This window comes from Clostridium sp. TW13, assembly GCF_024345225.1.
Taxonomy (GTDB): domain Bacteria; phylum Bacillota; class Clostridia; order Clostridiales; family Clostridiaceae; genus Inconstantimicrobium; species Inconstantimicrobium mannanitabidum.
Genome location: NZ_BROD01000001.1, coordinates 1,095,757 through 1,153,427, shown reverse-complemented (window position 1 = coordinate 1,153,427; position 57,671 = coordinate 1,095,757). Strand labels below are relative to the sequence as shown.

Genomic DNA, 57,671 nt, shown 5'->3' with positions numbered 1-57,671 from the left:
ATAAAGAGTAAATCAAAGTTCTCTTTTTTTAGTAACTCAATAGCTTTAAATGGGCTATTAATTGCTGTTACTTTAAATTTAAATGATTTTAGCATACGTTCAAGTACCATTAATGAAGTTTTATTATGATCAATAATTAATACTTTTTTATTCTGCAAATCAGGATACTTTTCATAATTTGGAGTTATTACGCTAGAAACCTTATCACACTGTATAGTAAAGTTAAAAGTAGATCCTTGTCCATATTCACTTTCTACCCAAATATCTCCATTCATAAGTTCTACTAATTGCTTTGAAATTGTCAATCCAAGACCTGTTCCACCATATTTCCTTGTTGTAGAATTATCTGCTTGAGTAAATGCTGTAAATAATTTTGTTATTTGCTCCTTAGTCAACCCAATTCCTGTATCAGCAACACTAAAGTGTAACTTAATCTTATTTTCCTGTTCCTCAGAAACTTTAGCTGAAACATTCACTGTCCCTTTACTTGTGAACTTAATTGCATTTGTAGTCAAATTAGCTATTATCTGTTCTAAACGAAGAGGATCTCCTTTTAATACATCCGGCACTCCTTCTTCTATATCAAAATTAATTTCAATACCTTTATTAATTGCTGAATCTGTATATAAATTTGATACATTCTCAAATACCTTATACAAACTAAAGTTAATATTCTCCACTGCTAACTTTCCAGCTTCAATTTTGGAAAAATCTAAAATATCATTAATAATTCTAAGTAATAACTTTGATGAAGATTCTATCTTGGATAAATAATTCTTTTGAGACTCATTTATTTCAGATTGTCCCATTAAATGAGTAAGGCCCATAATAGCATTCATAGGTGTTCTAATTTCATGGCTCATGTTCGCTAAAAATTGACTTTTAGCTAAGCTTGCTTCTTCTGCTACTTCCTTGGCATTCTTAAGCTCTACTTCATTTCTTTTAATTCCAGATATGTTTTGTAATATACCTACAAACCTTATTAACTTTCCAAATTCGTCTTCTATAGTTTGTCCAGTAAATGAAAGCCAGGTATTTGGATCTGATTTTAACCTAAATTCTTTGTGATACTCCTGTCCCACTGAGGGTAAATTATCTGCACATAATTTTATGTTGTTTAATATATCTTCTTCAAATATATACTCCTCAAAATCTCCATCACACCTGATCCAATCTACGCCTTCTTCAATGCATTGCCTATATTGTGGAGCATTAATTAATTCAAGAAATACACTATTTACTATAAATACATTACTAACACAATCCATATCATATACACCAATATGCGAAGATTCCATAGCAATTTTAAATCTATCTTCAGAGATAGTTAAGTTGGTAGTCGCTTCAATTAATTCCTTAGTTCTCTCTTGTACATGGCATTCCAATTCATCATTTAAAACAATTAGATTTTCTTCAGCCTTTTTACGTTCATTAATCTCATTATTAAGTGCCTTTAAGTTATTTCTAATATTATTAGCCATTTTATCAATAGTACTAGCAAGTATTCCTATTTCATCTTTACTTCTCTTAAGGTCATCAGGAATCTCAATATAATTAACAGTATCTGATTTTTCAATAATCTCTACCATTCGAGTTAATGGTTTTGTAACAAAATTGGTCATCTTATTTGCAATAATAAAAATCAAAGCAGAGATACAAATAGTAATTGTAAGAAAAATAATTAATATAAATTTCATTGCATTCGCAAAACTTCCATGCTCCTCCATATTGGTGACCAAATATAGATTTTCAGTGTTAGGAATTTTTGCATATACAAAACTATTTTGGCTATCTTTAGAGTTTATAGATGCTATTTCTCCAAAATTATTACTATTAATGTCTTTTTTAAAATTTTCAATATCAATTGTAGGATTCTTCTGTACATTTGTCTTTGCAACTACATTTCCAACTGAATCCAAAATCCACATTTTATCTAACTTTTCAATTTTCGTTTTACTTAGAGATTCTATAACTCCTTTAACACTAACGCAAACACTAAGAGTTCCTTTCGCTTTTCCATCATCATCTAAAACTTTTATACCTGCAAAAACTACATACTGTCCTAACTTTTCATTATAAATTGTTTTAGAATTAACTGAAATACCTTCGCTATTAGATAATTGCTTTTCATAATCACTAGATGCCTTTATGTTATATTTATTATAATCATACTCCTCACCTGTTGATGACTTATACCTAATTTCTAATATAAAATCTTTATGCTTGCTCATTTGATTATCAATTTCTTTTTTAATAGTTGAAATATCACCATTTTTAAATGGTTGAGTGCTACTGAGTAACTCTAGTAATTTACGCTGTTCATCAAACTCATAACCTAAACAACTAACTTTACTATCAATAACATGGTTTCCCATTCCTCCTATAATTGGCTTCATTTTTATGTTTAGCTGGAAATACATGAAAATACTCAATACCATTAAGATTCCAAACATAAGCAATGCATAAGTTGCTCTTAACTTATTTTTGTACGATTTATTAATAAAATTGCTTTTTAGCATGAAATCACTCCTCATTAGTTATTTTTAACTAAACTATTTTTTGATTATTGTAAAATTTAAATTCATTTGTTTTACATTCAATATATTATTACATATTGTAACATATATAACAATAATAATCGTTAATTCAACTTAATCCAACTATCTTATCTGAATTTATTGCATAAAAGAAAAAACTGTATTACCTAGCTAAAAGCTAAGCAATACAGTTTTTATATATTTTTTATTTTTATTATTTATTTAGTTTTTATAGTCCTTGTTCGTAAGTTTCTATCATGTGTTTAACCATGTATCCACCTACAGTTCCATTTTGTCTAGAAGAAAGGTTTCCCTTATCTAGAGTTTCATAATCACTTAATCCAACTTCTGATGCAACCTCAGTTTTTAATGCGTTTAAACCTTGTTTTGCTCCTGGTACTAAAGTTCTGTTTGATCCACTATTGTTTGATGCCATAATACATCGTCCTCCTTTAGTTAATTATTTATTGGATGCTATTATCTTTAGCATTTTGAAAAAATATAATCTATTTAAATGATGGAAAACATAGTATTAAAGAGCTTTTTTTAGATAAGATTAGCTTTTTTTCTTTTTTCCATATACTTTGGTACATTAATACTTCTATGAAGTCTTAAATATTTTTCTTTAGGCATTTACATAACAATTAAACTTGTAAATCTTAAACTCTGCTTTTTTACTATTATCTCTTACTTATTCATAACATGACTTTGATGAAAAGTATTTCTTAATTCCTATATATAAACTACGAAGAAATTATTAAGAAAATCTGCCATAATTCTAATTAAACCCTAAATATTTCTCGTATTAATAAGTTTATATTTCAAATAATAATTATGTAACTAAATTAAATTCTTAGTTACGTTTTTCTCCAAAATATTAAATTCAATTTTTCAAAATCATCATATAAGGAGTGATTATTATGGATAAAGAAAAAATATCACCTATTCCAGCACGAGGAGATTACCCTGAAGGAATTTCACCTGATCCACATTCAAAGGGAGCTAGCAAGGATGAAACTGAAGCTTTAAAGGATCTTTATCTTCCAAACTCAAAAGCCGACCATAGTCCAAGCGAAGAAAATATTGATCGCGCAAATGGATTAAATCCCTCTACACCACATTATTAAAACTATGCTTATATATAAATAAAATAAGCCCATATCAATTATCTTTATTGATATGGGCTTATGATAAAAATTTACATAACAAAAATATCATTACAACAACTAGTATCCCCGATATACATCTTCTTTTTTCAAATAGCCACTGTCAATCAGAACTTTGTCTATATTGCTTTTATCTACAAGCATAGGCTGAATTAGAATTGTAGGTACATTCCTCTTGCCATTATTTGTAGTTGTATCTGTAACTAACGTTTCATTATCTGCTAATTTTACTGCAACATCTATTGCAGCTTTTGCTAATTCTCTTGTATCTTTAAATACTGTCATTGACTGAGTTCCTTCAATTATTCTTCTAACAGCTTCTATATCTGCATCTTGCCCTGTCACCGCTACCTTTCCCGCTAATCCTTGTTCTTGCAACGCTTGAATTGCAGCTCCTGCTGTAGCATCATTAGGTGCTAATATTGCATCTATTTTATTATTATTTTTGGCTAAAGCTGCTTTAACTACATCATAGGCAATGCTTGGCACCCATCCTTTAATTACTGCATCTTCAACTATCTTTATGTTGCCTACAAAAACTAAAGGCTGTATAAATTCCATTGCTCCTTCTTTGAAGTTAACATCTGGGTCTCCTGACATAATAACATAATTTCCTCTTGGAACCTTTGAAACAAGATACTGTCCTTGCAGTTCACCAACCCTTAACCCATTAAAAGCAACAAAAGCATCTATATCACTATTTTTTAATAACAAATCATAATCTACTACCTTAATCCCTGCTTTATGAGCTTTTTCAACAAGCTCAATTCCTGTTACGGGATCTAAGGGTAGAATTATCAATACATTTACTCCCTGTGAAATCAAATTTTCTACTTGTTGAACTTGCTTATTCACATCAAAATCTGCACTTTCGAACTTTATAGTAATATTTTTTTCTTTTGCATATGCTTCCATAGCCTGTCTATCTCTAATCCATCTTTCTTCTCTTTGATTAGGTAGAGATACTCCAATAACTAATCCTCCTTGCCTATTCAAATTATTGAAATAATCTTTCTTTAAATGTCTACTATGAACAATTAATTCTAATATATCTATATCAACATAATGAACTGGCATAAAAAAACTATCTGGTATGGATAGATACATATTTATCACCTATTTATCAATTCATTTATCTATTAATTAGTATATTTACGTTCTTGCAATCTGATACTACATTAGCAATGATAAATATAAACTAATGAGGCTGGTACAAAATAATTAATACTTTGTACCAGCCTTGCTATGTTGCAAACTTATATTAAATTAATATTATTTCTTTTCAACAACAATTAAAATAGGTGACTCCTCACTCCTATTAAAAAAACTATGATACATGACTCCAAACTTAGATTTAGGCAATAAACCCAAATAGGGTAAAATAATATTTTCTTCTTCTTTTCCTTCTTCATGCCCTCTATAAAGACAGATTGTCATTATTCCACCATGACTTAACAACTCAAGCCCTTCTTTTATACTTGTAAAAGATGTTTCACACTTTGTTGTAATATTTTTATCTCCACCAGGCAAAAATCCCAAATTGTACATAATACAATCAACAGGCTCGTCCACATATTGTTTTAATAAATGATGGGAATCATTTATTATTGTAACATTATCAGATTTTCTTTTAATATATCCATCACAGGCAGATTTTTGAATTTCGAATGAATAAACTTTTTTAAAAGTATTTGAAAGAAAATCTGTATCATACCCATTACCTAAAGTTGCATCTATTGCTACTTCTTTATTTTCTAAAAACTCTTTTATGATATGATGGGAAATTATACTTATATCCCCAACATATTTGAACATACTTTCATCTCCTCAAATAAGTACAATGTTTCAAACAATAATTTCCCATATATTTTAACATAAAATAACTATTAATTTAATGCTGATTATATTTTTCTTCTAATGTTCTTTATCACAAAGCCACTATTAGGCAACGTAGGAATTCTAGACAAGCTATACTTTAAATCCTGTTCTGGAACTACAAATTCAATCTTATTAACAAGAAAATCCAAACTTGTTTTCATGATTTCTATTGTAATGCCTTCTCCTGGACATCTATGCCCTTTTGCAGGGTTTCCTCCCCCTTGTGGAATAAAATCAAATAGCTGATCCTTTCGTTCCATAAAACGCTCAGGTTTAAATTCTTCTGGATTATTCCATATCCTATGATCATGATCTGTACCATAAACATCAAGTAATACCAGAGTTCCTTCCTTAAACACACAGTCATTCCAAATGAAATCCTTTTTGGCCCTTGCACCTAAGAATGGAGTAAAGGGATAGAATCGTCTAACTTCTTGGACAAAAGCCTTAATATACTTTTCATCTCCAACTGATATTCTTCTTTCACATTCAGGATTTTCATATAAAGCTAAAGCTTCAAAAGTAATATATGTAGCTATAGCTACTATAGGTCTTAATATATTAATAAGTTCTACTGCAGCTATCTGGGAATTCATGAGTCCACCATAAAATTCTCTATGATATGCCATTACAAAAAGCGGTGTTCCTTCGGCTACTAACAATCTACCCGTTCTTACATCCTCTACTACACTTCTTATCCAATCTTCTGTTCTAGATCTCGCTCTTTTCCCTTTCCAATATCTAGGACCAACACCCCCAAATCCATCTACCATTGAGTAAAAATCATCTGCTCTATACTTTACATCAGATTCATTTAATGGAACTCCAGCCCAAAAGCACGCTACCTTGCATAGAATCTCTTTTACTTCATCAAATAATACTATTGATTCTGCGCCCTTCCATTTACTTATTGAATTTTCCCATTCCTTCATTACAAGGTCAGCAAGTTTTTTTTCATTGGCTTCTGTCATCTGTGACATGAAAAGTTGTTTCCTTTTAGCATGCTCTGTGCCATCCATTGATTGTACAGTATGCATACCAAACAATGTTTTTTGAACTCTCTTTGGTGCCACACCTTTTCTCATAAAAAGTTCCTCATTATAAAAAAGTTTTGAAGCCTCCTCTCCACTCATACAAATTACTTTTTCTCCAAGTAAATGAGTTTCAAATATGCCACAATGAAATTCATCCATTCTATTTTTAATGAAAAGATACCCATCTTTCATTAAGCTAAGAGTACTATCAAGACTTTTATCATGTACAACCTGTTCTTTCATTAACATAAATCTCTCTCCTTCTGTGATGATTGAAAAATATATTTGTGAAATTATAGAAATTTTCTTTGTGGCTTTAGTGTTTCTCAACATTAGAAAATTATTCATGTAATAAATCAATAAGTCTTATTATATTTTCAGCTGTACTCTCAATATTCTCTTGACCTTTGATTAAAGCTTCATCTATTGAAGTCGCTCCTTTTAGGATGCCAAATATAGAATCAATTCCTTTTTCATATAAGCATTCTATACCTTCACCAACTCTTCCAGCTAGTGCAATTACTGGCTTATTGTATTTTTTAGCTACTGTAGCCACTCCTAAAGGTGTCTTTCCATATTGAGTTTGGAAATCAATACTTCCTTCTCCCGTCCAAACCATATCAGCATCTTTAATCTTTTCTTCAAGGCCAGAATACTCTATTACCATTTCTATTCCTTTTTTTAAAGTTCCATTTAGGAAGGCCATAAGACCAGCACCTAATCCCCCTGCTGCCCCAGAGCCTGGTTCATCTAGAACATCCTTACCAAGTTGGGCTTTGATTATCTGTGCATAATGTTTTAAGTTTCTATCTAGTATTTCCACCATTTCTTTAGTTGCTCCTTTTTGTGGTCCGAACACATTTGAAGCTCCTCTCTCTCCACATAATGGATTATTAACGTCACAAGCTACCTCTATTGTTACTTCTTTTAATCGAGAATCTAAATTAGTTAAATCAATTTTATGTAATTTTCCTAACTCTTCACCACCAAAGCCTATTTCTTTCCCTTCTTCATCTAATAACTTACCACCTAAAGCTTGTATAACTCCAGCACCACCATCATTTGTGGCGCTTCCACCAATCCCTATCAATAACTTTTTCACGCCATGGTCTAGGCAATATTTTATAAGCTCACCAGTACCATAAGTTGTAGTTATTAGCGGATTTCTTTTTTCCGTAGGTACAAGTTGTATACCACTTGCACTAGCCATTTCTATTACTCCTATTTTCCCTGTTCCTAATATCCCATATTGAGCTTCTACTTCATTTCCAAGCGGACCAGTCACACTAACCGAATGCACTTCACCATTAGTTGCATCTACTAATGACTGCATAGTTCCTTCTCCTCCATCAGCCATAGGTATATGCACACAAGTAATTTTTCTATTTGCTTTCTTTATTCCTCTTTCCATTGCTGCACAAACTTCTTTTGCTGTCATACTTTCTTTGAAAGAATCTGGTGCTAATGCAATCACTAAATCTTTTTTCATCTCGATTCTCCTAACCTAAATTATTTATTATTTTAATATTAGCACTATGGATACTACTATTCTAGTAAACCATTCTCTCTCTTATTAACATTCTATTTGCTTAAAAAAAGTACAAAAGACTACTATTAATATTAAGTAGGTATAATTTTCCCCTCTAATAGCAGTAATTGGTTCAAATTTGAATTATTCTTTAAGATTCATAATTATTATAGACACTACAAATTAAATTGATTAAAATTATCCTTATATAGCATGAACTTTGGAAGGAGAATTTCAATGATATTTTATTTTTCTGGCACTGGAAATTCCTTATGGGCCGCTGAAAAACTCTCTATTTCTCTAAATGAAGAACTTATCTCTATATCAGATGCAATAAAAGATAATAATTATGAATATACACTTGCTGATGATGAAATGATTGGTTTTGTGTTTCCTATTTATGCATGGGATGCACCTAAATTTGTAATTGATTTTATAGATAAACTTAAATTAAAGAACTGCAATGCTAATTATACTTTTGCAGTTAGTACATGTGAGGCTAATGTTGGGCTTACCATAAAAAATTTAAGCAAAACTTTAGAATACAAGTGTTTAAAATTAAATAGTGGTTTTTCACTGCTTATGCCTAGTAACTACAACATACTTTATATAACAAAATCAGAAAACTCAATAGATTCTATATTAGATATGGCAGAGCAAAAACTTGAGGAAATAAGCACAATTATTAAAAAACGAGAAGATAAGATTGAAGTTGTTTTGGGACAATTTGCATTTTTGAAAACTAAATTAGTTAATCCCTTATTTATTAAGTATGGACTTAATACAAAAAAATTCTTTGCCAATGAAGCTTGTGTATCTTGTGGTCTTTGCGAAAGAATTTGTCCTACAAATAATATTAAATTAGAAGGAAAACCAATATGGGGAAGCAATTGCACTCAATGCTTAGGTTGTATTAACAGATGTCCTAAGCAAGCTATCCAATATGGAAAGAATTCAAAGGATAAGCCTAGATATTATAATCCTAGGTGCAAATAAGTATAAACCAAAAGAATCTCTAGTTACTAATATCACTAGAGATTCTTTTTATAACTTCTTATCAAGTTCAACTAAGATTCAGGTGGGGTTTGATCCCCATCTGAATCTTAGTTGAACTTATCCAGGAGCGTGCAGCCGTTATCTCCAACTTAAAGAAGTTGGAGTGTTACGGATGCTAGCTATCGGATAAAATTTATTTAATCACATGCTAATTCATTATATACAACATTTTAGCACATAATTAATTTCTAATCGTAAATTTTCTTATCATTGTATTCAAGGCTTCAACTTGTGCTGTTAATTCCTCACTTGCTGCAGCACTTTCTTCGGCTATTGCTGAATTTGATTGAACAACATCTGAAATTTGTATTATTCCATCATTTATTTGCTTAATAGCTTGTGCTTGTTCTTCAGATGCAACTGTAATATCATTAACTAATCCTGTAGTTTCATTCACATTATCTGCTACTTGAAACAAGTTTATTGCTGTATTATCTGCCAATAATCTTCCTTGGTTTACAGCCTGCATACTTATATTGATAAGTTTTGCAGTTTGCTTTGCTGCTTCTGCACTTTGATTAGCTAATTTTCTTACCTCTTCTGCTACCACTGCAAAACCTTTTCCTGCTTCACCAGCTCTAGCTGCCTCTATTGATGCATTTAGCGCAAGCAAATTGGTTTCTTCTGCTATATCATCAATAGTAACAATAATACTGCTGATATCTTTAGACGCTCTTTCAATATCATCAATTGCATTTACTACTTCCTTCATCTGATTTGTACTTTGCTCAATATTACTTACTAATTTATGTGTAATTTCATTAGTATTTGCTGCATTTTTAGCATTTCTATCTATTTTTTCACTTACCTCTTGCATTGAGGCTGAAAGTTCTTCTATAATACTCGCCTGCTCTGTTGCCCCCTCTGATAAAACTATTGAGGTGCCAGCAACCTGCTCTGATCCAGTATTAACTTGTTTTGAGGCTTCATTAAATTCATTAAACACTTCATTCAAAGAATCTAAAATAGTATTTATAGAATCTTCTAATTCTATGAAATCCCCTTTATATTCAACTTTAGTAGCTATATCTAGATTTCCCTTTGAAATACTTTCCAAAATATCTGATATTTCATAAATATAACTTCTAAGACTTGTTATCATTATAGAAAATGAATTTGCTAATTCTCCAATTTCATCCTCTGAGGATATATCTATTGAAACATCTAATTCTCCCTTTGAGATTTTTTCTGCTACCTTTGCTATTTCCTTTATAGGATTTCCTATAATTTTAGATAGATACATTGCTAAACGTACAGTAAATATACAAGCTATTGCTATTGCTAGTACAATAATTACACTTGCTATTATCTGCATCATTTTTAGCTTGTCTACAACCTTATTGCCTGTATTGATACTTGCTTTCATAAGATTTGAGATATCATCAGTTATTTGATTCATCATAGGTGTAGCTTTTTCTCTAAGTGATTTTAATGCTTCATCACTCTTTTTTGCCATGCTCAAATTTATAACTTCAATCTTAACCACTTGGTACTGTGCTATATCATATGAAATTTTATTAAATAACTGCTTGTTGTCTTTTGCTATTTCAGATTTCTCAAGTTCTGAAATTGATTTTTGAATTCTGCTAATACAATTATCAAGTTCATCTGTAGCCTTAGTTGCTTCATTTGTGTCTTTTAACATTATAACATCTCTTATAATTGATTTAGAATCCTCAACTTCCATTCCAAGTTTTCCAATTGTACCTTGAGAAAATCCATAATTATTTAGCGCATATTTATAATCACTATTAGTTTTTTGTAAGAAAACTAAGCCTAATCCTCCACATATAACTGTGAGAACTGCTATAAGCATAAATGCTAATAATAACTTCTTTTTAATTGGTAGTCTTTTGTAGTTTGAAATTTTCATTGTTGGTAATCTCAAAATCTTAGTAGCTTTTATCCCGAAAAATTTTTTATTGCCTATAACTTTCATAAATTCCACCTCTATACGTAATTAATCTTTTGCATTTACCATTTTTACAATTGATTGTACATCTCAACATCCACTTTTCCTAGAAAACCAGATATTTTCTAAGTTGGACTAACCTAAGTCAGGTACACCTACTAACTCTATATAGTTACCTGTTCTTCCTTCAGTTTCAAACACAATAAACTCATTCTTTCCCTTCTTCAATAAAGGTGCAGGAATATATAGAGTTTTTTGAGGTCCTATTTCCCAAAAACGTCCTATATTAAAATTATTTACGAAGACACATCCCTTGCCCCATCCATCAAGTCTTAAAAATGTATCTCCAAGCTCTTCAATATCAAGTTCAAATTTATAGAAAGCTGGAACTCCTGTCTCATAGCCTAATTCAAAGTTCACCTTATCCATATTATTAAGTGGTAACGTATAATGATCCCATCCTGCATGTGCATGCTTATCGATTACAACACCATAATCTATTCCTTTTCTTTGCCAATTAAGCTTTTCACTAAAATTAACTCGTCCCATATTTTCAACTAGTATATCAATTATATTATTCTCTTCTTTGTCCAAAGTTAAATCTACACTTTTTCCCAGCTCAAGGCCATATTGAGTTAATACTTCCTTCTGATTTACATATATCTTTGCCCTATCATTAGCACCTACGAGCCTAAAATTTTCTGCTTTTCTTCCTCTTCCAACATTAGATCTATAAAGAATATATCCATAATTTTGTCCTAGCTTTTCCATAGACAATGTAAAGTCTGAATACTTTGCAGAAGAAATAGTCTCTAAAGTATTAAAAAGTGTAACTTTTTCTTTTACTACTAGTTTTCCATAGGATTTCTTTTCAATTTTTGTTGAGAATTTTACTTCTGGTATATCAACATATTTTCCAATAACTTTTTTACATTCTTTATATTTAGGTGTTATATCACCACACTCCGATATTGGAGCATCATAATCATAAGAAGTTATATCTGCTTCTAACTTATCGTAATTATTGGCTCCATTCATGAATCCAAAGTTTGTTCCACCATGAAACATATAAAAATTAACATGTCCATCCTTTAATATCTTATCTAGTTCCTCTGCAGTTTCTTTTGCATCTCTTTTGCTTATATTCCCCCCCCAAGGAGTGAACCATCCATTCCAAAATTCCATACACATAAGTGGTCCATCAGCTATCACTCTTCTCAATTTTTCAAAATGTTCTTCAGTCTTTGAACCAAAATTGGCTGTTGGAAGCACCTCATTGGTATTAAACATTCCTGACTCTAAAGCTTCACCCCAAGTACCATCTGAAGTGACAAATGGAACTACAGCTCCATGCTTTCTCATTAAATCATTTAGAGTTTGCAGATATCTTTTGTCATTGCCGAAATAGCCATATTCATTTTCTACCTGCATCATTATTATTGGGCCACCATAATTAACTTGAAGGGGCGTTAGTATTTTGAATAATTCCTTATAATATTCATCAAGATGCCTTAAAAAAGGCTCATATGTTGTTCTCAGTCTCATGCCATCTTCTGCAAGAAGCCAAGCTGGAAGTCCTCCAAATTCCCATTCTGCACAAATATAATGTGATGGTCTAATGATTACGAAAAGTCCTAGCTCCTGAGCTATTTCTATAAACTTCTTTATATCTAAGATTCCTTCAAAATTAAAATGTCCTTTATATTCCTCATGCTTATTCCATGGCACATAAGTTTCTACTACATTACAGCCCATAGCCTTTAGCTTCTCAAGTCTGTCTCTCCAATATTCTGGAACTACTCTAAAATAATGTATTGAACCTGAAATAATTTTCATTGGACTTCCATTTAAATAAAAGTTATCTTTAATCTCAAATATATTTTCCATTACTTTTTCCTCCCTTCTTTATCAAGTGAAACTTGATTCAGGTGGGGTTTGATTCCCATCTGAATCTTAGTTGAACTTATCCAGGAGCGTGCAGCCGTTATCTCCAACTTAAAGAAATTGGAGTTTTACGGATGCTAGCTATCGGATAAAAGCTCTAATTCTTCAGCAACCTAAGGGCATTTCCTCCTTTGAAGCCTAGAAAGGATTGTCTTCATTAATAGTAGGCACCTGAAAGTACATAGGTTTATATGCTATCCTAGGATAACTTATTATCTATTTCCAGATGCCATATATTAATCTTAAACTAATTTATTGCTTTAAAATCTTAACCCCATACTTCTCTAGAGTTACTTTATTAACCACCTTATCACCAGAAAGCATGTCTATATATTCTTCTTTTCCTAATTCAACTTCTTTTGCTTCTTCATTAAAGTTCATTATAAAAGTAAACTTGTTATCTTTGTTGCTACGCATTTGAGCTGTAACGCCCTTAGGTAACTTTCCATCAACAACACTCTTAATGCCTAAATCATTAATTAACTTTGAATAGAAGTCATTATTAAATTCTTCTCCAGTTCTTGCTGCTATATAGTAAGCCTTTCCTTCACCGTATCTATTTACAGTTACTGCTGGCATATCTGCATAGAAATCACTCTTATACACTGCAAGCACTTCTGCTGTCTCAGCATGGATTAAATCACAATATTCCTTTACTTCATAAGTTCCTTTTAAGTTCTCCATGTTATTAGCTTTAAATTCTATATGATTTACTTCATTATCATATAAAGAATCTATTTCTTCTGACCAAATTCCTGTAACTTCTCTTAATGGTCCTGGGAATCCACCTAAGAAACAAAGATCATTTTCATCAACAATTCCACTCCAATATGTTGTTACAAATGTTCCACCATTCTTTACAAATTCATTGATTCTATCAGCAACATTTGGACGAACCATATAAAGCATTGGTGCTATAACAAGGTCATATTCTGATAAATCACAGTCCATGTTAATTACATCTACTGATACTCCATTTTCCCAGAAAACCTTATAAGCTGCTTGGCAACTTTCTACGTATCCTCTATGTTTCTTTAAACCTTGTAAATCGTCTATAGCCCATCTGTTTTCAACATCATATATTATTGCTACCTTTGACTCTGCAGTTGCACCTTGAATTTCTTTTATTTTATTTAAAACCTCTCCAACCTCAGTTACTTCTCTGAATACTCTAGTATTTTCATGACCACAATGATCCACTACAGCACCATGGAATTTTTCTGAAGCTCCTCTTCCTTTTCTCCATTGGAAGTATAAAACTGAATCTGCTCCATGAGCTACCCCTTGCATTGATGATAATAAATGCATTCCTGGACGTTTTAACTTATTTGTATCATGCCAGTTTACTAAGCTTGGAGTACTTTCCATAACTAAAAATGGTTGTCCACCTCTTAATGATCTGTATATATCATGTACGAAACCAACATTTGCAGCTAACTCTTCAGTAGTTTCAAAATCATTATGCCATGCAGGATAATTGTCCCAAGATAAAACATCTACTTCCTTAGCAAATTTCCAATAATCTAATCCTAAGAATAATTCCATATGTGGATATGCACCCATGAAATTAGCTGTAACAGGTACATTAGGTGTTATTTCTCTTATTGGTGCAATTTCATTCTTGTAAAAATCTATTGTTTGATCTGTAACAAATCTTTGCCAATCTAAATTGTGACCATGTACACAATTTTCACCTAGTGGAGATGGACTTTCTATTTGTGACCAGCTGGTAAATTTATGACTCCAAAATCCTGTCCACCATGATGCATTTAATTTATCCAAATTATTATCATATTTTTTCTTAAGCCAGTTTCTAAAAGCATCTTGGCAAAGAGGACAATGGCACTCTCCACCATATTCATTAGAAATATGCCACATTATTAAAGCTGGATGATCCTTATATCTTTCAGCTAAAAGTCTATTTATATTATAAGTTTTTTCTCTATATACTGGTGAAGTGAAGCAGTGATTATGTCTGCATCCATGAAGATTTTTAGTTCTGTCTCTGTTTACTCTTAAGACTTCAGGATATTTTTCTGACATCCAAGCAGGTCTTGCACCACTTGGTGTAGCCAAAATTACATGGACATTGTTTGCTGCCATATCATCCATGATTTTATCTAGCCATTCAAATGTATATCTTCCTTCTTCTGGTTCTATTGCACTCCATCCAAAAATATTTATAGAAACACAATTACAATTTGCTAATTTTAAAAGACGAACATCTTCCTTAAGTATTTCTGGATAATCTAACCATTGATCTGGATTATAATCTCCTCCATGTAAAAGTCCCTTTATTTTGCTATTAAGAACTGGAAATTCCTTTTTCATCGATTTTGCCTCCTATATCTTGACATTATCTTTTTCTTTTTAAAATTTATATTTACTCAATCTTCTCTTTATGTAAACCAATGGCAGATGACCATTTCTTTAGAATCAGAATCATCTGCCACTATATGCTATATTTTAATTATTTATTGTATTGAGCAACGTAATCTTTAGCTTGAGTCTTACATGCTTCTAATATCTTATCAAAACCTGCTTCTGTTAATTTTGCTCTATATTGTTTTATAGCAGCATCAACATCGTCTACCATTCCTAAATCTATAGGAACTCCATATTGAGTTATAACATTTCCTACAGCAGCCATTTCATTCTTAACTTTAGAATCATCAAATGAGAATGAAGCTAATGGATTAGTTACAGTATCATTCTTCTTCCAACCATCTGTTATTTGTTTAACTATTGCTGGTTCATCTGAAGCTGTACGAGCTATTTTAGTTGTATACCAACCCCAAGGACATACATTTGTAGCAGGGAAGTTTGCAGTTGCACTTAAAGTCTTGTACTTATTATCTCCATCTGCATCCCAGTGAGTTCCTTTTACACCATACCAAGTTAATTCATTTATATCTTTGTCATATTTTAATAGATCGATTGCCATTAAAGCTCTTTCAGGGTTTTTAGAAATAGCATTGATTGCCATACCATTGTTAACAAAAGGTTGAACTGTTCTCTTTATTCCTGCACTTAAATCAACAACTTGTGCATCCCATGATGGATTAGCTTTGTTCATTTGTTGAACTGCATTAGCTACACTACCTGTATTCCAAACCATACTTGCAGTCTTACCTGCTATAAAGTCAGCATCTCTTGTTGCTTTACTTGAAATTGAGTCACTTGCCCAATATCCCTTCTTGGCAAATTCTTTCATTTTAGCTGCATATTCTTTGTATTGTGGAGTGTCTACAAATGCAAATACATTTCCTGACTTGTCATTTACATCGAATCCAATTGATGGTGTTGGAGCACCATTTACTGTTGTAAATCCGTTCTTTTCTAACATATATGGCCATTGAAGATTTTGACCACCACCGTTTGCAATTACCTTAACTCCACTTGCTGAATCCTTAGCTACTGCTTCTGTATATTTTTCATAATCAGCATAAGTTTTAATTGAATCTATTCCGTATTTCTTCATTAGATCTCCTCTAACTCCGAATACGTTAGTACCATATTCTTCTCTATCACTTGGTACCATATAAACTTTTCCATTTATTTTTGCTTGTTTCCATGCATCCTTAGGTTCATTTTGATATGTATTTGGTGCATACTTCTTAATCATATCATCTGTTAATTCATAGAAACCATTCTTAGTTGCTACTTGGCTATAATATCCCCAGCCTGTAGCTGTAAATATTAAGTCAAAATTTTCACCTGATTGGAATAATAATTGATACTTTGTTGCCATGTCAGACCATGGTAAAAAGCTAACATCTAATGTTGCATTGATTTTTTTCTTCATTATATCATTTACTTTTCCATATACAGTATCGAAATCCTTTGGTTTATCACCGATAAGGTACATTTTTAATTTAACTGCTTCTAATTTAGATGGATCTGAAATATCTACATCTTTGCTTTTGCTGCCACAGCCCATCATAAGAGCTCCAGCAAGTACTACTGTTAATCCAATAGAAACCATTCTTTTAATATTTTTTCTAATCATTTTTCTCTTCCCCCTAAATAATAATTTTATATATATTAAAGAATAAAATTTATTCCTTAACTGCTCCTAAAGTTATACCTGATACAAAGTATTTTTGTATGAATGGGTATACTAAAATTATTGGTCCAGTTACTATAACTGTAAGCGCCATCTTTAATGACTCACTAGGCAAGTTAATAACTGCCCCAACATTTCCTCCATTTTTACCTACAATATTTTTATATGCTTCAACGCTATTAACTGTTTTATATAAATAATATTGAAGTGAATATAGTTTATCATTATTAATAAATAACATACTATTATACCAATCATTCCAATATCCTATTGCTATGAATAATCCAACTGTTGCAAGTGCTGGTTTTGCTAAAGGTAATATTACCTTTAAAAATATTTGAAAATCTCCTGCACCATCAATAGTTGCTGCTTCAACAAGTGCATTTGGTATACCAGCTAAATAGCTTCTCATAAGAATTATATTAAATACACTAAGCATTGGTGGTAATAGTAATGCTAAATAACTATCTTTTAAGTCAAGATATCTTACCATTAATATAAACCATGGTACAAGTCCACCACTAAATAATGTAGTGAAGTAGAAGAAGAATGAGAATTTATTTCTCCATTTAAAGTCTTTTCTTTGAAGAACATACGCTGTCATTGTTACAATAAATAAACCAATTGCTGTTCCTATGACAGTTAAACTTACTGTAACGCCATATGCTCTAAGTATTGCCACTGGATCCTTTAATGCAAGTTTGTATGCTGCTAAAGAAAATTTATGAGGAAAAAGTGAGAATCCATTAGCGATAATCTCTTTTTCATCTGTAAATGATCCAACTACAACAAGTGCAAAAGGAATCAAACACAACAATGCTATTATTGTTATTAATGCATAACTTATTACATTAAATATTTTTTGATCTGAAGTCTTTTTCATATTACGTTCCACCTCCTGTTAGAATAAAGAACTATCTTTATCATAACGTTTGACTAAAAAGTTACTTACCATTACAGTTATAAAACAAAATACTGATTGGTATAAACAAGATGCTGCTGACATTCCAACTTCACCAGATTGAATTAATGATCTAAATGTAAATGTATCTATAACATCTGTTGCATTAAATAGAGGTCCATTATTTCCTACCAGCTGATAGAACATTTGGAAGTCTCCTCTAAATATATTTCCTATTGCAAGCAATGTAAGTATTATCATTGTTGGCATTAAGCTTGGGATTGTGATCTTAAAAATTCTTTGGAAAATAGTTGCGCCATCAATTTTAGCTGCTTCGTAAATTCCTGAATCTATTCCCATGATTGCTGCAAGATATAATACTGTACCATATCCAACATTCTTCCAAGCTGATATAAATACTATAATAAATGGCCACAAATATGCTTTACCATAGAAGTTAACTTTTCCTGATCCAATTTTAGCTAGGAATGCATTTATTGTTCCACTTTCAACATTTAAAAGATTGTATGCGATTACACCAACTACAACCCAAGAAATGAAGTAAGGTAAAAACATTGCTGTTTGAGCAAGCTTCTTGAACCACTTTTTGGCTACTTCTGATATTAATATTGCCATTCCCATTTGCAATACTGTGTTAACTATAATAAATGCTGTATTATAAAGGATTGTATTTCTTGTTACTATAAATGCTTGTCCTGATAAAAAGAAATATTTGAAATTATCAAATCCTACCCAAGGGCTTCCAAAGATTCCATCTCTAAAGTTATAATTCTTAAAAGCTAAGATTGTTCCAACCATAGGAACATAACTAAATACGATGAAATAAATCAAAGCTGGTATTAACATTATTAGTAAAACTTTATTTCTTTTAATCTCGTTTCCGAATGACCTTTTCTTAATTCCTTTCTCCATTTGTATCCCCCTTCTTGCTATAACGTTTTCATCCACAACACAATAATATCACCTTAGCAAATCTTTTTTTTAGTAAATTTATTTACTTTGGGTAAAATTTTATTGTCTATTTTCCTATTATCAAAAAATAAACAATAAAATTTTTTTATTTTTTATTTTTGCTTTTTGGTGTATACTACAAATATGACTATGTTTTTTAAGCTATTTTTTACATTCTTATACAAAAGATAAAAATGTACACTATAAAAAGCATATTTTTTGCTACAAAAATTTTTACTATTTTTTTATATTATTTTACTTGTTAGGAGGTAATCTAATGATTAATTTATTAATCGTAGATAATGAAATTTTTACTCGTGAAGGGATTATAGAAATGCTTCCTTTAGAAGCTCTTGGTATAACCCACACTAGACAAGCTTATGATGGAATTGACGCATTGAATGTTGCTAAAGAGTTTGTACCTGATATACTGTTAACTGATGTTAGAATGCCTCGAATGGATGGTATAGAGCTAGCATTTGAAATAAGAAAGTTATATCCTGACTGCTCAATAATCTTCATGAGCGGCTATTCAGATAAGGAGTATTTAAAAGCAGCTATAACGCTAAAAGCAATTACTTATGTTGAAAAACCAATTGAACTTGATGAACTTGAAACTGCAGTTAAAAATGCAATTTTAGAGAACTCAAAATCTAAAACACTAAACGATAGCATTGAAAATAAAATAGCTTCGGAAATTAGTAAAGATTATTACAATCATAATATAGAAGATATTATTAATTCTTTTATTTCCAAAGAAATGAGGGACGCGCTAAACAAGGCATTTTTCTTAACAGTTTCTTTAAAAATGCAAACTCCAATTAAAACTTCTAATGAAGGAATAATTCGAAGTATAAAAGGAATTTGTTCCTTATATTGTTTTTCATCTTTTGTATCTATAAAGGATGAAAATGAAATAATTCTTCATCTTTTCTTTACCAAAAATGATAAGGATTACATAAATCTTCAATCTACCCTATATAATGCATTGTTTATATCTATAGGTGAATATTTGTCAAAACACTCAAATTACTATATTTGTGTTGGCAAAATTGTTCCTAAAATAAATGAAGTTTCAACTTCATACGAAATAGCTTCTAAAATGTGTACTTATACTTTCTTTTATGATTATAATTCTATAATATTGCCATCAGATAACATCACTAGCAATTATATGATGAATGAAACCATTTATAATGAATTTGACAAATATCTTCATAAAGAAGATAAGCAGAACTTAATTCTAATAATAAAAAATTTAACTTCTGAAATCAGAAAGTTTCCTGGAACATCAGCTAGCTCTATTAAAGATATATATTACAGATTGTGTTTGAAAATATTTGAATTTTCTGTTGATAGAAATATATCAACTAATGAAAATATGAACTCCAATCATGTTTTTGACGAAATATTAAAATGTCCTAACATTTTTGTACTAGAAAACTTTTTAATAGATAAAATCAATGAATTTTTCATTATTTTGAATGAAAAAACCTCAAAGAACAATCCTGTTTTATCTGTTTTAGAATATATACACAATAATTATTCCGATCCTAATCTTTGTTTAGAACAAATTAGTAAGAACACTTATCTTACTCCAGCATATATTTGTGTTATTTTTAAAGATTATACTTCTACAACTGTAAACAAATATATTAACGAGTATAGAATTGAAAAATCAAAACTCTTTCTAAAGGATTCTAATATAAAAATGGGGGATGTTGCTGAAAAGGTAGGCTATAGCGATGGAAATTACTTTTCTAAAATTTTTAGAAAGGCAACTTCATATTCTCCATCCGAATATAGGAGGCACTTTTCTAAATGATATTTATGTTTATAAGAAAATTAGTAAAGAAATATAAATCTAAGCTGCTTAATCAATTTATGTTTATATATTCAATACTTATAATAATTCCTTTAACAATATTATTTACTTATACCTACACAAAAATGTCATCAATGATTGAAGATAACATTATAACTTCAACACAACAGGCTTTTGATCAATCTTATTCTTATATAACTTATAAGTTATATAGAATATTTAATACGTCAAACTCCATGGTTATAGAAAATAATTTAACTTCAATACTTAGAAAGGATCCAAAAAATTATCCTCTTAATGAGCAAATTGGGGATCTATATTCTTTAAGAAATATACTATCCTCTTACGAAAATAATGTGGATATTTTCAAAATACACTTATATGTAAATAAAGATTTCATATACTCAAATGAAGGTGAAACTATTTATTCTATGGCACAACTGGCTGGTTCTAAGTGGCTTAGTAAAGTTAACGGAGAAAATAGTAGATATTTTTGGTGTCCAGCTTCTTATTTAGGAAATGACTCTGATGAACTTCTTTGCCTTGGAAAAACTATTGTTAATCCAGATAACTTTTCTGAAAACATAGGATACCTTATAATTAACTTTAAGAAAAGTGACTTAGAAGGTATAATAAGTAAGATTAACTCTATAGATGGAAGTTTGAGTTGTATAGTTAATGATAAGGGAGACTTAATAGCTTCATCAAATGCTACTACTTATAAAAAATATAAAGATGTTGTAAATAAGATAAAACCAAATGGTGATACCACTCTAAGTAAGATTAATATTCATAATAACTCTTTGTTTGTTCAAAGTGCAAATATTAATAAAACAGACTGGCGCATTATCAACATTGTTCCATATAGTGAAGTAAGTTCTAAGATAAATACTCAGAGAATAGTTCTTATAATTATAGTAATTATTTTTGGAGGAGCTTCTCTTGCAGTAGGTTTTTACTTCTTTAATTCTATAAACAAGCGTTTGTCTAAGGTAATAAAAGGCATGAGGGAACTTCATACTGATACTCTAGATAATTTTATTGAAAATGATAGCGATGATGAACTTGGTGAACTGATTAACAACTACAACTATATGCTAGCTAAAATGTCGATACTAGTAGAAGAACAATATAAGTCTGGTAAAGCCATTAAAAATGCTGAATTAAAAGCTCTTCAGTCTCAGATAAATCCACACTTTTTATATAATACATTAGATATGATAAATTGGATGTCTTATAAAAATATGAATTCTGAGATAAGCTTAGCAGTAAAAAGTTTAGCAAAATTTTATAAACTTTCATTAAATAAGGGTAAAGATATATCCTCGATTGAAGATGAAATAGCTCATGTTTCAGCCTATGTTCAAATTCAAAATATGAGGTACAGCAATAGAATATCACTTGAAATTGATGTAAACTTTGATACTAAAAACTATAACATTCCAAAAATCACTCTTCAGCCAATAGTTGAGAATTCTATTAATCATGGAATTTTTGCTAAAGGTGAAGTAAATGGAAAAATACTTATTACAGGCTCTATAATTAACAATGATATATACTTAAAAGTTATTGATGATGGTATTGGAATTAAAGAAAGCGAGCTTCCTTACATTTTATCTCCATCAGAAGAATCAAATTCTAAAGAATTTAAATCTAAAGGTAGCGGATATGGAATTAAAAATATTAATGAGAGATTAAAACTTTATTATGGTGAAAATTATGGTCTTTCTTATAGTAGTATCTATGGACAAGGAACTACTGTTACTATTAAACTACCTATAATTCAGGAGGAACTATGAAAAAAGAATTTTACGATAAACCAATTTATACAATAACAAATTATTTTACTAACTTTGTAGCAAGCAGCATCTATTTGGCTGTTTGCAATATACTTCTTATATTATTTTTTGTTCTTACAGCAATGTCTCCAGATAAATTCAACATATTTTTCTTGTTTATTGCTCTTATCCCACTTGGCCCATCATTGGGTGCATTATACTCTACAATTAGTAAACTGCTACGTGAAAAGGATATATATTTTTCTTCATACTTTTGGAATACTTATAAGAAAAACTTTGTATCCTTCTTAAAGTTATGGATGGTGGAACTAATAATATTAACTATATTATTTATTGACTTTCAATATTTCTATTTACATATGTCACAAACAGGTATCTATGTTGTTTTTGTTGTATTAATGGTAATAACACTTTTAATTGGCTTATATGCCTTTCCTATAGCTTCTAGATTTGAGGTTAAATTAAAGGATGTATTTATTTTATCAATCTATTACGCAATAAAAAAATTTCCTATAACTATACTTAAGGCTATTGTTATTTTCTTAATCTATTACTTATCAAAAAATCTTTCAATATTATTTTTGATCTTCATGCCAAGTATAATTTGCTCTATATTCTATTTCTATGATAGAAACCTTTTAAAAGAGCTTGAAGATAGATTTGTAGCATCTGACAATAACATTTAAGTGTAAAATTCAAATATAAATGAAGATTTTATGTGACTAAATTACATAAAATCTTCATTTTTTTATTATATAATATTAATAATTATAATGTTATTAAATTGGAGGTACACATCCTTGAAAGATATATCAATACTACTAGCTTTCTCTGCAGGTTTTTTATCATTCTTATCTCCCTGCGTTCTTCCTTTGATTCCTGCATATATAAGCTACTTAACAGGTTCATCAATAGAGGAATTAAAGACTGGTAAACCTAAGCTTTTTACTATATATAAATCACTAGGCTTCGTTATAGGATTTTCTATAATATTTATACTAATGGGAGTTTCCATAACTTCTATCGGAAAACTATTAATAACCCATAAAGATATCTTTAGAAAAATTGGTGGAATACTCATCATTGGTTTTGGTTTACACACAATGGGTGTATTTAAAGTAAAATTGCTTTATCATGAAAAAAGATATCTCAACATTAATAAAATTAAAGGACCCTTCAGTTCAATAATAATGGGAATGGCTTTTGCAGCTGGTTGGACGCCTTGTATTGGTCCTATACTATCATCAATACTGATTTATGCCACAAGTATGAACTCTATTGGAAAAGGCATTATGTTGTTAGTAATGTACTCGATAGGGTTGGCTGTTCCATTTATAGTTACATCTATACTTATAGAAAATTTTATAAAATATATCAGAAAATTTTCAAAATACTTACCTGTAGTCTCTATAGTAAGTGGAATTCTAATGATAATAATGGGTATATTAGTTTTTATAAATAAATTGGCTATCTTAAGCCAATATTCAAGCTTTATTAACTTTTAAATTAAGGAGAAAATGATATGAAAAAATCAATAATTGCAGTTCTTTTAGCCCTGCTACTTATGCTTATTTCAATTTCTACAATAAATAAATATAATGCCTCAAAATCAAAAAATAATCAACCAACAGAAAATTCAACCACTAAAAATAATCCTACCGAAGCAGTGCCTAACACAGATGCAGATAATAAAACCAATAGTATTGATACTAATCATCTAAAAACTAAAGCAACAGATTTCAACTTAACAGACTTAACAGGAAATAGAGTATCTTTAAGTGATTTAAAAGGAAAGAAAGTATTTCTCAACTTTTGGGCCACTTGGTGCCCCCCTTGCAAAGCAGAAATGCCTGAAATTGAGAGATTATATCAAGAAACCAAAAGTAGCCATCTAGTAATTGTTGCTGTAAATATAGGCGAATCCTCTGGTACTGTTAGTTCTTTTGCTAAAAGCCATAACTACAATTTCAAAATACTCCTAGATTATGATCAAAGCGTTGCAGCGAAATATAATATCTCATCAATTCCAGCATCTTATTTCATAGATGCTGATGGAAATATAGTTTCTCAGCACATAGGAGCTATGGATATTAATCAAATGAAGGAATATATAAACGCTTTAGGTAAATAAATTTTCATTTCTTAATGTAGACTATAAATACAAAAGGGTGAGCAAAACTGCTCACCCTTTAAAAGCTTATTTAAAAGCTTTTTTATAAACTTCTAATATTTCTTCAACGTTTGTATCTCTTGGATTACCTGGAGTACATGCATCTGCAAATGCTGATTCTGAAAGTGCTTGTAAGTCTTCTTCCTTAACTCCAATTTCACTTAATACTTTAGGGATTCCAACATCTTCTGAAAGTTTTTTAACTGCATCTATAGCTGCTTTTCTATATTCTTCTTGAGACATGCTATCTACACCTTGAACTCCCATTGCTCTAGCTATTTCTCTATATTTTTCTCCAGTAGCTTCTGCATTATATTCCATAACATATGGTAAAATTACTGCATTTGCAATTCCATGTGGAGTATCATAAAAAGCTCCAAGTGGATGTGCCATTCCATGAACAATACCAAGTCCTACATTACTAAAACCCATACCTGCAACATATTGTCCAAGTGCCATATCTTCTCTTCCCTTAGGTTCATTGTTTACTGCACTTCTAAGAGAACGTCCTATGATTTCAATTGCTTTTAAATGTAATGTATCTGTTAACTCCCAAGCACCCTTAGTGATATATCCTTCGATTGCATGAGTTAAAGCATCCATACCAGTAGCTGCAGTTAAACCTTTTGGCATTGATGACATCATTTCAGAATCAACAACTGCTATAACTGGTATATCATGTGGGTCAACGCAAACGAACTTACGCTTTTTTTCTTCATCAGTAATTACATAGTTAATTGTTACTTCTGCTGCAGTTCCTGCTGTAGTTGGTACTGCTATAATATCTACAGATTTATTTTTTGTTGCTGCAACACCTTCAAGACTTCTTACATCTGAGAATTCTGGATTCTTTATAATTATACCAATAGCTTTTGCAGTATCTATAGATGAACCTCCACCTATTGCTAATAAGTAATCTGCTCCTGAAGCTTTAAATTTTTCTATACCAGCTAAAACTACATTTATAGTTGGATTAGCTTTTACTTCATCAAAAATTTCAAAAGCTAAGTTGTTTTTTTCTAGTAATTCTGTAACTCTAGTAGCCACATTAAACTTTATTAAATCTTTATCAGTTACAACTAAAGCCTTTTTATAACCTCTTACCTTTGCTTCAGTAACAATATTTTCTATTGCACCTGCGCCTATATAGCTTGTCTCGTTTAAAACCATTCTGTTTGCCATAATGTAAATCTCCTTTTTAAATTTTATTATTTTCTTTAATGCAGAAATATATAAATATCTAAATATATACATATAAAAATAGTTCTATATGTATATATTTGCAATCCATTGTTTTTGTTATTAAATAGTTATTACTTTAAGTACTCTTCTGAAATACTAACGTTAAAGTCTTTTGCTAAATCTCTAAAGTTTTGAGAAGTTATTGTTTGCTTCTTTCCACCCATAGATAATACTTTTACTAAAATTTCAGCTGACTTTTCTACAGTATCCATAAGTCCGAAAGTTAAATCCAAAGTTTCTCCTGAGCAGAACATTCCATGATGAGCCCAAATTACAACGTCATGATCACCCATTAACTTACCAGTAGCCTCTGCTATAGCAGCTCCACCTGGAACCATCCATGGAACTACACCAATTCCACTTGGGAATACTACTGGACATTCTGTTGCCATTTCCCATAATTCTCTTGTAAATACAGCTCCATCTAAAGGTAATACAAATGTTAATGATATTACATTTGTTGTATGAGAGTGCATTATAACTCTGTGAGCTCCATTTGTCTTTTCAAATTTTATTGAATGACTCATTAAATGTGAAGGTAACTCACTTGTTGGTCTAGCATTGTTAGTTAGTCCCCAAACTATTTTATAGTTCTCTCCCTTCTCATCAATCTTAATTATTCCTGCATTTTCTTCTAAGCAAACTGTCATATTTCTTATGAACTTTCCACTTCCTGTTACTAAGAAATATTCATTTGCTAAGTTTTTAACAGTAACCCCTATTGGAGTATAGGCTGCATCTTCATTGATAAATTCTTTAACTCCTGCAACTTCTTCTTCAGTTAATCTATAAGTTATGTTTCCGCCGTTTCTTTCATGCCATCCTTTTAACCAAGCATCTTCAGTTATCTTCTTAAAATTTTGTACAAATTTCATATCTTCTATAGACATATTTCTTACCTACCTTCATCTTAGTATTTCTTAATTTTATTTTAATTCTTAATTTTAATTTCTATTTTAATTCTTGTTTTTAGTAAATATTATTAAATCTAGTTTCTCTTAGATAGTTCTGTTTTCTCATATTCCTTAACATCATTAATCCAAGCTTCTCCAACTGGCACATTATTCTTTTCACAATAGTAATTCCAAATATCTCCCATTGGATAAGTTTTGAATTCTTCCATTAGAGCTAATCTTTCTGTAAAGTTTCCTTGATCTTGTAGCTCTCTTAGTTTTTCATTTGGTATTAACATAGCATTTAATAATGCCTTTATCATGTTTCTTGATCCAATTGTCCATGCAGCTATTCTATTGATACTTGCATCAAAGAAGTCAAGACCTATAATAACTCTGTCTAAAGCATCATTTCTTACGATTTCCTTAGCAATTTCTTTAAGTTCATCATCATAAACTACAACGTGGTCTGAATCCCATCTTACTGGTCTACTTACATGAAGTGCCACTTTTTCATCAAATAATAACATTGCTGAAAGCTTATCTGATACAACTTCTGTTGGGTGGTAATGTCCTGTATCCATTAATGATAATATGTCATTCTTAGCTGCATAGTTTAAGTAGAATTCGTTTGAACCTACTGTATAAGCTTCTGCACCTATACCAAATACTTTTGATTCAACACAGTCAAGGTTGTATTTCTTATCAATTTTTACGCTAAATATCTCATCTAAAGATTCTTTAAGTCTTCTTCTTGGTCCTAATCTGTCACTTGGGATATCCTTATAACCATCTGGAATCCAAAGATTTGTTAAACAAGTTTGACCAAGCTCTTTACCAAAGTATTCTGCAATTTTTCTTGAAGCAATTGCATGCTTTATCCAGAAATCTCTTATTGCTTTATCTGGATGAGAAAGTGTCAATCCATCAGCAGCCTTTGGATGTGAGAATATTGTTGGATTGAAATCTAATCCTAAACCTCTTTCCTTTGCCCAGTTAACCCAGTTCGCAAAATGTTCTGGTTTTATTTCATCTCTATCTACAAATTCACCGTTAGTTTCTAAGTAGATTGCATGAAGGTTAACCTTATGTTTTCCTGGGATTAAGCTTAAGGCTTTATCTAAATCCTTTCTTAGTTCCTCAGCATTTCTTGCTGCACCTGGATAGTTACCATTACATTGGATTCCTCCAGATAATGCATTTTGTGCTACTTCAAAACCTTTTACATCATCACCTTGCCAGCAATGAATTGATATTTTCACCTTATTTAATTCTTCTAAAACTTTATCTACATCTATTCCCCATTTTTCATATTCTTTCTTTGCTAATTCATACTTTTCCTTAACGTTCATTTTAATGCCTCCTATTATAATTTAAATTTCTTATCCTTTGTTTTTGTCTATTAATAAGTTAATTTATTGAATTAGAATAATTTTTTTAACATCACTCTTATTGGTTTGCTTTAAATACTTTAATATCAAAGGATTCTTTTATGGCTTGTCTTGCTTCTCCCAAATCTTTAAAAACATCATTGCTTATTAATTGAGCAACAATATTTCCTATAGCAGTAGCTTCTACAGGGCCTGCAAATACTTCTTTTCCAGTAACCTTTGCCACTAATTCATTTAATAAATTGTTTTGACAACCGCCTCCAAAGATATTAATTCTCTTAAATTCTTTTTCAAATATATCTTCTAAATTTGAAACGGCCTTCTTATAGCAATGAGCCAAACTATTGAACACACATTGAGCTATCTCTCCAACTTCTTGAGGAACTCTTTGATTTGTTTCTATACAGAATAATTTTATTTCCTCAATCATGTTTTCAGGTTTTAAGAATCTATCATGATCCACATTTACTATTGAAGGGAAGTCCATATAATTCCTTGCTAAGTCTACTAATTCAACAAAGGAATACTTATTATCCAAGTTTCTTCTAACTTCTTGAATAACCCAAAGTCCCATTATATTTTTTAAGAATCTATATCTGTAATCTATTCCGCCTTCATTGGTGAAGTTATACTCCATCGCTTGAGGCACACAAATTGGAAATCTGTTTTCAACTCCAATTAATGACCAAGTTCCTGAACTTAAATAGATACTGTCACTGTCATTACATACAGATGAAATAAAGGCTGAACCTGTGTCATGAGTTGCAGGAAGAATTACCTCCATATCAAAACCAAACTCTTCTACTAATTCTTTTCTTAAACTTCCGAGCTTTGTTTTAGGTAGTTGTATTTCCTGGAAAATATCTTTATTGATTCCTAAATCCTCTAGTATTTTATGATCCCAAGTTCTATCAAAAGAATTTACAAGTTGTGTTGATGTTGCATTTGTATATTCATTGACTTTTTTTCCTGTAAGCAAGAAATTCAAATAATCTGGGACCATTAGAAAAGTCTTAGCTTTTTCTAAAATTTCAGGATTATCCTTTTTTATGGCCATTAGTTGATAAATTGTATTAAATCTTTGAAACTGAATTCCAGTATATAAATACAACATATCTTGTGGAATAGTCTTAAAAGCTTCTTCCATCATTCCTTCTGTTCTGTCATCTCTATAAGCAACAGCATTTCCAAGCATGTTATCACTTTCATCCAACAGTACAAAATCAACTGCCCAAGTATCAATTCCTATGCTCTTGGGTATTTTACCTATTTCCTTGCACTTCTTAATGCCTGTTTTTATATCCTTAAACAATTGTTGAATGTTCCAACAATATTCATTTCCTATTTTACTGATTCCATTTTCAAATCTATAGATTTCTTCTAAATTTATCTTTCCATCTTCAACTGAACCTAATATATGCCTTCCACTGGAAGCCCCTATATCTATGGCTAAATAGTACTCCATAGCTATCCTCCTGTTCTTTTGTATTACTTTATAATCAAATTATATGATATTAAGTAATCGTTTTTAATATCTAGGTTTGTCTAATTTATTATCCTTATTTGCAATTTCGCATATAAAATCCTCTTACAAATCATATTTAGTTATTCACATTTCTCCATACTTAATTGATTCAAAATTAAACTTGTAAATTATTGAAATTGTATACAATCAAGTGTATAATAAATTGTAACCTAAACAAATATTTTACACATATATAAAAGGAGCTTCCTATTATGATAATTAGAGAATCTTTTCCTATCAGTTTTGAAAACAGAGAAATTTGGGTTGGTTGTTTTGATGGTTTAGGAGATAAATCTAAAATTGTGAAAATAAAATTTTTAGAAGAATATAAAGAAATTAAACTCCCATCATCACCTGCTCTTATAGCTATGAATGTTTATGGAACTGTTATTACATGTGAATTAGCTGAAATTTTTATCAATACATTGAACCGCAATGAAAAACTTATACGAAAAGTTGCATTTTCCGGTCTCACAAAAGAAGGCTTAAGAAATATAAAATCTTATATAAAAACATCAAATGTACAATTAAATTTTGCCATAAATTATTTTGATGATTTTGAAGAAGCAAAGGAATGGCTTATTTAAAATATGCATGAAAGCAAAAACTGGATTTGCAGCAATATCACATATTACTGTAAATCCAGTTTGTATTCTCTTGGTGTTATCCCAAATTTATTTTTAAATATCTTATAAAAATATGTGGGATTCTCATATCCTACAAGTTCTATTATTTCTATTACTGAATAATTAGTTGATTTTATAAGTTCCACTGCTCTACTCAACTTTCTTTCCTGCAACAGTTCTTTGAAAGTCATCCCTGTATGTTTTTTTATAAGCTTACTAAGTTTATAGTCTGGCTGTTTAAGCTTCTCAGACAATTCAACAAGAGTTGCTTTGTTATAAAATTCATCAATATATTTAAGAGTTTGAATTATCATCATCTTTTCATAATTATCTACCGAATATATCTCTATATCCTGGGAATTCTTTATAAGTTCCACAAGCAAAAGTCCAACTAATAATTTTATAGTAGCCTTACTCATTATTGATGGTTCGTATATTTCCATGATTATTTTTTCAAGTAAAATTTGAATATCCTTTCTTTGAGATACCTTAAAATATAAATATTCACCCTCATTATAATCTGTATATAGTGTAGTCAAAAGAAATTTACTGATTATATTTTCTTTATCTAATAAAGATATTATATAATCAAAAAATTCTGGTCTTACTATAAAATTTATAATTATATCCTCTTCCCCGGACTTCACTATCTCATGGGTTATGTATTGATTTAAAAATATCAATTCACCTTTTTCTAAAGTGATTTTTTTGCCATCAATTATTTGAGTAAAGTTGCCTTGATAAACATAATTAAACTCAATATAATTATGTTTATGCTTTGGAAAATCAATAAATCTGGTATGTTTTCTGATATCTATTAACTCTCCCTTGGGTAGTAGTTTATTGCTATCTATAATGAATTTTTCATCATCACTATATATACTCATATTTACGGTTGTGTCACCATTTATAATTTTTAGTTCTTCTTCTGTTAAAGCTATTAGCTTTTCATGAATCTCTTCTTTCATAGTTTGCTCCAATCTGCAAAACACTTTAAGTTTTCCAAATAGTTTTTATATAATTATATAATTTTACAACATAAAAATAAACAGTATACAATATAAACTCTAAATATACAACTTTACATAAATGCAAAATACATTAGTAACACATATATATTACCTAAAAAAATTAGAAGTAAGCTATAATTTATAACTTACTTCTATCAATCATTTTTATATACAAAGAGAAATTAATGTGTGGTTAAAATTTGTTTTAATTTAAGTAATCAATAAATCTCTTAAAACCTGCATCTCCAGCTTCATTTCTCTTATAAACTCCTGCATCTTGAAGCACTCTTAAGAACTTATATCCTGTTTCTTTCTTAACAATATCTTCAGCAGTTTCTTTTGTGATTTCATTAGCATACTTAACTTTTAACTCTTTTGCCCATGGAATATGGTATTCTGCTATTGAATTTTCTGCATCTAGAAGATATTTTGTTACTTCTTTTAATTCAGTTTCAAGTCTAGCTGGTAAAACAGCAAGCCCCATAACTTCAATTAATCCGATATTTTCTTTCTTTATATGTTGTACATCTGCATGAGGATGGAAAATTCCTAATTGATGTTCTCCACTTGTTCTATTATTACGTAATACCAAATCAACCTCATAAAGATTGCCTCTTTTTCTAGCAATAGGAGTTATTGTATTATGTGGAGTTTCATTAGTGAAAGCTAATACTTCACTAGCTTCATCAGAATATCCTCTCCACTTATTTAATATATAATCAGCTGCTTCAACTAATGAATTTATATTTTCTCCTCTTAATCTTATTACTGACATTGGCCATTTAACAGTGGCAAATTTAATATCTTCAAAACCTGCTACGTTAAAATTATAATCATCTTCTGCCTGTGCCATTGGGAACTCATAAGCTCCACCTTGGTAATGATCATGAGTTAATATGGAGCCTCCTACTATTGGAAGGTCTGCATTTGATCCAATAAAATAGTGTGGGAATTTTTCTATAAATCCTAGCAATCTTGCAAATACGTTTTTATCAATCTTCATATCTCTATGTTCACCACATAAAACAATGCAATGTTCATTGTAATATGAGTAAGGAGAATATTGTAAGTACCAGCTTTCATTTAATAAATCCATTGGTATTATTCTGTGATTTGAACGTGCTGGGTGATTTATTCTTCCTACATAACCTTCATTTTCAACGCATAGTAAACATTTTGGATAGTTTGTGCTTTTAGCTTCCTTAGCTTTAGCTATATCCTTAGGATTCTTTTCTGGCTTAGATAAATTAATAGTTATATCTAAATCCCCATACTCTGTTCCTACTTTATAGCTAATGTTTTTAGCTATTCTCTTGGTTTGAATATAGTTATTATTTTTACTTAATCCATAGAAATACTCTGTTGCTCTTGCAGGGCTTTCATCATACTTTGTATAGAATTTTCTTATAACTTCAGATGGTTTGCTCATAAAGCAATTCATAACTTTTGCTGATAATATATCTTTTTCATCTGACAAATCTTCAATTATGTTATTTGCTGCTGCAAAATCAACTAACTCATCTAATATATCAGGGATAGTTTCTTCACCTAATTCAACGTTTCTTTTTTCTATATCTTTCAAATGAAATAAATCCATAACTTGATTTATACAATATATTTCATCTTCTTTTTCAATTAGTTCACTTTCTATAGCTTTAGCAACTAATAATTGAATTTTTTCTTGAAGTTCCATGATTATTCCCCCTTATTTATCAAAACCATTTGGGTTATTCTTATGCCAATTCCAAGCATCTTGAATAATCTTTTCAACAGAAGTCTTCTTTGGAACCCAGCCTAAAATTTCTTTAGCTTTTGCTGAAGAAGCAACTAGCTTACTAGGGTCCCCTGCTCTTCTTTCTCCTAATACTGCTGGTATTGGATGTCCTGTTACTTTTCTTGCAACTTCTATGATTTCCTTTACTGAGAAACCATTGTTACTTCCTAGGTTAAATACATTACTTGTATTTTTATTAAATAAATACTCAAGAGCTAAAATGTGTGCATCTACAAGATCCTCAATATGAATATAATCTCTTACACAAGTACCATCTTCAGTATCATAGTCATCTCCGTAAATAGTTATAGCTTCTCTCTTTCCTAGAGGTACTTGTAAAACTAAAGGAATTAAATGAGTTTCTGGATTATGATCTTCTCCAATTTCTCCAGTCTCCTTAGCTCCAGCGACGTTAAAATATCTTAATGCTACATATTTTATTCCGTAAGCCTTGTCAGACCATTTCATCATTTTTTCCATCATTAACTTAGATTCACCATATGGGTTAGTTGGACATGTTTCTGTTTCCTCAGTAATAGGAATTTGTTTTGGTTCACCATAAGTTGCTGCTGTAGAAGAGAACACTATATATTTAATATCAAATTCATTCATAGCTGATAATAGCACTTCTGCTCCATGAACATTGTTGTTGAAATACTTAATTGGGTTAGTCATTGACTCTCCAACAAGAGAATTTGCAGCAAAGTGCATTACTCCATCAATCTTTTCCTTTGAAAATACTTCTCTTAAGAAATCAATATCTCTTATATCTCCTTCATAGAATTTAGCACCTTCACAGATTGCATCTTTGTGCCCTGTTTGAAGATTGTCTATAACTATAACATCATATCCATTTTGAATAAGTTTGCTTGTAGCATGAGAACCTATATATCCTGCTCCACCTAATACTAAAACGCTCATTATTTTACCTCCTTGGCACCGTCACCAATGTTAGCGATGTAGAAATCAGCCTTATATCCTATTTCCTTTAAGTAAACTTCTCCTACATTCTTAATAAATTCCTCTGTAGAAGTTTTCTTTACTATTGCAATAGCACATCCACCAAAACCTGCTCCAGTCATTCTCGCTCCAAGAATTCCTTCTTGTTTCCATGCTGTTTCAGCTAAAGTATCTAATTCTTTTCCTGTTACTTCATAATCATTCTTTAAAGATATATGAGATTCATTTATTAGTTTTCCGAATACTTCTAAGTTACCTTTATTCAATTCTTCTAATGCATTAACTGTTCTTATATTTTCATAAACTGCATGCTTAGCTCTTTTTAGAATAACTTCATCTGCTATAAGAGATTTATTTGCTTCAAAAGTTTCAGCATCTAACTCTCCTAGAGAATTGATATCAAGCTTTGTTTTGAATATTCTAAGAGCTTCTTCGCATTCTGCTCTTCTTTCATTATATTTTGAATCAGCAAGTTCACGTCTCTTATTAGTATTCATGATTATTATATCGTAAGCATCAAGCTTTACAGGTGCATAAGAGAATTCTAAAGTATTGCAATCAAGTAAAATTGCACAATCTTTTTTACCCATACCAATTGCAAACTGATCCATAATTCCACTGTTTACACCTATATAATTATTTTCTACAGCCTTACCTGCTTTTATTAAGTCAAGCATTTCTACATCTAAATTGAACATTCCTCTTAGTAAAACTCCACTTACAAGTTCAATTGAAGCAGATGAAGAAAGACCAGCTCCGTTTGGAATTTCACCAAAGAATAAAATATCCATTCCTTTATCTATTGTATGTCCTTGATTTTTTAAAGTTTGGATCATACCTTTAACATAGTTTGTCCAATTGTCTTCTTTCTTATAATCAAGATTGTTTAAATCGATTTCAATTTTGCCTAAATTTTCGAAATTCATTGAGTATAATGAACATTTGTTACTATTATTAAAACTTACTACTGCATAAGTTCCTAAAGTGATTGAACAAGGAAAAACATGTCCTCCATTATAATCTGTGTGTTCACCAATTAAATTAATTCTACCTGGTGCAAAGAAAACTCTCTCTGCTTCTTTATTAAAAATATTCTTAAATTGATCTTTTAACATTGCTATAGTACTCATACACTTAACCTCCAATAAGGCTTGTTCAAAAAATAAACAACTTCATCTACTAGTGTATTTGGACTTGTTATTCATTTTCAGACGCCTAAATATTCTATAACATTATAATACATCCGACTTAGTAAAATATCAATACTTTTTAGTAAAATTATTTTTATTTTTTACTAAAATAAAAGAACTCTAAATTAGAGTCCTTCTTAAATAAAATAATATATTTTTAAAATGAGCTATTCCTTACAATCAGCTCGGTTGATAAACTAACCTTTTTAGCAATTGTTCTTCCATTAATTCTTTCTACTAATAATTCTACTGCAGTTTCTCCCATATTTTCAGTAAAAACTTTAACAGAACTTAGAGGTGGATTTAAATATTGAGCCACACTAACATCATTTACTCCTATGATATTAACTCTATCTGGAACCTTAATTCCCTGTTCTATAAGAGCTCTTAACGCCCCAATTGCCATAGTGTCATTTGCTACAAAAAACGCTGTTGGTAACTCTTCCTTTAAATCAACTATAGCTTTTTTCATTAAACTATATCCATCATCTACAGAAAATTTTCCTTCAAAAATATTCTTTTCATTATATAACTTCAGTTTTTTCAAATAACTTTTGAAGGTTAGGTCTCTAACGTCCTCAACATAATTACTTTTATCCTTAAAGGATTCTGTACCACCAATATATCCAATGTTTGTGTGTCCCTTTTTAATATAGTAATCTATTACATTCTTTGTTGCTAATTCAAAATTGGTCACTACAGAATCATAAATATTCTCATTTGGTGAATAATCTACAAAAATAACATTACATTCTTCACTAGTAAATTTCTCAATTTCACTTTTACTAAACTTGCCTACTGCAATTATATTCTGTACATTTTCAGTTTTTATCTCTTCTACATTATCTTGAGTGTAAGCTGCAACACTATAATTTAACTCTTTACACTTTTTCTCTATTCCTAATCTTATAGATAGGTAGTACAAATCATTTAATTCCTCTTCTTCTGTATACCACTTAATCACTGCTATCTTGTTATTATTTTTCTTTTTATTTATGTGCTTATCATAAGAAAGCTCTGCTGCAATTTCAAAAATCTTTTTTTTAGTTTCATTGCTAGTAGACAAAGTAGGATCATAATTTAGCACCCTTGAAACAGTTGAAATTGAAACACCAGCCTTTTCAGCAATATCTTTTATTGTAGCCATTTTAACCTCCGACTATCTGCTTAAGGCATCTTCAAAAATGCCTCATATATTTATTTAACATCTATAATCTAAAATTTATCTTTCAATACCTAAGTAAAATTTTAATTTTTCTTTACTAAAAAGTCAATATTGAATGCAAATAATCATCTTAGATGATAAAATCTAACACCATTTAATGTAACATAATACAAGAAGAAAGTAGCTATGTAGCAGACTTAGAAATTATTTTTGATAATTTAATACAACATGCTACAAAAAGAAGTATCCAAAGCTATATACTACTTCAAATACTCCCTCTTAAATATTTATATCATTACATCAATTTTAATCTTATTTAGCACATTATCTAATTCTTCTAATATTTCATTTGTTACAGGTGAAAATGGTGCAAAAGATAATTCTCTTAAAGTTTGATGACCGCTTCTTTCAAGCATATCTTCTGTTACTATCATCGGTAACTTTTCTTCTATTATATTTTTAACTGCTTGATTTGAAACTAATTCTCCCAAACTAACATCAACACCATAATATTTAATATAAGGCACCTCTGGAAAATAAGCAAATTCATATGATCCACTGATTAATTCTACAATTACATTTTCGCTGCTTTGGCTTGCATTAAGTTTAGTTTCTTTTAAAGATTTGCTATTTACTTTTACATTTTCTAATTTTGCATTAGGTAAAATTAATGACGCTGATGCATTAAATGGAATTACAAATTTAAATTCTAAATTTCCTTCATCAGTAATCTTCCATTCACTTTCATATGTTCCTACAGCTGACTTATAGATTGCTTTTGCACATTTTAAACGATAGTCAGGCATAGGAGTTAACTTAATATGTCTAAAGCCTGGTGTATCCTCTACTGGATTTATCCCTACCATATATCTATACATCCATTCTACAATAGAACCATATGCATAATGATTTAATGAATTCATATCTGTGCCACTTATTTTTCCATCTGAAAGCACAGAATGCCAACGTTCCCAGATTGTTGTTGCTCCCATTGTAACTGCATATAACCAGCTTGGATAGTCCTTATTCAATAATAAGGTATAAGCTAAATCATTAGATCCATTTTCTGATAACACCTTGCAAAAATATGGAGTTCCAACAAAACCTGTTTTTAAATGATTTTTATCTTTTTTAAGCTTTTCTCTTAAATCATTTGCAACCCTTTCCCTCTTCTCTTCTGGTGCTATATCCATAAATAATGCTATTATCAAGGCAGTTTGAGTATTGATTGTCATACGTCCATTTTTACTAAAATACTCATCTCTAATTGCTTCTCTAACTTCATTCGATAATTTTTCATATTCTTTTGCTATTTCTTCTTTTCCTAATACTTTTGCAGCCTTTGCAACAAGCATTGAGGAATAACAATAATATGCTGAAGATATAAAAGGTATATCTGTCCCCCCTGTTGGAAAAGCAGGATCTGTCCCATCTAAAGCTAACCAATCTCCAAAATGGAAACCTGTTGTCCATAGTCTTTTGCTTCCAGAATCATCATCAGCTTTTTTGACAAAATCGACCCAAGCTTTCATGCTTTCAAACTGCTGCTCTAAAATTTTCTTATCTCCATATTGAACATATACATTCCAAGGTATTATTGTTGCTGCATCTGCCCATGCACTAGAACCACCACCTGGAAGACCTGCTGCTGGTACAACCATAGGCACCATTCCATTGGTCTTCTCTTGCTCACGTCCAAGATCATATCCATACTTACTAAAGAAAGCAAAGGTATCCATATTGAAACATGCTGTTCCAGAGAAAACTTGTGCATCACCAGTCCATCCCATACGCTCATCACGTTGAGGACAATCTGTAGGGATATCTAAAAAATTTCCTTTTTGCCCCCATAATGCATTTAAAAACAGTCTATTAACCAAAGGATTACTTGTTTCTATATGTCCTGTTACTTCCATGTCAGAGTATAGTACGCAGCCAGTAAAATCATCTACATTTATTTCTCCATACCATCCATCTACCTTAACATATCTAAATCCATAGAAAGTAAAATATGGCCTAACAGTGACTTCTTCGCCATTAGCTATATATTTGTATTCAGCTTTAGCTGTTCTTAAATTATCTCTATAGAAATTCCCCTCTTGAAGTATCTCACCATATTGAAGAGTTATTTCAGATCCTTTTGGAGCCTTTGTTTTAAATTCAACCCATCCAACCATATTTTGACCGAAATCAAGGACTATTTCTCCCTCTGGTGCTTTAAGTATTTGTACAGGCTTTAACTTCTCTTTTATTTTTACTGGTAAACTTAATCTTGCTTTTAACTTATCTACTCCTAATCCTATCTCTTTTACATTATAAATACTTGTATCCTCAAAAGTAGAATCATAAATTTCACCATCATAAATGTTGCCCTCTAAAACCTTACTCTTTCTGGCCTTCCAAGTCTCATCTGAATTTATTATAAGATTACTCCCATCCTCAAAATCTACAATTATTTCACATATTAAAGCGAACTTCTCTCCATATATGTTCTCTACACTATTAAATCCAAAACGTCCTTTATATAATCCATTTCCTAATGCAACATCAACTTTGTTTTCACCTTGAACCAGTACATCCGTAATATCATAAGTTTGATATTGAATCCACTTATCATACGCATTAAAGTTTGGAGAAAGATATTCATCCCCAACCTTTTTATTGTTAATATTCATTTCATAAAGACCTAACCCACTTGTGTATACACGAGCTGATTTAATAACTTTTTCTATGTTAAATTCTTTACTTATTATAGGATGTATTTTATTATCCCAATCTGGTGTTATCCACTTTCCATCCCAAGCTTCATCAATTTTAGCTGTTTCAAACCAAGCAACTTCACTTGTTGCAGTATCTCCATTATCCCCCCACACAGTTACTCTCCAGTAATAACGAGTTCTTGTTTCTAACTTTATAGGCAATTCAAAAGCTAAACTATCTATTTCCTCACTTCTTCCACTATTAAAAACTACTTCTGAAAAATTTTTATCAAGAGCCACCTCAATCTGTGCAGCCACCTGCTTACTTGCTGTTGTTTCACATGTTATAAACGATAAACTAGGTTTTCCTAAGTCAAACCCTAATGGATTTGTAATATGATTTGTCTTTAGATTAACTATTTTCATAATTTGAAATCTCCTTTAAATTAAACTTTCCATTCTCTCTGTATTAAATTTCAATCAATTGTTTATATTATAATTTTATAATACGTTTACATTATAATTAATAGCAGTATTATGCTGAAATATTATCATTTATTACGATTTGTGTTATAATGAAACCACGAAAAACTAAGGAGTAAGGAATAAGCATTATGGATTCAAAAGATTTGGATATTTATTTAAGAAAGTTTAATGATATGGAATATAATAACCTTGAAACTCTTACAAAAAACTATAATTTTAATAGCATAAACGAGACACTTGAAAACTTTAAGGATATAAAAATTTCTTCCCTTGACATTGAGAAGATTATTGAAATTCCTAATTTAAATTTAGAAAAACTATCTTTCATTAAGCACAACCGTTTCGCTCCAGTTAATAATCATAAGCATAAGTTTATTGAAATGTCTTATATATATTCAGGTCAAATTAATGAAGTAATAAATGGTACCCCTATTACTTTAAAGAAAGGTGATTTAATAATTTTAGATACAAATGTAATTCATTCAGTAGATGTTACTGGTACTAATGATATTATGCTTAACTTTCTTATTAATAGAGAATACTTTAATAATTCTTTTTTTAATTATTTGGATTCAGAAAATGTAGTGACAAGCTTTTTACTTCATGCACTTTATGAAAGTCATAAATATAATACATATTTAATTTTTGATACTGAAAAAAATGAGTTCATTCATAATATAATATGTAAACTTACTGAGGAACTAATTGCTCCAAACTTAAATTCCACTGCCATAACAGATAGTTGTGTCATAATATTATTTTCTGAATTACTAAGAATATATAACTCACAAGAAAAAAATAAAGACAATGCTAATTTATCTAAGCAAACTAAATTGGCCATTGAAATTTCCAATTATATTTCTTCTAATTATGAAACAATTAGTCTTGCTTCAGCTGCTAAGCATTTTCATTTTACACCTAACTACTTTAGTAATATTGTTAAAAAGTACACGGGCCAAAATTTTAAAGATCTGATTTTGGATGAAAGACTGAAAAAAAGCTCTTATCTCTTAAGAAATACAAACTTAACTATTGAAGAAGTTATAGAGAAAGTTGGAATCTCAAATATTCAGTTTTTCTATAAAAAATTCAAAGAACACTTTGGCGTAACCCCCCATAAATATAGGAAATAACTTTCTAATTCAAAAGGCCCATCTCCCAAGATGGACCTTTTCATTACCATAATTATAGTTTTCCTTTATAATCAAACCAATCAAAATCAGCAACATTATCACTTTCTTTACCATTACTGCTTGCAAATAAACCTATATATGTTCCTACAAATCCACCTGCAACATCAGAACTTAATATTCTTCCATCTATATCTCCTGCTAACAATTCCATTTTGTCTAAAGATTCTCCATAATAAAAGCTATACTCTTGTCCTCTAGCAATCACCTTTAAATAAATTACTTGTGATGAAAAGACTTTCTTTATAAGTTCACTTTCTATATTCTCATAATTAAAAGTTCCGTTTATAAAGTCAACATTACTTTTTGATACACATTTCATTAACCTAATAATCTTTTGGTCATTTTCAATTGCATATTCTAATCTAAATTGGTGATTATCATTTTGAACTAATGCAATTCCAGCTGTTTCACACTCATTTTGTGGATTAAACTCCATTTTTGTAACTACTTCAAAATTCATATGCTGCTGACGTCGTCCAATAAAACTAGGACTTTTATTGTTTCCTTCTTTCTTGAAATTCGTAAAAGGTCCAAATGGAGGTGGACTAAGAGTATCCAGCATTGATGCCTCTCTAACCTTTAATCTAAGAAATCCCGGCCTTTCTGTTAAGCTCCAAAATTGTTGTTTAGGTGTACGAATAGTGTTCCAGTTAAAGTTTAATATTCCATTTTCAAAATCATCACGAATCTCAGGTTGATTTTTAACAGAGGCTGGTAAGCTAGGCATTGGATATGTAAACTCTATTTTTCCAGTGCCAGGACTTACTATAGGCCATTCATCTTCCCAGGTTACTGGAATTAGGAACGTTTCTCTTCCAAGATTTTTATAAAATCCTCCATAAGGGCGAGAAGCTAACGCAACCATATACCATTCACCGTTTTGAGTTTCTATCAAATCTCCATGTCCTGCATTTGAAATAGGATATCCTTTACCAAGATGTCTATGCGTTAATATTGGATTTCCTGGATTCCCTTCATAATGACCCAGAATATTTTTGCTTCTTGCAATTGTAACTGAATGATAATGCTCAGTACCACCTTCTGAAATAAGCAAATAGTAGAAGTTATTAACCTTATATAAGTGAGGTCCCTCAACAAAACTTGCATTTTTCATAGCACCTTTCCAAAGGGTATGACTGTCACCTTTTAATTTCATAGTATTTAAATCAATTTCTTGAATCCAAATTTCATGATCCCCCATATACTGAGGATTCTGCGAAGTTCTAGTTCCTGTATAATACGCTTTACCATCTTCATCAAAGAACAATGAAGGATCTATTCCCTCTGCACCTTCAATCCAATATGGATCTGACCAAGGTCCATTGGCATTTTCAGACATTACAATAAAATTCCCTCCATCATTCATATTTGTAGTTATAACATAAAATACTCCTTTATGATATCTTATAGTTGGTGCAAATATTCCTCCTGAATAGCCTGCTCCGTCTAAATTCAACTGACCCTTCCTATCTAAAACGTGACCTATCTGTTTCCAATTTACAAGATCTGTACTTTTAAATATTGGTATGCCAGGGAAAAATGCAAAACTTGAATTAATCATATAATATTCTTCTCCAACACGACATATTGATGGATCTGGATAGAATCCTGGTAAAATAGGATTACAAAAATTTTCTTTACTTATATCTTGTGTATTCATCTAAGCCACTTCCTTTGATTGTTAATTAGATATTTAATAATACTTATTAATTTTATTTTTATCGCTACTTTGCTTTTCATTATCTTAATAAATTTCTACTTTAATTCAACTTCTATTTCTAAACACTTATTTAAACTTCCACCAGCATAAATTTTAAACATACCTACTTCCACAATATAATTCATGCTGTTATCATAGTAACCTAACTCACTTACTGGAATTATAAAGTCAACTTTTTTGCTTTCACCTTTTTCTAAGGTTACTTTTCTAAAAGATTTTAGTTCTCTTACTGGCCTAACTCTTTTAGCTGCAACATCTTGAATATACAATTGAACAGTTTCCTCTCCATCCATTTCTCCTGCATTTGTAACTGTAATAGATGCTCTTAGTTGGTTGTCTTCTATGACAGCTTGTAAATCTGAATATTCATAGGTTGTATAGCTTAAACCATACCCAAATGAATACACTGGCTCTGATGGAATGTCTAAATATTTTGATGTAAACTTAGATTTTCCAGCTGGGCGTCCTGTAGATGGATGATTATAGTAACACGGACATGCTCCCGTACTCTGAGGGAAGGATACTGATAGCTTACCACTTGGATTATACAAGCCTAGTAAAATTTCTGCCACTGCATTTCCTGCTTCTATTCCTCCATGCCATGCTTCTAAAATTGCTTGTACATGTTCAGAAACCCAAGAAATAGCTAGTGGTCTTCCATTAACCAATACTGCCACAACTGGTTTTCCTGTTTCGTATAGAGCTTTTAATAGCTCCTCTTGTTCTTGTGGAAGTGAAATATCTGAGCGGCTTGCAGCTTCTCCTGACATTTCTTTTATTTCTCCAACCACAGCTACAATCACATCACACTCTTCAGCAATATGATTTACCGCACTAACATCTACCTTACTATCTTTAATACATGCTTCGTATTTTAGCTTATGAAATTTTGCTTTTAATCCTTCCAAAATACTGATGCAATCTTCATCATGCCCATTAATTGCCCAAGCACCCAGCATTTGTCCCTTGCTTTCTGCCAAATTTCCCACTAAGCCAATTTTCTTATCTGAACTTAAAGGAAGAATATCTTCATTTTTTAAAAGTACCATTGATTTCAAGGCTGCTTCCTTAGCCTTTTCTCTAAATTCAGGTTTTAATATTGTATTTTCTTCTTTTACCTTATTTGTCTGATATGGATTTTCGAACAATCCTTTCTCCATTTTTAGTTTTAAAACTTTATATGCTGTATTATCAACTAAGGATTCTTTAATCTTTTCTTCTTCCACCAATTCCTTTAAATAAGTACTATAACTTTTTGATGACATGTCCATATTCATTCCAGCTTCTATTGCTAATTTTGAAGCTTCCTTTTGATCTTCTGCAAATCCATGATTAACAAGCTCTGCAATCGCATTAGCATCGCTAACCAAGAGGCCACCAAATCCACATTCTTCTTTTAATATATTATTCAATAAATAATTATTTGCTGTTACCGGAACTCCATTTACATCATTAAAAGAAGGCATTATACTGGCAACGCCTACATCAATTGCTGCCTTAAATGGTGGTAAATAAACTTCGTGTAGTTTTTGCATGGATATATCGGTAGTATTATAATCTCTTCCACTTTCTGCTGCACCATAAGCTATAAAATGCTTAGCACAAGCAAGTAATCTATCTTCTTGTGCCGGATTACCTCCTTGAAAACCTTTAACTTTTGCTCTAGCAAAAACACTGTTTAAATAAGTATCTTCACCTGCTCCCTCACTTATTCTTCCCCATCTAGCATCTCTTGCTACATCTATCATCGGTCCAAAAGTCCAGTGTATTCCTGAAGAAGTAGCTTCCTTTGCAGCCATTTCAGCAGTTTCCTCCCACAGTTTTGGATCAAAAGCACAACTTTCTGCAAGTGGAATTGGGTATACAGTACGCATTCCATGGATAATATCTGCCCCAAATAATAGTGGAATACCAAGACGTGATTCTTCAACTGCAATTTTTTGAAGATAATTTATCTTTTCAGCACCATATAAACCATTGAAAGAACCTATTTTCCCAGCTCGAACATCATCTTCCCTCAAGTCTTCTTTAGCTGTACTAATAAGCTTATGGAATTCTTCTTCGCTTATTCTGCCATCAAACATCATATCTAATAATTCCTCAAAGGACACCTCAAAGGCTCCTACAAGGGAAGGTCCTAGTTGCTGCAATTGTCCAATCTTTTCTTCTAAGGTCATTTGATTTAATAGAGATATAATTTGTTCATGTTGCTTTTCTGTTATCATTTGTCTTTCCATCCCCTTAATAAATTTTCGTATAAACTCAATGTTTTATAATATAATTATAAATTTTGAGATATACAAAATCCTTGTCTTTTTTAATCTAAAAAGGGGTATTTTTTAACCTTTTTTATTTTTTCTATATTCACCTGGATTAGAACCATAAACATTTTTAAATAGTTTATTAAACGCTTTAACATCTGAAAATCCATTTTCTATAGCAATATTGATTATTGATAAATCTGTATTTATAAGTTCTCTGTATGCACTTTCAAGTCTTAAACTGTTTAAATATTTGATATAGGATATTCCCATATACTTCTTAAAAAACTTAGAAAAATATTGTGGAGTCAAATTCACCTTTTCTGCTACCATCTCTAAAGACAAATCTAATTTTTTGTTATCTTTTATATAATCTACTATTTCAGTTAATCTATCTAAATTCTTTCTACTACTTATACTTTCTTTATCAGGCTTACTTATACTAAAGTTTGTTACTAACTCAAACAATATGTCAAAGATTAAACTATATGATTTCAATATGTATCCATCTTTTCTTTCGTTATATATACACTCCAAATCTTTTAGCATACCTTTTAACTTAGAATATTTGTTACCATCCTCTGATTTCAAAGTTGAATTACATACAAATGAAATGCCGTCTATATTAGGATAATATATTTTTACAAACTCATAAGGAATTTGCAACAAAACTCCTTCACCATTCTGTTTATATTGTGATGAATGAATTTCATTTATGTTAATAGCCATTAAATTATCATGACCTAATTCATATTTTTCTGAATTAACCCATAAATCAATGCTCCCTGTAATAATATAAAATATCTCTATATTACTGTGCCAATGTTTAGTTATTGTATTTATATGATTAGGATCTTCTTTTGAAAGAACTTTCCCGTTATATAATTTAATTGGAATATCATCGTTAAATTGTATCATTTCATGTTTAAAATCCATATTGCTTCTCCTGCTAAAATATATGTCATTATCTTTTTCCTTTCATTATATCCTTGATAAATATTTTGAACAATTATTATTTGAAATTATAACTTTCTGCTAAAATATTATTAATTAGTGCTATTACAAATCAAAACATATAATATTAAAAGGAGGAATTGCCTTAGTAATTGAAATAGACTTCAGTTCCATTGACATATAACAAACAAGGTTATCTCAGAAAATTCACATTTTCAAGATAACCTTGTTTTAAAAATTATAGTATTTTATACTAATCTACACTAACTTTAATTGTACCTAATTTCTTATCAAGCTCATCTAATACTACACTTGATACTGGGAAGAATGGCATATATGATAATTCTCTTGGAGATTTATCTCCTACCTTTCCAATCATATGCTCTTCTAACAATATAGGCAATGTTTCAACTAATGCCTTTTTAGTTTCTTCATTCTTTACCAATTCCTCATAACTCCATTGAGTACTGTAATATTTAACATAAGCTACCTGTGGCACATAGTAAAAATCATATACACCGCTAACTAACTCAACAGTAACATTATCACCACTTTGGCTGGCATTAAGCTCAGTTTCTTTTAAAGACTTGCCATTTACTTTTACATTTTCTAATTTTGCATTAGGTAAAATTAGTGATGCTGATGCATTGAATGGAATTACAAATTTAAAGCTTAAATTTCCTTCTTCGCTTATTCTCCATCCACTTTCATATAGTCCTACCGCTGAATTATAAGTTGCCTTTGCATATTTTAAACGATAATCAGGCATAGGAGTTAATCTAATATGTCTAAAACCAGGTTTATCTTCCACAGGATTTATTCCTGCCATGTATCTGTACATCCATTCTACAATAGATCCATAGGAATAATGATTTAATGAATTCATATCTGTGCCACTTATTTTTCCATCTGGAAGTACAGAGTTCCAACGTTCCCAAATTGTTGTTGCTCCCATAGTTACTGCATATAACCAACTTGGATAATCCTTATTTAGAAGTAATGTATAAGCTAAATCATTACAACCACTTTCTGATAAAGACTTACATAAATATGGCGTTCCAATAAAACCTGTTTTTAAATGATTTTTATCTGCCTTAAATCTTTCCTGCATATCTGCTACTACTCTAGCTTTTTTACCCTCTGGTACTAAATCCATATAAAGTGCAAGAATATATGCTGTTTGATTTTTTAGTGCTAAACGTCCAGTGCTTGTAAAATATTCAGCTCTTATTGCCTCTCTAATTTCATTAGCTAAAGTTTCATATTCCTTAAATAATTCTTCTCTATTTAATACTTTTGCAGACTTTGAAACAATCATTGAAGAATAGTAATAGTAAGCTGATGCAATAAATGCTGTTTCAGTTCCGCCTGCAAAACTATTAGGATTTTCTCCATCTAACGCAAGCCAATCTCCTAATTGGAAACCTGTTACCCAAAGTCTTCTTGAACCTGAATTTTCATCTTGTTTTCTGATGAAATCCACCCATGACTTCATACTGTCAAATTGCTGTTCTAATATTCTCTTATCTCCATATTGAACATAAACAGTCCATGGTATTATTGTAGCTACATCTGACCAACCACTGGAGCAACCATCCCCTGTGCCTGCTACTGGTACAATATTAGGTACTTTTCCACCTAATACTTCTTGTTCACAAGCTATATCATAAACATACTTATTGAAAAAAGCAAAGGTATCCATGTTAAAGCTTGCAGTTCCTGAGAATACTTGAGCATCCCCAGTCCAACCTAAACGTTCATCACGTTGTGGGCAATCTGTTGGAACATCTAAAAAGTTGCCTTTTTGACCCCATAATGCATTTAAGAATAATCTATTTACTAAAGGATTGCTAGTTTCTATATGACCTGTTAGTTCCATATCAGAATATAACACACAGCCTGTAAAATCTTCTTGTTTTACTTCTCCATGCCAACCACTTACTTTTACATACCTGAAACCATAGTATGTGAAATGTGGTCTGACTACAGATTCTTCTCCATTTGCTATATATTTAAATTCACATTTTGCACTTTGTAAATTATCTCTATAGAAGTTGCCGTCTTGAAGAATTTCACCATATTGTAGTGTTATTTCAGTTCCCTTAGGTGCTTTAGTCTTAAACTCAATCCAACCTACCATGTTTTGACCTAAATCAAGAACTGTTTCTCCTGCAGGAGTTGTAATTACTTCTACTACATTTAATCGTTCTTTTATTTTTACAGGCAAACTTAGCCTTGCTTTTAATTTTTCATAACCTATTTCAATTTCTTCAACTTCATAGATAGCTTGTTCAGCTAAAGTTGAATCAAGAATCTCTCCATCATAAATTCCACTAGCTAAAACTTGACTTTTTCTTGCTTTCCAAGTTTCATCAGAACTTACTATAGTACTAGTTCCATCTTCAAAATCTATGACAACTTCACATAATAAAGCAAACTTATCACCATATAAATTCTCTGTTCTAGAAAGTCCAAAACGTCCTTTGTACATTCCATTTGCAAGAGAAACATCAATTATATTTTCTCCTTGTTTTAAACTATCTGTAATATCATAAGTTTGATATTGTAACCACTTATTGTAAGCGTTAAAGTTTGGTGCAAGATATTCATCTCCTGCTTTTGCCTTATTTATATTAATTTCATATAAACCTAAACCACATACATAAGCGCGAGCTGATTTTATTTTCTTGTCCACATTAAATTCTTTAGTTAAAACAGGGTGAACGGAAGAGTCTAATTTAGGCGTAATCCATTTTGAAGTCCAAGGTTCACTCATTTTAGCTGTTTCAAACCAATTTACATCACTGGTTGCAACCTCTCCATTATCTGTCCAAACTGTTACCTTCCAATAGTAACAAGTTCTTTGCTTTAACTGTATTGGTAATTGAAAACCTAAACTATCTATGTCTTCACTTTTCCCGCTATCAAAAACAACTTCATTGAATTCTTTATCCAAAGCCACTATAACTTGTGCTGCTTCTTGTTTCTTTGCATCTGTTTCAATAGTTACAAATGAAATAGATGGTTGTCCTAAATCAAATCCTAATGGATTTGTAATGTGATTTGTCTTTAACTTAATTACTCTCATACTTAATTCTCCTCTTCTGCTAATTATAATTGAAAATCACAGATATCTCCTTGATTTCTCCTCTAGAATTTTTTCTAATTGCAAATTTCTTAATATCATTACAACCATTTTGTAATTGATAATTTAATTCTGTTATAGTTGCTTTAGCCTTCTTGGTCATTCCACCATCCTCAACCACAATGAATCTATCTTTCTTGCAAGTTAATTCATCATTTGCATCATCAATAACTACATAATATTCTGGCCTTTCTTCTATTATCAAATACTGCTTTCCCACTGTAAGGCTTGAACACAATTGGTTGTTTACACATTTTCCCATCAATTTAAACACCTCATTAACTTCATTTTATAATATAAAAATATACTCCTACTATTTTAATGTTTTAATATCTTTCTTGAATTAAGTTGCTCTAAAATGTCTGAATACTCACCATCTAATTTATATATAGACATTATTACTATTTCAACTACTGTAATAAATACTGGTATTATTATGAATAATGCGTTTATTCCAATCAAAGCTGATGATGATTGTACTTGCACACCACCAATGTAGCCTGTCATTCCTAAGACCCATCCTATAAGACCTGATCCAAGTCCACTACCTATCTTAGTTCCAAAACTTTGCGCACTAAATATTAGGCCTTCCTGTCTTATTCCATTTTTCCACTCACCATATTCAACAGTATCTGCAAGCATCGGTCCTTGAGTCCATTGTGTAGCTGTACCAATTCCTTTTACGATTACTCCTGCTGCAACAATCATAAGATTGGCTCCACCCAAAAACATAATTGAATAGCCTACAGCCATTAATATTAATCCTGCAATCAACATATTTCTCTTGCCGAACTTTCTAACCAATGGATATCCCAAAGGTATACATACAAACATAGGAATCATGCTACATAATGATAAAATCCCAACTGCTGCTGGATTCTTTAATATGTATTGTGCAAAATACACTGTGGCTCCCATGCTAAGTGCCATTACTATATTTGAACAAAAACCATTTCCAGTTAGAATAAGCCAATACTTATTTTTAAATAAATACTTAACTTCATCCTTTAAATGTCGTTTTTCCTTTTTAGAATTAACATTTTCCTGTTCACTACCAACTCTTTCTTTTGTATTGGCAAATGCTAATAAGAATAACGCTGCAGAAATTGCTCCAAAAACCACAAATGTGATTGTCCAAGCTGTCTTTCCTCCTCCAAATGCATTTACCAAAGGTAATGTTCCCATATTGATAGCTAAACTGCCCACTGTAGTCATTATTGATCTTATAAAACCAATATTTTCTCTTTCTTTCTGATTTTGAGTAACCAAGGAACTTAATGAATAGTATGGTATTACTGCTGCTGTATATATAATACAAAATGTATTATATGTTATAAAAATATATATTAGCTTTCCTACTTCACCTAATTCAGGCACTGTAAACAATAGGATTCCGGCTATACCATAAGGAATTGCCATCCTTAAAAGCCATGGTCTAGCCTTACCATATTTAGAATTAGTTCTATCAGTAATAAATCCCATCATAATGTCTACAACACCATCAAATATCTTTGATATAAGCATTATTGACCCAACAGCTGCTGCACTAACTCCTGCTACATCAGTATAATAAAAGAGTAAAAATGCTCCCATTGCTGTAAATAATAAATTTATACCAACTTCTCCTGAACTGTAAGATATCTTCTCTTTATAACTTAGTTTCACATCTGCATTATGCTTATTGTTCTTTATCGCTTGCTCCATATATACGCCCTCCAATTTATTCTTTATAATATTCATTTACTAAGATGCTCTTTAAACCGTTTTCATAAAACACAAAAATAAACTTATATTTATAATAATTTTTCTCATACTACTAAAAACGTTCATATCTAAAATATCTGTCCTAATCATCCCTCTCTATTCTTCTTATGTAAACATTTTAACTTATAAGATAATATCAATCCATGATATATAATCACCTAAATTTGATTTTTTTTTAGATTAGTAAATTCATAGAATTGTATCATAATTTCTATTTTGTTATACTTTATATACAAATGAAAGGACGGTAATGCAAGATGATTGAAATGTATACTTCTTCTGGAATAATTCAATCTATTTTAACAAAATCTTATTTAAATACTGGAAAAAAGAAAAGTTTTGGGGACGCAATTATTGAATTGTATAAAAAAAATAGTTATGTAACCATTAAGCCTAGTTTACCTGAAGAATCTTTCTGGAATTGTTTATCAGATGATGAATTTTTAGATTTGCTGAACAACATACCAATTTCTATGAATACTGTTCTCGAAAATAGAGATATAACAAAATTTTCAGAGTTAAAAGAAGCAATTATACTTAGAGAACGAAATGATATTTTTGTAAATAAACACTTTAATTATATAAATGACCACACACATTCACATGACTATTTTGAAATTTATTATGTGTTCAAAGGTAACTGTGAATTTCAATTTGAAAAAGAACACCGTACTCTTGAGGAAGGTGAGCTATGCATCATTGCTCCTACATCATTACATAATATAATTGCAGATAATAGTGATTCTATCATAATATCTATTGCTATTAGAAAAAGTACTTTCGATAACACCTTTTTTCCACTACTCTCACAAAAGGATTTACTTTCTTACTTTTTCAAGACAATACTTTATGATAAAACCTCACCAAATTATCTTTTATTTCACACTCAAAATTCAACAGATATAAGAATTATAATTAAAAATCTAATCATAGAAAATAATAAAGACGATTTGTATTATAATAATTGCAGTATAAGTTGGGCAAATATTCTTTTCTCAACTATTTTAAGAAATTATAGCAAAACAATTCAATTTAATAATTATGCTATAGGAAGTGAGTTTTCCTTAATCATTCAGTATATACAAAATAATTATAAAACTCTTACTCTAAGTTCTCTTGCTGAATATTTTCACTATAGCGAAGCCCATTTAAGCATACTAATAAAAAAGAATATTGGCTTAAAATTCACAACTCTATTAACTAATTTAAAAATGGAAGATGCTAAGGAATACCTCTTAAATACTGATTTATCTATAGAAAAGATTTCAGAAGCTGTAGGTTATAATTCTGTTGAACATTTTTCTAGAACCTTTAAAAAACATTATGGCTACTCACCACAGCAGTTTAGAAAATTACAATAGTACCCTACATATAAATAAGCCTAGAGTATAAGCTTTATCCTCTAGGCTATTTATCAACTAATTCTTCTTTTACTTATTACGATTCTCTTTGCCTATTTCAGGTATTGGTAATACTACCAAGGCTGAAAGTATCGAGAACCCTGCAAGCATCAAGAAGAAGAATGTATATCCATCATCTCCCATTAGCTTTGTTCCCAAAGCTATAAGCATTGGAGCTAAAAATTGAACTATTGCTGATGATAAGTTTACTGTTGTATTCATTATTGCGATATCTTTACCTGCGTTCTCTTTAGATGGTAATATTCTATTAACTAATGCATTATCTACTGCTGTATACATACCAAATCCAAAGTTAAAGAAGAAGTTTCCTACTATTACAAAAGTAACACTACCTGAGAATGCAAATGCAATCATACAAACTCCTGTTATTAATGCTGCTAACATTACAAAAGGCTTTTGTTTTCTTATCTTATCTGATACAAAGCCTCCAAATATTCCTGATAAAACCATTAACATTATCGCTGGTGATTGATATGCCATAACTCTCATGATATCTCCTTCACCAAGATGGAATCTCATTATATAGAAAAGAGTTAACATACTTAATCCCGCATTTGTAACATTTATAAACAACTTAGTAAGAAGTGCCCATGTATATTCTGGATATTTCTTTACACTTGGATAGAAGTTCTTTAACCCTTCACCAAAGCTTTTCTTCTTTTCTACTGTTCCTGTAAATTGAGTATCTTTAATAAGAACTGCTGCTGATAATCCGCCTATAACTTGAATAATTATAATTGCTAAAAGCTTTTGTTGAACAGGTACATCTGCATATATTCCAAGTACAGCTTGACCAATCATAACACAGATTGGAGCTGCTGCACCAAACAATCCAGATACTCTGCCAAATCTCTCTGGATCAACTTGCTCTGGTACTACTGCATAACAAGATAAAGTAACCATTCCATAGAAGAAGTTTGCTAAGCAATAACCTATTATAAGTACTGGTACTGAATTAGCATAAGTAAATGTCAGCATTGATAGTGCTCCACCTATGCTCCCTGCAACCATCCAAAATCTTCTTCTTCCCATCTTAACTCTTGTTTTATCTGCTATAGCTCCACCTAATGGAGATGTTATAACTAAAAATATTCCTGTTATTCCTCCTACCATACCATATACAGCTGTTGCATTTTGAACCCCTACTATTCTTATAATATTAAAGGTTGCTAACCCAAATCCTAATAATACTAAAGGTGCTATTGATGTGCCTAATCCAAGTACTGCACCTATTAAAAGTCTTGCAAAAGGTGTTCTTTGAAATTGTTGATTTCCCATATAATTCCCCTCCATTATGTAATTAATTCATGATAACCTTTTCATCTTTAGTTTTTGAAAAGGTTTTCTTGTTTATGTAATCATTTTATCATCAAAAAAAATATCAATCCATGTAATATTTTTATTCAAATCCGACGTTTTTTTAGATGAATTTTTAGAATTAAATAAATTGAAAATCTTAGTAAACTACACATTTATAATTTCACAGAAATAACAATTGACATTAAAAAAGAATGATTTACGAAATATATCGCAAATCATTCCAAAATATTAATGATTTAATTACTAATTACTTTTACAGACCACCTACATATACTATTTTGATGCAATAATCTCTATTTTTGCTGTAGCTAATTCATCAGATGAAGCCTCTATAATTATAGGGCCACTTTCCTCTGTTGATTGTACAATTGCAATGCAATAGCCATTAAAGGCATTTCTATAATTTGTTTTATCAGAATCATGGTCCATTGGATTACCATTTCCTGTACCTATCAAACTTCCATTACTAATTACATTGAACTTCACCTTATTTTGAGCATTAGGTACAATTATTCCGTCTTTATCAACTATAGCCGCAGTTACAATAGTCACATCCTCACCATCAGCATTAATAATTGTTTGATCAGGCAACAATAAAATACCTGCTGGTTGTCCAGAAGTCTTTTGAGCATCTTTTGCAACTTCAATACCACTACTATATGCTTTTACAATAAGTTCTCCTGGCATATATTCAACATCAAAATCAACGTAGTATTCCCCTTTTTCTTTCGTCTTTCTTCCTATTGATTTTCCATTTAAAATAAGCTCCACTTCTTCACAATTGGTTATTGCTCTTACTGAAATATTTTCTCCAATCTTATCTGCCCACGTCCAATGAGGAAACAAATGAACTAAAGGTTTATTTTCAATCCACATAGCTTGATATAGATAAAAATTATCTTTTGGCAAACCACATAAATCAAAGGTCCCGCTTTGAGCCATTACAGATGGCCAAAAGAATGGGAATGGTTCTCCACGATAATCAAAGCCTGTCCATACGAATAACCCACCCATTCTAGGATTATTAAGGTAGAATTCCCATGCCTTTTCTGGAGGACATGTTCCTCCTGCTCCTCCTGCTGTCTCAACCGGAGTAACACTCATATGTGTTATTTCTGAATTCAAGCAGGATATGGAGCATTTTTCTACACTATCCTCATAGCATCCTCTTGTAGTTGCTTTCATCACGTTCTCAGTACTAATAAATAACTTATCAGGATAAGCTTCAAGATTTTGTAGTACGTATGATTGTGCCAAATCACTCTCTATATAATTTACGCCTATAACATCAAGTGCATCCATGTGTTTTCCTGAACTTGATCCAAATATATCAGCACTTGTAACAAGTCTTGTTGGATCAAGAGATTTAACTATATTTCTCATACGTTTATGCATACGTATTGACAAACTACTTCCTCCAATAAATTCTTCATTGCTAATACTCCACATAAATACACTTGGATGATTTCTATCACGTAATACTTGAGCTTCAAGTTCTTTTATTCTTATTTCACTTGCTTCTAAAAGTCTGCCTTCATTCATAACAAGCATCCCTAACCTGTCACATGCATCAAGCAGTTCAGATGCTGGTAAATTGTGGGCACATCTATAGGCATTAACCCCTGCTTCCTTAAGCTTTTTAATCTTGAACTCATGTATTCTATCAGGCACTGCCACACCAACTCCAGCAAAGTCTTGATGTACTGACATTCCTTTAATAGGAGTATGTTTCCCATTTAAGAATAGTCCTTTAGTTGTATATTCAATACTTCTTATTCCAAATACAGTTTCATAATCATCCTTAATTTCATCATGAACAATTACTTCTGTAATAGCCTTATAAAGCTTAGGAGAATCTATTTCCCATAGTTCAGGATTGCAAACAGTTATCTCTTGAATCACCTTATTCTTATGCATACCCTCATTCATTATATTTACAACATTCTCCCCAACAAAATCTCCATAAGGATTGATTATTGAAGTCTTAAGAGTATACTCTGCCGCATCAAAATCTTCGTTAAAAATCACTGTTTCAACTCTAATTACAGCCTTATCCTGCTCTATTCTAGGAGTTTGTACATAAGTTCCCCACTTATCAACATGAAGTTTATCAGTTTTTGTAAGCCAGACATTTCGGTAAATTCCTCCACCTTCATACCACCAACCTTCATTACCACATGTAGTATCTATCTTTACAAGAATTACATTTTCTCCTTCTTCTCCATATTTCAATAAATCTGTAATATCAAAACTAAAACTATTATATCCACTAAAATTCTCGCCAATATAACAGCCATTCACCCAATAATCTGATATTCTTCCAACACCATCAAATTCAATAAAAATCTTTTTACCTTCATCCTCTTTAGGTAAAGTAAAGGTCTTTCTATAATATCCTACTGTTTGTGGTAGAAATCCGTACATGCCATTTTTAAAATCCATTACATACTCTTGATTAAGAACGGCATCATGAGGTAATTTAACTTTTTCCCAACCTTCTTTCCCCTTTTCAATAGACTCCATAGCAAACCAATCTTTATATTCATGTTCTGAAGCTGCTCTTGGTCTATGCATAACCTTTAAAAGTGGTTCAATTGCAGAACCGTTAAGAAATAGTGACCCTTCTTCATCAATAGCATTATTAGTATATCCACCTATTAACGCTGATTTTTGATGATTCTTAGGAATTGGCCCAATTTCATTTCTTGTAAAATACCAATCTTTATTAAACTTAACTCTTGATCTTACTCTAGTATTCATATCCTTCACGTCCTTTTTATCTTCATTTCTATATCAAGTCTATATCAAGTGAAACTTGATTCAGGTGGGGTGTATCCCCATCTGAATGTTAGTTTAACTTATCCAGGAGCGTGCATCCGTTATCTCCAACTTAAGCAGAAAATTTAAATCTATGATTTAGTGTGAATCGGTTAAGCAGACATCTCGAATCTATGATTTGATGATGGTCGCTTACTCTGTGAGTACTCATCTGACTTTAGGAAGGGGAGTTTCATATAAAGTGGAGTGTTACGGATGCTAGCTATCGGATAAACCTATAAAACATCATTTCATGTAAACATTTTAACATGCAAGAAAATATCTATCCATGTTGTAATTTTATGAAAATCCGACTTTTTTTTAGATTGTCTTTCCTTTGTATTTTATGATACAATTTGATTCATAAAAAGTTTTCGTTTAGTCTATTATGATATACTATTTACCTTAAGAAAGGAGTATTAGAATATGACAGATATGTACGTAACTTCAGGCATGGTTCAACATATATTAACAGAATATCATTTTAATCATAATAAGAATAAAGGTTTTAGAGATATAGTTTTAGAACTGTATAATAGAGAAAATTATGTAACTCAAAAACCAACATTACCTAATAAATTTCTTTTGTCAAACTTAAATGATAATGACTTTTTAGATTTATTGAATCAATTGCCAATTTATATTAATAGTATTATTAACGTTCATTCCAATACAGAAATAGGGGAATCTGATATTCTGCCAGAAAATAGTGATATTTTTGTAATTAAACATTTTAGTTATTTAAATGACCAGCCTCATTCTCATAATTATTTTGAGATATCATATGTATTCAAGGGTAACTGTCAACTTATATTCGAAAAGGAACACCGTACACTAAATGAAGGTGAATTATGCATAATTGCACCCATGTCCTTACATAACATAATTGTTGATGATGTTAATTCTATTATTATTACTATTACTATTAAAAGAAGCACCTTTGACAGAGCTTTCTTTACCTTGTTATCACAAAAAGATTTGCTTTCTTATTTCTTCAGAACAATTCTTTATAATCAAACCTCTTCAAATTATCTTCTGTTTAACACTGATAATTCAGCTGACATAAAAATAATAATTAAGAATTTGATTCTGGAAAATTATAAAGGTGATATTTATTATAATAACTGTAGCATTAGTTGGGCTAATATTCTTTTTGCAAATATCTTAAGAAACTACAGTGAAACAATTCAGTTTTACAATTATGATTTAGACAGTGATTTTTCTTTAGTTTTACAATATATACAACATAACTACCGAAAGCTCACCTTAAAATCCCTGGCTGAACATTTTCATTACAGCGAAGCGCATTTGAGTACTTTAATAAAAA

Annotated in this window: 41 protein-coding genes (2 of these 41 only partly in view); 11 read left to right on the top strand and 30 right to left on the bottom strand. The window is 30.7% G+C overall.

Going from position 1 to position 57,671, the window contains the following annotated elements; all coding sequences use genetic code 11:
- Positions 1 to 2,519: the 5' portion of a hybrid sensor histidine kinase/response regulator gene (locus OCU47_RS05450; RefSeq protein ID WP_261827581.1), read on the bottom strand. Its footprint begins 1,312 nt before the window's first position; only the first 2,519 of its 3,831 coding nucleotides appear in the window; its start codon is at positions 2,517 to 2,519; its stop codon lies off the left edge, out of view.
- A gap of 247 nt (positions 2,520 to 2,766) precedes the next feature.
- The gene (locus tag OCU47_RS05445) at positions 2,767 to 2,973 is read right to left on the bottom strand and encodes an alpha/beta-type small acid-soluble spore protein (protein ID WP_261827580.1); all 207 of its coding nucleotides are present in this window, start codon (positions 2,971 to 2,973) and stop codon (positions 2,767 to 2,769) included.
- A 484-nt stretch (positions 2,974 to 3,457) separates the two neighbouring features.
- On the opposite strand from OCU47_RS05445, the gene OCU47_RS05440 reads away from it, so the two are divergent.
- Positions 3,458 to 3,664: a hypothetical protein gene (locus OCU47_RS05440; RefSeq protein WP_261827579.1), complete on the top strand. Its 207-nt coding sequence runs from the start codon at positions 3,458 to 3,460 to the stop codon at positions 3,662 to 3,664.
- A gap of 99 nt (positions 3,665 to 3,763) precedes the next feature.
- On the opposite strand, the gene OCU47_RS05435 is transcribed toward OCU47_RS05440, so the two are convergent.
- From OCU47_RS05435 to OCU47_RS05420, 4 genes are all read right to left on the bottom strand, one after another.
- Positions 3,764 to 4,810 carry a sugar ABC transporter substrate-binding protein gene (locus tag OCU47_RS05435; protein ID WP_261827578.1) on the bottom strand — a complete coding sequence of 349 codons (1,047 nt, stop codon included), beginning with the start codon at positions 4,808 to 4,810 and terminating at the stop codon, positions 3,764 to 3,766.
- Positions 4,811 to 4,975: 165 nt separating this feature from the next.
- The gene (gene mnmM, locus OCU47_RS05430) at positions 4,976 to 5,518 is read right to left on the bottom strand and encodes a tRNA 5-(aminomethyl)-2-thiouridylate-methyltransferase MnmM (RefSeq protein ID WP_261827577.1); all 543 of its coding nucleotides are present in this window, start codon (positions 5,516 to 5,518) and stop codon (positions 4,976 to 4,978) included.
- A gap of 86 nt (positions 5,519 to 5,604) precedes the next feature.
- Entirely contained in the window at positions 5,605 to 6,864 is a 1,260-nt protein-coding gene (gene cypC, locus OCU47_RS05425; RefSeq protein WP_309297438.1) for a CYP152 family fatty-acid peroxygenase CypC, read from the bottom strand.
- A gap of 91 nt (positions 6,865 to 6,955) precedes the next feature.
- On the bottom strand, positions 6,956 to 8,104 hold the full coding sequence (locus tag OCU47_RS05420; protein WP_261827576.1) for a glycerate kinase family protein: 1,149 nt from the start codon (positions 8,102 to 8,104) through the stop codon (positions 6,956 to 6,958).
- A gap of 276 nt (positions 8,105 to 8,380) precedes the next feature.
- On the opposite strand from OCU47_RS05420, the gene OCU47_RS05415 reads away from it, so the two are divergent.
- The gene (locus OCU47_RS05415) at positions 8,381 to 9,139 is read left to right on the top strand and encodes an EFR1 family ferrodoxin (protein WP_261827575.1); all 759 of its coding nucleotides are present in this window, start codon (positions 8,381 to 8,383) and stop codon (positions 9,137 to 9,139) included.
- Between the two features lie 241 nt (positions 9,140 to 9,380).
- Here OCU47_RS05415 and OCU47_RS05410 read toward each other — a convergent pair whose 3' ends face one another.
- From OCU47_RS05410 to OCU47_RS05385, 6 genes are all read right to left on the bottom strand, one after another.
- A complete protein-coding gene (locus tag OCU47_RS05410) occupies positions 9,381 to 11,138 on the bottom strand; it encodes a methyl-accepting chemotaxis protein (protein WP_261827574.1) in 1,758 nt (585 codons plus the stop codon).
- A 108-nt stretch (positions 11,139 to 11,246) separates the two neighbouring features.
- The gene (locus tag OCU47_RS05405; protein ID WP_261827573.1) at positions 11,247 to 12,998 is read right to left on the bottom strand and encodes a glycoside hydrolase family 35 protein; all 1,752 of its coding nucleotides are present in this window, start codon (positions 12,996 to 12,998) and stop codon (positions 11,247 to 11,249) included.
- Positions 12,999 to 13,307: 309 nt separating this feature from the next.
- Positions 13,308 to 15,386, bottom strand: coding sequence for a beta-galactosidase (locus OCU47_RS05400; RefSeq protein ID WP_261827572.1), 2,079 nt, complete (start codon positions 15,384 to 15,386; stop codon positions 13,308 to 13,310).
- Between the two features lie 139 nt (positions 15,387 to 15,525).
- Positions 15,526 to 17,064, bottom strand: coding sequence for an ABC transporter substrate-binding protein (locus OCU47_RS05395; protein WP_261827571.1), 1,539 nt, complete (start codon positions 17,062 to 17,064; stop codon positions 15,526 to 15,528).
- Positions 17,065 to 17,113: 49 nt separating this feature from the next.
- Positions 17,114 to 18,004 carry a carbohydrate ABC transporter permease gene (locus OCU47_RS05390; RefSeq protein ID WP_261827570.1) on the bottom strand — a complete coding sequence of 297 codons (891 nt, stop codon included), beginning with the start codon at positions 18,002 to 18,004 and terminating at the stop codon, positions 17,114 to 17,116.
- A gap of 18 nt (positions 18,005 to 18,022) precedes the next feature.
- Entirely contained in the window at positions 18,023 to 18,955 is a 933-nt protein-coding gene (locus tag OCU47_RS05385; RefSeq protein ID WP_261827569.1) for an ABC transporter permease, read from the bottom strand.
- A 316-nt stretch (positions 18,956 to 19,271) separates the two neighbouring features.
- Between OCU47_RS05385 and OCU47_RS05380 the strand changes: the two genes are divergently transcribed.
- From OCU47_RS05380 to OCU47_RS05360, 5 genes are all read left to right on the top strand, one after another.
- Complete coding sequence (locus OCU47_RS05380; RefSeq protein ID WP_261827568.1) at positions 19,272 to 20,819, top strand: response regulator transcription factor; 1,548 nt, start codon at positions 19,272 to 19,274, stop codon at positions 20,817 to 20,819.
- Positions 20,816 to 22,618, top strand: coding sequence for a cache domain-containing sensor histidine kinase (locus tag OCU47_RS05375; RefSeq protein WP_261827567.1), 1,803 nt, complete (start codon positions 20,816 to 20,818; stop codon positions 22,616 to 22,618). Before OCU47_RS05380 ends, OCU47_RS05375 begins: the two co-directional genes overlap by 4 nt.
- The gene (locus OCU47_RS05370) at positions 22,615 to 23,304 is read left to right on the top strand and encodes a DUF624 domain-containing protein (RefSeq protein WP_261827566.1); all 690 of its coding nucleotides are present in this window, start codon (positions 22,615 to 22,617) and stop codon (positions 23,302 to 23,304) included. Before OCU47_RS05375 ends, OCU47_RS05370 begins: the two co-directional genes overlap by 4 nt.
- 114 nt (positions 23,305 to 23,418) lie before the next feature.
- A complete protein-coding gene (locus tag OCU47_RS05365) occupies positions 23,419 to 24,123 on the top strand; it encodes a cytochrome c biogenesis CcdA family protein (RefSeq protein WP_261827565.1) in 705 nt (234 codons plus the stop codon).
- 17 nt (positions 24,124 to 24,140) lie between these two features.
- On the top strand, positions 24,141 to 24,749 hold the full coding sequence (locus OCU47_RS05360) for a redoxin domain-containing protein (RefSeq protein WP_261827564.1): 609 nt from the start codon (positions 24,141 to 24,143) through the stop codon (positions 24,747 to 24,749).
- A 66-nt stretch (positions 24,750 to 24,815) separates the two neighbouring features.
- Here OCU47_RS05360 and fucO read toward each other — a convergent pair whose 3' ends face one another.
- The 4 genes from fucO to rhaB all read right to left on the bottom strand — a co-directional run bounded on the left by fucO (position 24,816) and on the right by rhaB (position 29,779).
- Positions 24,816 to 25,970, bottom strand: coding sequence for a lactaldehyde reductase (gene fucO, locus OCU47_RS05355; RefSeq protein ID WP_261827563.1), 1,155 nt, complete (start codon positions 25,968 to 25,970; stop codon positions 24,816 to 24,818).
- A 131-nt stretch (positions 25,971 to 26,101) separates the two neighbouring features.
- Positions 26,102 to 26,920, bottom strand: coding sequence for a rhamnulose-1-phosphate aldolase (rhaD, locus tag OCU47_RS05350; RefSeq protein WP_261827562.1), 819 nt, complete (start codon positions 26,918 to 26,920; stop codon positions 26,102 to 26,104).
- Positions 26,921 to 27,018: 98 nt separating this feature from the next.
- Positions 27,019 to 28,275: an L-rhamnose isomerase gene (gene rhaA, locus OCU47_RS05345; protein ID WP_261827561.1), complete on the bottom strand. Its 1,257-nt coding sequence runs from the start codon at positions 28,273 to 28,275 to the stop codon at positions 27,019 to 27,021.
- A 97-nt stretch (positions 28,276 to 28,372) separates the two neighbouring features.
- Positions 28,373 to 29,779: a rhamnulokinase gene (rhaB, locus tag OCU47_RS05340; protein ID WP_261827560.1), complete on the bottom strand. Its 1,407-nt coding sequence runs from the start codon at positions 29,777 to 29,779 to the stop codon at positions 28,373 to 28,375.
- 272 nt (positions 29,780 to 30,051) lie between these two features.
- Between rhaB and OCU47_RS05335 the strand changes: the two genes are divergently transcribed.
- Positions 30,052 to 30,426: a hypothetical protein gene (locus tag OCU47_RS05335; RefSeq protein WP_261827559.1), complete on the top strand. Its 375-nt coding sequence runs from the start codon at positions 30,052 to 30,054 to the stop codon at positions 30,424 to 30,426.
- A 44-nt stretch (positions 30,427 to 30,470) separates the two neighbouring features.
- Here OCU47_RS05335 and OCU47_RS05330 read toward each other — a convergent pair whose 3' ends face one another.
- From OCU47_RS05330 to OCU47_RS05305, 6 genes are all read right to left on the bottom strand, one after another.
- A complete protein-coding gene (locus OCU47_RS05330; protein WP_261827558.1) occupies positions 30,471 to 31,433 on the bottom strand; it encodes an AraC family transcriptional regulator in 963 nt (320 codons plus the stop codon).
- A gap of 247 nt (positions 31,434 to 31,680) precedes the next feature.
- Positions 31,681 to 33,168, bottom strand: coding sequence for a UDP-glucose--hexose-1-phosphate uridylyltransferase (gene galT / locus OCU47_RS05325; protein ID WP_261827557.1), 1,488 nt, complete (start codon positions 33,166 to 33,168; stop codon positions 31,681 to 31,683).
- Positions 33,169 to 33,180: 12 nt separating this feature from the next.
- The gene (gene galE, locus OCU47_RS05320) at positions 33,181 to 34,170 is read right to left on the bottom strand and encodes a UDP-glucose 4-epimerase GalE (RefSeq protein WP_261827556.1); all 990 of its coding nucleotides are present in this window, start codon (positions 34,168 to 34,170) and stop codon (positions 33,181 to 33,183) included.
- Positions 34,170 to 35,339 (bottom strand): galactokinase, encoded by a 1,170-nt coding sequence (locus OCU47_RS05315; RefSeq protein WP_261827555.1) that lies wholly within the window; start codon positions 35,337 to 35,339, stop codon positions 34,170 to 34,172. The genes galE and OCU47_RS05315 overlap by 1 nt, the downstream gene beginning before the upstream one ends.
- Positions 35,340 to 35,556: 217 nt before the next feature.
- On the bottom strand, positions 35,557 to 36,546 hold the full coding sequence (locus OCU47_RS05310; RefSeq protein WP_261827554.1) for a LacI family DNA-binding transcriptional regulator: 990 nt from the start codon (positions 36,544 to 36,546) through the stop codon (positions 35,557 to 35,559).
- Positions 36,547 to 36,851: 305 nt separating this feature from the next.
- Entirely contained in the window at positions 36,852 to 39,689 is a 2,838-nt protein-coding gene (locus tag OCU47_RS05305) for an alpha-L-rhamnosidase (protein WP_261827553.1), read from the bottom strand.
- A gap of 188 nt (positions 39,690 to 39,877) precedes the next feature.
- On the opposite strand from OCU47_RS05305, the gene OCU47_RS05300 reads away from it, so the two are divergent.
- A complete protein-coding gene (locus OCU47_RS05300; protein ID WP_261827552.1) occupies positions 39,878 to 40,882 on the top strand; it encodes an AraC family transcriptional regulator in 1,005 nt (334 codons plus the stop codon).
- Between the two features lie 52 nt (positions 40,883 to 40,934).
- On the opposite strand, the gene OCU47_RS05295 is transcribed toward OCU47_RS05300, so the two are convergent.
- The 6 genes from OCU47_RS05295 to OCU47_RS05270 form a co-directional block, all read right to left on the bottom strand.
- Complete coding sequence (locus OCU47_RS05295) at positions 40,935 to 42,602, bottom strand: glycoside hydrolase family 43 protein (protein ID WP_261827551.1); 1,668 nt, start codon at positions 42,600 to 42,602, stop codon at positions 40,935 to 40,937.
- A 95-nt stretch (positions 42,603 to 42,697) separates the two neighbouring features.
- Positions 42,698 to 44,887, bottom strand: a complete 2,190-nt coding sequence (locus OCU47_RS05290; protein ID WP_261827550.1) for a glycoside hydrolase family 3 N-terminal domain-containing protein — start codon at positions 44,885 to 44,887, stop codon at positions 42,698 to 42,700.
- A 114-nt stretch (positions 44,888 to 45,001) separates the two neighbouring features.
- Complete coding sequence (locus OCU47_RS05285; RefSeq protein ID WP_261827549.1) at positions 45,002 to 45,859, bottom strand: AraC family transcriptional regulator; 858 nt, start codon at positions 45,857 to 45,859, stop codon at positions 45,002 to 45,004.
- Positions 45,860 to 46,130: 271 nt separating this feature from the next.
- Positions 46,131 to 48,965: an alpha-L-rhamnosidase gene (locus OCU47_RS05280; RefSeq protein ID WP_261827548.1), complete on the bottom strand. Its 2,835-nt coding sequence runs from the start codon at positions 48,963 to 48,965 to the stop codon at positions 46,131 to 46,133.
- A gap of 19 nt (positions 48,966 to 48,984) precedes the next feature.
- Positions 48,985 to 49,284, bottom strand: coding sequence for a hypothetical protein (locus OCU47_RS05275; RefSeq protein WP_376778026.1), 300 nt, complete (start codon positions 49,282 to 49,284; stop codon positions 48,985 to 48,987).
- A 56-nt stretch (positions 49,285 to 49,340) separates the two neighbouring features.
- Positions 49,341 to 50,726 carry an MFS transporter gene (locus OCU47_RS05270; RefSeq protein ID WP_261827546.1) on the bottom strand — a complete coding sequence of 462 codons (1,386 nt, stop codon included), beginning with the start codon at positions 50,724 to 50,726 and terminating at the stop codon, positions 49,341 to 49,343.
- A gap of 317 nt (positions 50,727 to 51,043) precedes the next feature.
- On the opposite strand from OCU47_RS05270, the gene OCU47_RS05265 reads away from it, so the two are divergent.
- Positions 51,044 to 52,147, top strand: a complete 1,104-nt coding sequence (locus OCU47_RS05265; RefSeq protein WP_261827545.1) for an AraC family transcriptional regulator — start codon at positions 51,044 to 51,046, stop codon at positions 52,145 to 52,147.
- A gap of 69 nt (positions 52,148 to 52,216) precedes the next feature.
- Here the strand turns inward: OCU47_RS05265 and OCU47_RS05260 are convergent, their stop codons facing one another.
- Entirely contained in the window at positions 52,217 to 53,485 is a 1,269-nt protein-coding gene (locus OCU47_RS05260) for an MFS transporter (RefSeq protein ID WP_261827544.1), read from the bottom strand.
- 315 nt (positions 53,486 to 53,800) lie between these two features.
- A complete protein-coding gene (locus tag OCU47_RS05255; protein WP_261827543.1) occupies positions 53,801 to 56,287 on the bottom strand; it encodes a glycoside hydrolase family 2 TIM barrel-domain containing protein in 2,487 nt (828 codons plus the stop codon).
- 483 nt (positions 56,288 to 56,770) lie between these two features.
- On the opposite strand from OCU47_RS05255, the gene OCU47_RS05250 reads away from it, so the two are divergent.
- A protein-coding gene (locus OCU47_RS05250; protein ID WP_261827542.1) for an AraC family transcriptional regulator crosses the window boundary here: on the top strand, positions 56,771 to 57,671 show its 5' portion. 194 nt of this gene lie beyond the right edge of the window; the window shows 901 of its 1,095 coding nt (coding positions 1–901); the start codon lies at positions 56,771 to 56,773; its stop codon lies beyond the right edge, outside the window.

Excerpts from the sequence above, each read along its gene's own strand:
- OCU47_RS05445 (WP_261827580.1), bottom strand. The coding sequence starts at position 2,973 with ATGGCATCAAACAATAGTGGATCAAACAGAACTTTAGTACCAGGAGCA.
- OCU47_RS05440 (WP_261827579.1), top strand. The coding sequence starts at position 3,458 with ATGGATAAAGAAAAAATATCACCTATTCCAGCACGAGGAGATTACCCT.
- OCU47_RS05435 (WP_261827578.1), bottom strand. The coding sequence starts at position 4,810 with ATGTATCTATCCATACCAGATAGTTTTTTTATGCCAGTTCATTATGTT.
- mnmM (WP_261827577.1), bottom strand. The coding sequence starts at position 5,518 with ATGTTCAAATATGTTGGGGATATAAGTATAATTTCCCATCATATCATA.
- cypC (WP_309297438.1), bottom strand. The coding sequence starts at position 6,864 with ATGTTAATGAAAGAACAGGTTGTACATGATAAAAGTCTTGATAGTACT.
- OCU47_RS05420 (WP_261827576.1), bottom strand. The coding sequence starts at position 8,104 with ATGAAAAAAGATTTAGTGATTGCATTAGCACCAGATTCTTTCAAAGAA.
- OCU47_RS05415 (WP_261827575.1), top strand. The coding sequence starts at position 8,381 with ATGATATTTTATTTTTCTGGCACTGGAAATTCCTTATGGGCCGCTGAA.
- OCU47_RS05410 (WP_261827574.1), bottom strand. The coding sequence starts at position 11,138 with ATGAAAGTTATAGGCAATAAAAAATTTTTCGGGATAAAAGCTACTAAG.
- OCU47_RS05405 (WP_261827573.1), bottom strand. The coding sequence starts at position 12,998 with ATGGAAAATATATTTGAGATTAAAGATAACTTTTATTTAAATGGAAGT.
- OCU47_RS05400 (WP_261827572.1), bottom strand. The coding sequence starts at position 15,386 with ATGAAAAAGGAATTTCCAGTTCTTAATAGCAAAATAAAGGGACTTTTA.
- OCU47_RS05395 (WP_261827571.1), bottom strand. The coding sequence starts at position 17,064 with ATGATTAGAAAAAATATTAAAAGAATGGTTTCTATTGGATTAACAGTA.
- OCU47_RS05390 (WP_261827570.1), bottom strand. The coding sequence starts at position 18,004 with ATGAAAAAGACTTCAGATCAAAAAATATTTAATGTAATAAGTTATGCA.
- OCU47_RS05385 (WP_261827569.1), bottom strand. The coding sequence starts at position 18,955 with ATGGAGAAAGGAATTAAGAAAAGGTCATTCGGAAACGAGATTAAAAGA.
- OCU47_RS05380 (WP_261827568.1), top strand. The coding sequence starts at position 19,272 with ATGATTAATTTATTAATCGTAGATAATGAAATTTTTACTCGTGAAGGG.
- OCU47_RS05375 (WP_261827567.1), top strand. The coding sequence starts at position 20,816 with ATGATATTTATGTTTATAAGAAAATTAGTAAAGAAATATAAATCTAAG.
- OCU47_RS05370 (WP_261827566.1), top strand. The coding sequence starts at position 22,615 with ATGAAAAAAGAATTTTACGATAAACCAATTTATACAATAACAAATTAT.
- OCU47_RS05360 (WP_261827564.1), top strand. The coding sequence starts at position 24,141 with ATGAAAAAATCAATAATTGCAGTTCTTTTAGCCCTGCTACTTATGCTT.
- fucO (WP_261827563.1), bottom strand. The coding sequence starts at position 25,970 with ATGGCAAACAGAATGGTTTTAAACGAGACAAGCTATATAGGCGCAGGT.
- rhaD (WP_261827562.1), bottom strand. The coding sequence starts at position 26,920 with ATGTCTATAGAAGATATGAAATTTGTACAAAATTTTAAGAAGATAACT.
- rhaA (WP_261827561.1), bottom strand. The coding sequence starts at position 28,275 with ATGAACGTTAAGGAAAAGTATGAATTAGCAAAGAAAGAATATGAAAAA.
- rhaB (WP_261827560.1), bottom strand. The coding sequence starts at position 29,779 with ATGGAGTACTATTTAGCCATAGATATAGGGGCTTCCAGTGGAAGGCAT.
- OCU47_RS05335 (WP_261827559.1), top strand. The coding sequence starts at position 30,052 with ATGATAATTAGAGAATCTTTTCCTATCAGTTTTGAAAACAGAGAAATT.
- OCU47_RS05330 (WP_261827558.1), bottom strand. The coding sequence starts at position 31,433 with ATGAAAGAAGAGATTCATGAAAAGCTAATAGCTTTAACAGAAGAAGAA.
- galT (WP_261827557.1), bottom strand. The coding sequence starts at position 33,168 with ATGGAACTTCAAGAAAAAATTCAATTATTAGTTGCTAAAGCTATAGAA.
- galE (WP_261827556.1), bottom strand. The coding sequence starts at position 34,170 with ATGAGCGTTTTAGTATTAGGTGGAGCAGGATATATAGGTTCTCATGCT.
- OCU47_RS05315 (WP_261827555.1), bottom strand. The coding sequence starts at position 35,339 with ATGAGTACTATAGCAATGTTAAAAGATCAATTTAAGAATATTTTTAAT.
- OCU47_RS05310 (WP_261827554.1), bottom strand. The coding sequence starts at position 36,546 with ATGGCTACAATAAAAGATATTGCTGAAAAGGCTGGTGTTTCAATTTCA.
- OCU47_RS05305 (WP_261827553.1), bottom strand. The coding sequence starts at position 39,689 with ATGAAAATAGTTAATCTAAAGACAAATCATATTACAAATCCATTAGGG.
- OCU47_RS05300 (WP_261827552.1), top strand. The coding sequence starts at position 39,878 with ATGGATTCAAAAGATTTGGATATTTATTTAAGAAAGTTTAATGATATG.
- OCU47_RS05295 (WP_261827551.1), bottom strand. The coding sequence starts at position 42,602 with ATGAATACACAAGATATAAGTAAAGAAAATTTTTGTAATCCTATTTTA.
- OCU47_RS05290 (WP_261827550.1), bottom strand. The coding sequence starts at position 44,887 with ATGATAACAGAAAAGCAACATGAACAAATTATATCTCTATTAAATCAA.
- OCU47_RS05285 (WP_261827549.1), bottom strand. The coding sequence starts at position 45,859 with ATGGATTTTAAACATGAAATGATACAATTTAACGATGATATTCCAATT.
- OCU47_RS05280 (WP_261827548.1), bottom strand. The coding sequence starts at position 48,965 with ATGAGAGTAATTAAGTTAAAGACAAATCACATTACAAATCCATTAGGA.
- OCU47_RS05275 (WP_376778026.1), bottom strand. The coding sequence starts at position 49,284 with ATGGGAAAATGTGTAAACAACCAATTGTGTTCAAGCCTTACAGTGGGA.
- OCU47_RS05270 (WP_261827546.1), bottom strand. The coding sequence starts at position 50,726 with ATGGAGCAAGCGATAAAGAACAATAAGCATAATGCAGATGTGAAACTA.
- OCU47_RS05265 (WP_261827545.1), top strand. The coding sequence starts at position 51,044 with ATGATTGAAATGTATACTTCTTCTGGAATAATTCAATCTATTTTAACA.
- OCU47_RS05260 (WP_261827544.1), bottom strand. The coding sequence starts at position 53,485 with ATGGGAAATCAACAATTTCAAAGAACACCTTTTGCAAGACTTTTAATA.
- OCU47_RS05255 (WP_261827543.1), bottom strand. The coding sequence starts at position 56,287 with ATGAATACTAGAGTAAGATCAAGAGTTAAGTTTAATAAAGATTGGTAT.